This window comes from Xenorhabdus mauleonii (genome assembly GCF_900113945.1).
Taxonomy (GTDB): domain Bacteria; phylum Pseudomonadota; class Gammaproteobacteria; order Enterobacterales; family Enterobacteriaceae; genus Xenorhabdus; species Xenorhabdus mauleonii.
This window is the reverse complement of record NZ_FORG01000011.1, coordinates 115,343-156,276: the sequence shown is the minus strand read 5'-3', so window position 1 is coordinate 156,276 and position 40,934 is coordinate 115,343. Positions and strand designations below refer to the sequence as shown.

General features: G+C 48.3%; 43 protein-coding genes and 2 pseudogenes (1 of these 45 cut by a window edge). 14 read left to right on the top strand and 31 right to left on the bottom strand.

What is annotated here, in order from left to right:
• Window positions 1-38: 38 nt before the first annotated feature.
• Window positions 39-503: a hypothetical protein gene (locus tag BM100_RS23955; RefSeq protein ID WP_175494952.1), complete on the top strand. Its 465-nt coding sequence runs from the start codon at window positions 39-41 to the stop codon at window positions 501-503.
• 56 nt (window positions 504-559) lie between these two features.
• Here the strand turns inward: BM100_RS23955 and BM100_RS12550 are convergent, their stop codons facing one another.
• The 15 genes from BM100_RS12550 to BM100_RS12480 all read right to left on the bottom strand — a co-directional run bounded on the left by BM100_RS12550 (window position 560) and on the right by BM100_RS12480 (window position 18,530).
• A complete protein-coding gene (locus BM100_RS12550; RefSeq protein WP_169924734.1) occupies window positions 560-1,075 on the bottom strand; it encodes a tail fiber assembly protein in 516 nt (171 codons plus the stop codon).
• A 94-nt stretch (window positions 1,076-1,169) separates the two neighbouring features.
• Entirely contained in the window at window positions 1,170-2,582 is a 1,413-nt protein-coding gene (locus BM100_RS12545; protein WP_092511425.1) for a hypothetical protein, read from the bottom strand.
• Window positions 2,582-3,031 carry a phage tail protein gene (locus BM100_RS23600; protein WP_244590671.1) on the bottom strand — a complete coding sequence of 150 codons (450 nt, stop codon included), beginning with the start codon at window positions 3,029-3,031 and terminating at the stop codon, window positions 2,582-2,584. The genes BM100_RS12545 and BM100_RS23600 overlap by 1 nt, the downstream gene beginning before the upstream one ends.
• 639 nt (window positions 3,032-3,670) lie before the next feature.
• Window positions 3,671-5,023: a hypothetical protein gene (locus BM100_RS12535; protein ID WP_139216960.1), complete on the bottom strand. Its 1,353-nt coding sequence runs from the start codon at window positions 5,021-5,023 to the stop codon at window positions 3,671-3,673.
• Between the two features lie 158 nt (window positions 5,024-5,181).
• Window positions 5,182-6,594: a baseplate J/gp47 family protein gene (locus BM100_RS12530; RefSeq protein WP_092511421.1), complete on the bottom strand. Its 1,413-nt coding sequence runs from the start codon at window positions 6,592-6,594 to the stop codon at window positions 5,182-5,184.
• Window positions 6,591-6,947 carry a hypothetical protein gene (locus BM100_RS12525; protein WP_092511419.1) on the bottom strand — a complete coding sequence of 119 codons (357 nt, stop codon included), beginning with the start codon at window positions 6,945-6,947 and terminating at the stop codon, window positions 6,591-6,593. Before BM100_RS12525 ends, BM100_RS12530 begins: the two co-directional genes overlap by 4 nt.
• A gap of 2 nt (window positions 6,948-6,949) precedes the next feature.
• Complete coding sequence (locus BM100_RS12520) at window positions 6,950-11,020, bottom strand: hypothetical protein (protein ID WP_092511417.1); 4,071 nt, start codon at window positions 11,018-11,020, stop codon at window positions 6,950-6,952.
• 71 nt (window positions 11,021-11,091) lie between these two features.
• Entirely contained in the window at window positions 11,092-11,925 is an 834-nt protein-coding gene (locus BM100_RS12515; protein WP_092511415.1) for a hypothetical protein, read from the bottom strand.
• An 11-nt stretch (window positions 11,926-11,936) separates the two neighbouring features.
• Window positions 11,937-12,656, bottom strand: coding sequence for a hypothetical protein (locus BM100_RS12510; protein WP_092511413.1), 720 nt, complete (start codon window positions 12,654-12,656; stop codon window positions 11,937-11,939).
• A gap of 10 nt (window positions 12,657-12,666) precedes the next feature.
• On the bottom strand, window positions 12,667-13,221 hold the full coding sequence (locus tag BM100_RS12505) for a hypothetical protein (protein ID WP_092511411.1): 555 nt from the start codon (window positions 13,219-13,221) through the stop codon (window positions 12,667-12,669).
• A gap of 6 nt (window positions 13,222-13,227) precedes the next feature.
• A complete protein-coding gene (locus BM100_RS12500) occupies window positions 13,228-13,719 on the bottom strand; it encodes a baseplate protein (RefSeq protein WP_092511409.1) in 492 nt (163 codons plus the stop codon).
• Window positions 13,720-13,731: 12 nt separating this feature from the next.
• A complete protein-coding gene (locus tag BM100_RS12495) occupies window positions 13,732-14,307 on the bottom strand; it encodes a hypothetical protein (RefSeq protein ID WP_092511407.1) in 576 nt (191 codons plus the stop codon).
• 45 nt (window positions 14,308-14,352) lie between these two features.
• Window positions 14,353-15,078, bottom strand: a complete 726-nt coding sequence (locus BM100_RS12490; RefSeq protein ID WP_092511405.1) for a hypothetical protein — start codon at window positions 15,076-15,078, stop codon at window positions 14,353-14,355.
• 16 nt (window positions 15,079-15,094) lie between these two features.
• A complete protein-coding gene (locus BM100_RS12485; protein WP_092511403.1) occupies window positions 15,095-16,675 on the bottom strand; it encodes a hypothetical protein in 1,581 nt (526 codons plus the stop codon).
• Window positions 16,676-16,724: 49 nt separating this feature from the next.
• Window positions 16,725-18,530, bottom strand: coding sequence for a capsid protein (locus BM100_RS12480; protein WP_175494951.1), 1,806 nt, complete (start codon window positions 18,528-18,530; stop codon window positions 16,725-16,727).
• A gap of 179 nt (window positions 18,531-18,709) precedes the next feature.
• Here BM100_RS12480 and BM100_RS12475 point away from each other — a divergent pair, with 179 nt between their 5' ends.
• From BM100_RS12475 to BM100_RS12455, 4 genes and pseudogenes are all read left to right on the top strand, one after another.
• Complete coding sequence (locus tag BM100_RS12475; protein WP_092511401.1) at window positions 18,710-19,108, top strand: hypothetical protein; 399 nt, start codon at window positions 18,710-18,712, stop codon at window positions 19,106-19,108.
• Window positions 19,109-19,897: 789 nt separating this feature from the next.
• On the top strand, window positions 19,898-21,649 hold the full coding sequence (locus tag BM100_RS12470; RefSeq protein WP_092511399.1) for a hypothetical protein: 1,752 nt from the start codon (window positions 19,898-19,900) through the stop codon (window positions 21,647-21,649).
• 183 nt (window positions 21,650-21,832) lie between these two features.
• A pseudogene (locus tag BM100_RS12465) lies at window positions 21,833-23,168 on the top strand (IS3 family transposase).
• An 834-nt stretch (window positions 23,169-24,002) separates the two neighbouring features.
• Window positions 24,003-24,770, top strand: coding sequence for a hypothetical protein (locus BM100_RS12455; RefSeq protein WP_092511395.1), 768 nt, complete (start codon window positions 24,003-24,005; stop codon window positions 24,768-24,770).
• 61 nt (window positions 24,771-24,831) lie between these two features.
• On the opposite strand, the gene BM100_RS23065 is transcribed toward BM100_RS12455, so the two are convergent.
• Genes BM100_RS23065 through rdgC form a run of 5 tightly spaced genes read right to left on the bottom strand, consistent with a single transcriptional unit; the run spans window position 24,832 to window position 27,443 of the window.
• A complete protein-coding gene (locus BM100_RS23065) occupies window positions 24,832-25,017 on the bottom strand; it encodes a hypothetical protein (protein WP_092511393.1) in 186 nt (61 codons plus the stop codon).
• Window positions 25,007-25,459 carry a DUF2570 domain-containing protein gene (locus BM100_RS12445; RefSeq protein WP_092511391.1) on the bottom strand — a complete coding sequence of 151 codons (453 nt, stop codon included), beginning with the start codon at window positions 25,457-25,459 and terminating at the stop codon, window positions 25,007-25,009. Before BM100_RS12445 ends, BM100_RS23065 begins: the two co-directional genes overlap by 11 nt.
• 8 nt (window positions 25,460-25,467) lie before the next feature.
• The gene (locus tag BM100_RS12440; RefSeq protein ID WP_092511389.1) at window positions 25,468-26,214 is read right to left on the bottom strand and encodes a hypothetical protein; all 747 of its coding nucleotides are present in this window, start codon (window positions 26,212-26,214) and stop codon (window positions 25,468-25,470) included.
• Entirely contained in the window at window positions 26,215-26,499 is a 285-nt protein-coding gene (locus tag BM100_RS23060) for a PAAR domain-containing protein (RefSeq protein ID WP_169924732.1), read from the bottom strand.
• A gap of 20 nt (window positions 26,500-26,519) precedes the next feature.
• Complete coding sequence (rdgC, locus tag BM100_RS12430; RefSeq protein WP_092511387.1) at window positions 26,520-27,443, bottom strand: recombination-associated protein RdgC; 924 nt, start codon at window positions 27,441-27,443, stop codon at window positions 26,520-26,522.
• A gap of 222 nt (window positions 27,444-27,665) precedes the next feature.
• Here rdgC and BM100_RS23595 point away from each other — a divergent pair, with 222 nt between their 5' ends.
• Together BM100_RS23595 and BM100_RS12420 are read left to right on the top strand one after the other, a co-directional pair.
• The gene (locus BM100_RS23595; protein WP_092511385.1) at window positions 27,666-27,911 is read left to right on the top strand and encodes an AbrB/MazE/SpoVT family DNA-binding domain-containing protein; all 246 of its coding nucleotides are present in this window, start codon (window positions 27,666-27,668) and stop codon (window positions 27,909-27,911) included.
• Window positions 27,908-28,261: a type II toxin-antitoxin system PemK/MazF family toxin gene (locus BM100_RS12420; RefSeq protein WP_244590670.1), complete on the top strand. Its 354-nt coding sequence runs from the start codon at window positions 27,908-27,910 to the stop codon at window positions 28,259-28,261. Before BM100_RS23595 ends, BM100_RS12420 begins: the two co-directional genes overlap by 4 nt.
• Before the next feature lie 496 nt (window positions 28,262-28,757).
• On the opposite strand, the gene BM100_RS12410 is transcribed toward BM100_RS12420, so the two are convergent.
• On the bottom strand, window positions 28,758-29,492 hold the full coding sequence (locus BM100_RS12410; RefSeq protein ID WP_092511379.1) for a hypothetical protein: 735 nt from the start codon (window positions 29,490-29,492) through the stop codon (window positions 28,758-28,760).
• Between the two features lie 199 nt (window positions 29,493-29,691).
• Between BM100_RS12410 and BM100_RS12405 the strand changes: the two genes are divergently transcribed.
• Window positions 29,692-29,961, top strand: coding sequence for a type II toxin-antitoxin system Phd/YefM family antitoxin (locus BM100_RS12405; protein ID WP_092511377.1), 270 nt, complete (start codon window positions 29,692-29,694; stop codon window positions 29,959-29,961).
• Between the two features lie 2 nt (window positions 29,962-29,963).
• Window positions 29,964-30,257: a type II toxin-antitoxin system RelE/ParE family toxin gene (locus tag BM100_RS12400; RefSeq protein WP_092511375.1), complete on the top strand. Its 294-nt coding sequence runs from the start codon at window positions 29,964-29,966 to the stop codon at window positions 30,255-30,257.
• Between the two features lie 96 nt (window positions 30,258-30,353).
• Here BM100_RS12400 and BM100_RS12395 read toward each other — a convergent pair whose 3' ends face one another.
• Genes BM100_RS12395 through BM100_RS12365 form a run of 7 tightly spaced genes read right to left on the bottom strand, consistent with a single transcriptional unit; the run spans window position 30,354 to window position 35,629 of the window.
• Window positions 30,354-30,962: a phage baseplate assembly protein V gene (locus BM100_RS12395; RefSeq protein WP_244590669.1), complete on the bottom strand. Its 609-nt coding sequence runs from the start codon at window positions 30,960-30,962 to the stop codon at window positions 30,354-30,356.
• Window positions 30,955-31,935 (bottom strand): hypothetical protein, encoded by a 981-nt coding sequence (locus BM100_RS12390; RefSeq protein ID WP_092511373.1) that lies wholly within the window; start codon window positions 31,933-31,935, stop codon window positions 30,955-30,957. The genes BM100_RS12395 and BM100_RS12390 overlap by 8 nt, the downstream gene beginning before the upstream one ends.
• Window positions 31,919-32,716 (bottom strand): hypothetical protein, encoded by a 798-nt coding sequence (locus tag BM100_RS12385; RefSeq protein ID WP_092511371.1) that lies wholly within the window; start codon window positions 32,714-32,716, stop codon window positions 31,919-31,921. The genes BM100_RS12390 and BM100_RS12385 overlap by 17 nt, the downstream gene beginning before the upstream one ends.
• Entirely contained in the window at window positions 32,709-33,443 is a 735-nt protein-coding gene (locus tag BM100_RS23050; RefSeq protein ID WP_175494949.1) for a hypothetical protein, read from the bottom strand. Before BM100_RS23050 ends, BM100_RS12385 begins: the two co-directional genes overlap by 8 nt.
• Window positions 33,440-34,654 carry a phage tail protein gene (locus BM100_RS12375; RefSeq protein WP_092511369.1) on the bottom strand — a complete coding sequence of 405 codons (1,215 nt, stop codon included), beginning with the start codon at window positions 34,652-34,654 and terminating at the stop codon, window positions 33,440-33,442. The genes BM100_RS23050 and BM100_RS12375 overlap by 4 nt, the downstream gene beginning before the upstream one ends.
• Window positions 34,647-34,979, bottom strand: coding sequence for a baseplate protein (locus BM100_RS12370; RefSeq protein WP_092511367.1), 333 nt, complete (start codon window positions 34,977-34,979; stop codon window positions 34,647-34,649). Before BM100_RS12370 ends, BM100_RS12375 begins: the two co-directional genes overlap by 8 nt.
• The gene (locus BM100_RS12365; RefSeq protein ID WP_092511365.1) at window positions 34,976-35,629 is read right to left on the bottom strand and encodes a hypothetical protein; all 654 of its coding nucleotides are present in this window, start codon (window positions 35,627-35,629) and stop codon (window positions 34,976-34,978) included. Before BM100_RS12365 ends, BM100_RS12370 begins: the two co-directional genes overlap by 4 nt.
• A gap of 768 nt (window positions 35,630-36,397) precedes the next feature.
• On the opposite strand from BM100_RS12365, the gene BM100_RS12355 reads away from it, so the two are divergent.
• The 5 genes and pseudogenes from BM100_RS12355 to BM100_RS12335 all read left to right on the top strand — a co-directional run bounded on the left by BM100_RS12355 (window position 36,398) and on the right by BM100_RS12335 (window position 38,572).
• Complete coding sequence (locus tag BM100_RS12355) at window positions 36,398-36,754, top strand: hypothetical protein (protein ID WP_092511363.1); 357 nt, start codon at window positions 36,398-36,400, stop codon at window positions 36,752-36,754.
• An 86-nt stretch (window positions 36,755-36,840) separates the two neighbouring features.
• Window positions 36,841-36,954: pseudogene (locus tag BM100_RS12350) on the top strand (contractile injection system protein, VgrG/Pvc8 family); the annotation flags it as partial.
• A gap of 307 nt (window positions 36,955-37,261) precedes the next feature.
• Window positions 37,262-37,612, top strand: a complete 351-nt coding sequence (locus BM100_RS12345) for a type II toxin-antitoxin system RelE/ParE family toxin (protein ID WP_092511361.1) — start codon at window positions 37,262-37,264, stop codon at window positions 37,610-37,612.
• Between the two features lie 2 nt (window positions 37,613-37,614).
• On the top strand, window positions 37,615-37,914 hold the full coding sequence (locus BM100_RS12340) for a helix-turn-helix domain-containing protein (protein ID WP_092511359.1): 300 nt from the start codon (window positions 37,615-37,617) through the stop codon (window positions 37,912-37,914).
• Between the two features lie 298 nt (window positions 37,915-38,212).
• On the top strand, window positions 38,213-38,572 hold the full coding sequence (locus BM100_RS12335; protein ID WP_092511357.1) for a helix-turn-helix domain-containing transcriptional regulator: 360 nt from the start codon (window positions 38,213-38,215) through the stop codon (window positions 38,570-38,572).
• A 149-nt stretch (window positions 38,573-38,721) separates the two neighbouring features.
• Here the strand turns inward: BM100_RS12335 and BM100_RS12330 are convergent, their stop codons facing one another.
• From BM100_RS12330 to BM100_RS12320, 3 genes are all read right to left on the bottom strand, one after another.
• Window positions 38,722-38,997: a helix-turn-helix domain-containing protein gene (locus BM100_RS12330; protein WP_092511355.1), complete on the bottom strand. Its 276-nt coding sequence runs from the start codon at window positions 38,995-38,997 to the stop codon at window positions 38,722-38,724.
• Between the two features lie 159 nt (window positions 38,998-39,156).
• A complete protein-coding gene (locus BM100_RS12325; protein ID WP_092511353.1) occupies window positions 39,157-40,464 on the bottom strand; it encodes a hypothetical protein in 1,308 nt (435 codons plus the stop codon).
• A gap of 22 nt (window positions 40,465-40,486) precedes the next feature.
• Window positions 40,487-40,934, bottom strand: the 3' portion of a protein-coding gene (locus tag BM100_RS12320; protein ID WP_211284505.1) for an MFS transporter. The gene runs 797 nt beyond the window's last position; the window shows 448 of its 1,245 coding nt (coding positions 798-1,245); its start codon lies off the right edge, out of view; the stop codon is at window positions 40,487-40,489.

The following is a 40,934-nucleotide window of genomic DNA, read 5'->3' as shown; positions in this document are numbered from 1 at the left end:
TTGGTTTGGTGGAAGTGCGGGACAAGGCCAGGAATGCGGTGCCCAGCGGGCGCCGGGTCAACGGCAAACCATTAGCCGGGGACATCAGTCTGACCGCCGCCGATGTCGGCGCCTATAGCCGCGGGGAAACGTATAGCCGGGGTGAAATGGAGGGACGCATCGCTGAAGTGAAGGCCGTTGCCAGTCACACAATGGGGGGGATGCGAATATCTGCAATTCGGCGAAATGGAAATGGTGGCTTAGTTGCAATTGGAGGAACACCTGGCCCTTTTGGGTCGACGAGAGGCGGGACTAAAATTGATGATTCGGGTAGGTTGAAAGGTGAAGTTCTTCTTAATATCGTCACTCATACAACTAATAATGCTAGTAAAATCCAGCAGAGACATTATGCGGTAATACAATATCTGATGAATGGAGCTTGGGTCACTATTGCGGAAGATGATTTTATGACAAGCGACTTAAATACATCACATTATGAACGTGGGAGTAGTGGCCGACATTAAACCATACTTGATTTGACGCCACATACGGCGTCAATTATCAAAGATGAATATCGTTTTTATAGTGGTTGTTTCGGCCACGGGATATCAGGTGCAGATGATGTGTCTAGCGCCTCAACTGCATCCACATAATCCAGCCATTGGTTTAATCGCTGGCGTTCCTCTTCGGTAATCCGTCCCAGTAATAATTTTGAATGCAATGTTTGCATACGTTGTTGCCCGTCAGACATTAACTCCTGTTTGATGCGATTAGCTTCCAGTTGGGCTTCCTGCGCTAATTTTTGGGCGTCTTTTTTGACAACCTTGCCATTATCAACATGATATTGATTGATATACAATTCGCCTTCAAATTCTATTTCTATCACACTGGCATAGTAGGGACATAATCGTGACACATCATTTGATGTCCTGACTATGGTGCCATCCGTGTAATATTCCACTTTTAATGTGTCATCTCGGTATTTTTTCTGGCACTCATACCAATCCTGACCGTCATCGGAAATCAAATAAATGACGTTTTCACCAAATTTAGGATTTTCTGGTGTATATTCTTTGAAATTTTTTATATTAAGCATTGTCATATATTAATGATTATTGTTTTTAATAAATCATTGTTAATAAGATAGATTTAATGGTTTTATAAATTAATATCTGCCATCTGAATAGAATCTACCTAGGGGGATTAGATGCAGTATCTAAGTTGGTTATTTTATATTCATCGTCAGCGATATTAACCCATTGACCATTTATAAAATATTGTAACGAAGCGAATTGTTTTTGCGTCCAGACAACAGCATTATTACCTCGACTTCCATTATTATCATGATGATAGATATTCAGAAATATTTCACCTTTTAATCTGCCACTATCATTATAAGGCGCTATTACTTTGCCTTTGGCACCTCTCCACCAAAGATGGCCATTAACATACTCATTAATGGTAGACCTGTCTAAAGAGGTAAATCGACAATTAGATAACCTCATTCCGCTAATGCTATAAGACTTCGATGCGTTTTTAGCGTCATTAACCCGGGCATCGACTTCCCCGCGGCTGTAGGCGCCGACATCGGCGGCGGTCAGACTGATGTCCCCGGCTAATGGTTTGCCGTTGACCCGGCGCCCGCTGGGCACCGCATTCCTGGCCTTGTCCCGCACTTCCACCAAACCAAGGTTATTAATAAACGCATTCTTATCGGGAATATCCGCGCCATTCTTTGATTTTTCGAGGCGGTTATTGGCGTTATTGTTGGCGTTGTTGACCACGTTTCTGACGTCATTAACACGGCCATCGATTTCCCCCCTGTTATAGGTTTCGCCTTTGCTGTACGCGCCGACATCACCGGCAGTCAGGGCAATATCACCGGACAGCGGTTTACCATTGACTGTGCGGCCAGACGGAACACGCCCGTTGGCGTTGATATTGGCACTGTCAGCGATGTTTTTGGCATCGTTGACCAGTTTGCCTGTATTACCCAGCAACTCTTTTCTCAGTTGGTTGATTGCTTTTGAATTGGCGGCGATCCCCTCTTCGTCGCTGTTTGTTTTCTCACTTAATGTGATACCAACGGTTTGAGCAACGCGATGGGACGTATCAATCATGGCGTCTGTCACTGCCTTAGCATCCATCGGCACGTTAACGCGACACAATTCTAATTGGTTGTCAGATATGCCCTGAGAAACGTCGATAACGATGATATGAGCCGCTTTGATCGTGGAGGACGCATTCACTTGGTTGGTGGCCTTACCGAACTCGAAATTGGCTTCAAGCGCAATAATGCTGGTTTTACTGGCCGGAACCGGCACAAGGACATCTTTCACCTGTTGAATGGAAATCTGGTTTTTGCCGACGTTGATTGAGGCTGCGCCCTGCCCATCGTTCTCAGAGGATGAAGTAATCATCACCGACAGGCCAGTGCCCGCTTTGGCCTGAAAGCCGGTATAAATGCCCGCTCTCAAAATCCCTTTAAATTTCCGGTTTAAGGCACTGGACGTATAAGGCTCCAAATATTGCATATCGGCTAACAGTGGCAGGGATCCCCTGTCACTGGACAATACAGCCGCTTCGTTGATGACTTGGGACATTAGGCTACCTTCTGCTCGATGGTCATTAAGGCCGTAAATAATTTGCCTTTATGCAGCGTGTCCTGTTGGCAACACAGGACACCAAAAATATTACTTTTGTTATCCACCAGTGCCAGTGTATTGAAATCAAAGGCGGTATCATCGGGCAGATCGGCTTCAGGAATGGTTGCATTGATTGAAATGGTACTGCCGGAGACGGTACAAATCAGCGTGCATTCGGCGAATTTTTTCAACAAGTCCGTATTGGCAAAATCCAGCGGAATATCAGCAATGTCCCAGCCCCCGGTTGGGTTTGGGGTGACCAGGGTGGAAGTCCCAAACCAGCCTTTGGTTATCACGAATTGGCCGTTAACACCGATGGCGGATTCCGCGCGGCGGCTGTAATAATATTTCAATAACTGACCTTTATAGAGCTTTCCGTTGGAGACGGAGGCGAGAGCATCTGCCATAAAACAACCTAATTATGTGTATTTTATGGCAGTATATTTGAACTATAATTTATTACAGAAACCCTTAGGATTGATCAGAGATTCATGGTGTTTTATAACGTTGCTTCAGTGCCTCACCATACTCAAGGGCAATTGTGCTAATTGAGGCTAAATAATCGTTTTTATTAACCTCAACCTTAAAAACAACCCCCTTGTTCGCCAACTATTCCTAGTCGGATATTTTGGGTTATGTAGGGCACTAACGCTGGTTCAGTACCTACTACACTCAAGAGTAATTGTGTCAATTGAGGCTAAATAAATCGTTTTTATTAATCTCAACCTCAAAAACAACCCCCTTGTTCGCCAACTATTCCTAGTCGGATATTTTTGGTTATGTAAGGTACTAATGCTGGTTCAGTACCTACCACACTCAAGAGTAATTGTGTCAATTGAGGCTAAACAAATCGTTTGTATTAACCTCAACCTCAAAACAACCCCCTTGTTCGCCAGCTATTCCTAGTTAGATATTTTGGGTTAAGTAGGGAAGTGACGCTGGTTCAGTATCTGCCAAACCCAAGGGAAATTGTGTCAATTGAGTCTAAATAAATCGTTTTTATTAACCTCAACCATAAAAACAACCCCCTTGTTCGCCAACTATTCTTAGATAAATACTATTTTTACGATGTCTTTAAATGCGTGTAAACCGTCATGTGGAAGTTGTACCTCCATTGCGCCCGACGGGAATTCATAACTACTCATTTTCCCATCTGAATAACTCACCAGACAGCCTCGCTGTCCCGTCATTTCAAGCATAATCCGACCGGACTCCTCTCTCAGGCGGATGTCACCCATAAATACCGGGGGGGCAAGAACGTTGATATCCAGTGCCCACATATCTAATGGGACTTCATCCATGTTTAAGCGGGTGGTTTTTGTTTTGAATTCGGCCGGTGTCATACTGAATGAAAGTTCGGAGCCTGCCTGCACCTTTTTAACCTGGTCGTGTTTTTCCGGTATCGCACTGATGCTGACTTGTTCCGTTTTGCGGTCAAGGTAGACAGCCTCGCTGTGGGCTGCCAGTGGTACTTCATAAAGCACAAACTCCGGCATCACACAGTACGTAATTTTTTCTACCTGGGCGATTTTTTCCGCCGGAATAGGCAAACAGGCTTTTTCTGCCCAGGAGGGAAAGGAATAGCGTGTTGTCCCCTCCCCTGTTAATGACACCAGGCACCCGTAATGCCCTCCTGTCGTTATCCAGATTTGGTTATCAACGAGGATTAACCGGGGATCCGGTTGTGTGCCAAAAGGCACGGGAATAATCGGGGGCGTGTGGTGCAAGTCCAGCGCCCACGCATCCAGCGGCATTTCATCAAAACGATAAGCCGTTTGTTTCAGCGGGCGAATGATGGCACGGATGACCTGATTGGGCACGGCTAACTGCCGGGTGCTGCCTGACAATAGGTTCAGCGCATCCTGAAATTGAAAATTGGCATCAATGAGTACATGGAGTTGTTCGAGAATCAGTGATTCGGCTTCCTCGGTGATGGTGAAGTAAAAGAAAAAATGGAAGCCGTTAAACACGATTTCTAAGGGGATCAGGGGCGCGATGATTTGGTCGAATTGCCGTGTGAGCCGGCTGAACAACTTGGCCTGCTCTTTGTAGCCATACTGTTCATACAGCGTGTTGAGCGAGAGCTGGATAACACCGCGTGACGTCAGGAAAAATTCGCCATACTTGGATTGGGCGGCATCGGCCAGGTTCTTCGGGAGGAACACTGTCCCGTAGGGAAAATGCATCTGATCGACGGGCGCCCACAACGGTTCCCATTTGGCCGGCAGGTTGTTAAATTCCCGCCAGAAGGTGGAGGAGATGGGGCGTTCCGTGCCTTTAAAATGGATCTCATCCAGCCTCTGGGAGAGCAAGACCGGTTTGCTCTTCTCGTTTTCTGTCCGGATGATAAAAAATTTCCCCAGCTCTGCAACGCGCTTATCCAGATCTTCAGGGTGCATGGTAAAGATCGACTTCCGGTTGGAAATCCGTTCCAGCAAGGGCTCTACCGTGGCTTCCAAGACGGCTTGTAAGCTGTCCGTAAATTCACACCACAGCGTCGATTTTTGCTTTTCAGGTGTCAGCCTGTTCTTCAACCAATCCTTAATCATGTCCGGCCTTAATAAGAGATATCAAACACTGAATGTTCAGTATCGAGATAGATAAAATCGTTCAACTGGGTGGCTTCCGTCATACCGATGACCTCAATGTTGAATTCCACCAATACGCCCAGTGATTCAACGCACGCCCACAGGTTATTGACCCGTATCTGTTCAAAGTCACCGGTGCTGTTTGCATCAAAGGTACTGGCATCGCGTCCGAACTGGGTGGTTAAGCGTTCACGGAGTTGGTTTTTGGCGTCAGAGATAATGACGCTTTTACGGGCGATCCCCGTGAGCTTTATCGTAAACGGCAATTCGTGCGAATCGACATAAACGAATTTTTTGTTCAGCGCATTGGGGATGGATTCTAAGGCATCTAAAATTTCTTTTTTCAGCCATTCCTGAGTAGATTGCGGTTTATGGCCACAAATAAAAATCGCGTTAATGTTGTTCAGATCTTTAATGCCGGTGGCTTTTTCCTGTTGCTGCTCTCCCCAGATGTTCAGCCAGGAGGTGCCGACAATTTTTGACTTCAGGTAAAACTTATAATCCCCGCCCCAGACGACCTGATCGTCATACGCAATGTAGTATTGGGCACGGTTCCTGATTTCTTCCGTGGTTTCACTGCCGGCGCCGCCGGTGATCGGGGAGGTGGTCACAATGTCTAAGCGGTGGGTGAAGGGCGAAAAGGCATTTGACGGTATCAATTTTTGGCCTTCGACCAGGGTGATATCACCAGCACTGCACCAAACGTGAATATCAATGAGACTGCCCTCCGGGGGCTTTTTACCGATAGAGCCATCCCCAAAGCGAATGCCTAACTGCTCGGTCGGTTTGTAAAACAGCACATAGTTCTGGCTGGTGCCGGTGGCGAGACGAAATTGCGGGTTTTCTTCCCATAATTCTTCAACCCCGTCAATGGTGACATAGACGTCGATTTTGACGCATTCGGCGGTCAGGCTCTTCGGCAGGGTGACCGACATAAAATCCTCTTCCTGCTGAACGACTTTTGTGACGTTGACAATTTCCATTTGTTTGATGCTGATATCCTTTATCGTCTCCCCGGCGGGAATATCTAACACATCCAGGATCATGTAGGGGTATTGTTGTTCAGACAAGTAAGTTGAAAACGCCGGCAGCTGGATGCGCTCGGCGGTGTTATTGCGCACGGCGGCAAGACCGTGGCTGGGGGTAATTAACCGGCCGACATAGCCTTTATCTTCTGCAGCGGCCAGAATGGAGGAGCGTTTGGTGGCGGTTGAAATAAACCCTTCCGCCAAGGCGCGTTCGGCAAAGGTTTGGGCGTAGTAAATAACCTGGGCACCAAAAATCGCCATCATTTTGACAAATTGGCTGTTGGTAAAACGCGCCCACCAGCTATTTTTTTGCAGTGTTTCGTTAAATTTGTCGAGCAAGTCCTGGATTGTCATGAATCCCCCTTTTGAAGTCCAATGGTGACGGTGCCAGTTTGTATTTGAAAGGTGATGATGTACATGTCGATGGCCTCGCGGGCGGGGGCGCAACGTATCCCGGACAGGCTGATTTCGGCGATGTCAGCCCGTAATTTGGAAATCAAACGATTTTCAATAAAGACGGCCACCAGCTGATTGGTGGGCTCATGTTTGAATTCCACCAAGGGGTTACCCCACTCCGGCAACCCGTAGATACTGCCTACCGGTGTCCGCAGCCATTCCTCCAATCTTGCCGGCAAGGCTTCACTTTCCCCGGTCTTGAGGGTTAAGCCCCCGGCGTCTATACGTAACAAGCAGTCAATTTCATTCATCGTCAGCTATTCCTGTCTCTGAGCATTTCGGCGAGTGCCTCGTTGGCCGCCCCCAACGGGATATCGCTTCGCGGGGCGGGTTGTGCGGTGTGAGTGGTGGTATTGGGATCTTTTCCGTTGCTGTTGGCTTCTTTCTGAACGCCGATCAGTTTTTCGAGTGAGGCCGCTATTTTTTGCAGTTGGGTCAGCATGGCGCTGTCTGCGTTGCTGGACGATTTATCACGGGTCACCGGGGTTTTTGCCCCACTGGCGGCCAAATCTGTCACCGTGGGCAGGCGGCTTGGCAGGGTCATATTCACGGGCTGGCGAACCGTGTTGGCGACGGTATCCACCAGGCCATGCACACCGCTGTCAATTTTTTGGGAAAGCCTGCCCGTCAGGGGCGACATCGCCTTGATTGTGTCGTTATCCAAGCCCATTTTTCCCAGCATCCCGTCCAACATCCCACCGCTGGAAAAACCTTGGGTCAGGCTTTTAACGGTATCCCCCGCACTGGGTAAGACGATATCCGCCAGTGCCTGTGAAAAGCCGCCCGGCATGGGTTGGGGGGGCGTTGTCGGGGGCTGGATGATCCCCGTTGCCGGCGTAACGGGCAGGCTATTTTTAGGGTGTGTCGTAGCGGGCAATAAGGGGGGAGTTGACAGCCAATCAGCCATGTTGATCGGCTGGCGCAGGCTATCGGCCATGCCCCCTATCATGCCGTGGACGCCGCCGTCAATTTTTTGGGAAAGCGCGCCCGTGAGGGGCGACATCGCCTTGATCTTGTCGTTATCTAAGCCGATTTTCCCCAGCATCCCGTCCAGCATGCCGTTGCTGGAAACACCTTGGGTCAGGCTGGTGACCGTATCGCCGACACTGGGCAAGACAAGATCAGACAGCGCTTGTAACGTGTCTGAAAAGGAGGGCAAAAGCCCGCTTTCCATGGCCGCGGGTAGGGATTGTTGTGCTTTCTCCGCGGGGGGCGGGGAGGTGACCGGTATCGCCTGATTGACGTCATTGACAGAAACCACCGGTATCGCCGTTTTCTCTGTCGGCTCGGCGGTTCTCGCGTCATTGTCGGTACCTGTCGGCATGGCTGAGGGGGTTGATACCGACGGGCGTTCTTGAGGGCTTTGTGCCGATGCCAGGGGATCGTGAAGGTGGGATCCACGCCGTTTCGCTTTATTGGCTTGGGCGATCTGGTCGGCAGGCAGCATGGCTGTGTGTAACCCAGCGGGCAGCTCTTCCGCCCGGACATTCTCCGGCAGGGTCAGCCCGGCGTCCGGCCTGTTCAGGCGAATGCCGGCAACCTGGTTGCTCTCTAACTGCTTCGTGATTTTGTCGTCTGCGATGTGGCGGACGTTTTTGAGGCTGTGCCAAAAGCCGCTTTTATCCTCCCCGGGTGGTTTCACACTTTGGGCGCCCGATTCAGGCGTTATCCGGGTTTTTGCCGGTGTGCCGGCCTGTTCTGGCGAGCTGAACTGATCATGGGAGGTAATCGCCTGGAGCCCTTTTTCTGCCCGTGCGGTATTCACCTGTGCCAGCGTTTCCGGATTAAATTGGCCTACCCATGCCCGGGCGGATGCGTCGCGGGTACCGATAGCCTTTTTGATAAAGTCATCGGTCACCTGGGGATTGCCCCCCTCAATGGTTGAAATTGCCCTTATCATTTTGGTCATGGTGTCAGGGTCGGACAGGTTTAATTGCTGATCGGCCTGCACGCCTAATGCTTTGGATAAATTGGCAATGTAGGCGTCGGTGTTATTTTCGTTTTTAGGGGCATATCGCGTGATGATTGATTCAACGGTGTCGAGCTTTTGATAACCCACGGCTTTTGAGGTGCCATTCGCATAGGACGAAATCTGATTAGCCAGCGCCCGCATGCCTTCCTCTGGTGTCTCGAACTTAGCGAACCGTCGCTGACCTTGGGCGTTGGCGTCTTCAAGGCGCGCGCCCTTTTGTCCGACATAGGCCAGGTTGCCAAAATTATTGTTACGGAAATTACGGTTGTTGGCATTTTTGCCGCCAATGTTCAGGCCATCGCCAAGCTGATTGTGGGCGGGTGTCGTGGGGCTAAACGCCGTGGTGGGCACGGTTTTACCGTCTTGGCCGATTGCTGTGCCCAGCTGGGGCGCTTGGCTGGCTAATTTATTAATCGCCTGGGTGGTGTTGTCTGCGCCTTCAATGATGGCCTGAACCAGCTCAGCCATCTCTGACGGGCTTTGTGTGACCGATTTTTCCTCTGCTTTTTTCTTGTCGTCACCAAACGAGAATAAATTCAGCACATCAGTGACTTTTTTATCTAATCCTTTGGCAATGTCGCCGGCATCAAAGGTCAGCGCTTCCGATACCGTGTCCATCCCCAGCCATTTTGCGCCGTCTGCCAGTAAACCGGCAGAGCCGGACACCAGCCCGCCCAGGTCAGCTACATTGGCGAGGGCATACTCGGTTTGCTGGCGTGTGGTCACGCCTTGATCGTCGTTGAGGTTAAAGGTCTTGCGTTGGGCGTCGGTATCGGTAAAACCGTCATAGGCATCCCAGCCCACCCCGATGGCCGTCCCGACGATCGGCACGGCTTTCAATGCGGTTTTTCCCACGACTTTGCCCACGGTTTTGGCCGCACTTTTCCCTGCCCCGGCTTTGGCAGCCCCCGTTTCTATGGCTTTTTCTGTGCCTGTTGCGGCGGTTTTTTGGGTCGCCTTGTCACTGATTTTATCTTCGGCGCTGTCCAGGATGGCTTTTCCGGCCATGACGGTGCCCGCCGTGCCGGCAACGGCGGCTGTGGCTTTGGCGGCGCCCTTTCCGATGCTGTTGAGTTTATTTTTGTTTTTGGCCTTTGTTTTTTTCTTTTTCTTGTTGTCCCGGCCATCCACATCAATTTCAACTCCGCTGCCATGGTTGCCGCCGGTGCGGGATGGAGACAATAAGGATTTGAGCTTACCCAGCCCCAGTGCGGACAGGATAGCCGCCCCCAGTTTGCGCCCGATTTTTTTTCCGATGGATTTGATAGCCAGGGCGCTGAAGAGTGTCCCCAGCATGCCGTCGCCCTGCTTTCCGTGATTTTTATCCACCAATGCTTCAAGTAAACCAATGACCTTCTCGTCCTGAGTCTGCGCCCGTTTGGTCTGTTCCTTGATCGCCTTGGTCTGGTCATGCTGACCTTGTGTAGCAAAGGCGTTGGCGGATTTTGTCTGCTTTTCATGCCCGAGTGACGGGGCGGGAATGGGCGACCGGGTCACGGCCGGCTGTGTTGTGGCGGGCTGGATTGCCTTGCGCTGGCCTTTCACCCAGTCATGCAATGACACCACATTATTGACCGCGCTGGACGTGACATTCATCGCCTCTTTGCCCGCCTTCCAGAACGATCCACCCGCAGAGCCCACGACATCCAAGGCGCTCCCGTCCTTGGCCTCGGTCAGTGCCTTGCCTGATTGCCCGATCATCCCGCCGAGCTTATGCAAAAAACCGGCCTGCATTTTCACGGTGTCTTTGTTGTCCTGTTGCCGGGCTTGGCGGGCGTTAAGGGCGTCGCTTTTGTCTTTTGAGGCAAAACGGCCTGACGCCGTTCGCGGCTGTTCGGCGGGGCGTGTTGCGGTGGTCGGGGCAGTTTCATGGCTTGTTTTAATCTTATTGGCCGCTACGGCAGCCCGCGCTTTTTCCTTTCCGTTCAGCGCGTTTTTATTGTCCAGATAGGTTTTAAATGACACGGTATTGGACGGCGTGTCAGTGGCATTATTTTTGTGTGTTACTTGTGTGTCGTCTATTTGGCTGTCGTTCGCCTGCGGCGGGTTTTTTGTCGGTGTTTTGTCCGCCTCAACCAGTTTTAGCCCCAGGGCATTAAACGGTGTTTTGTTTGCGACGCTGCGTGATGGTCGGCGGATCATTACCCCCGCGTCACCCACATTGGCCTTGTCTTTTTCGCTGAACAGGTGACGGATATCCGTGCGGATATCGGCCAGGGCGGACAATTCCGCCTCACTGGCGTTTTCAATTGCCTCAATGATACGTGCCTGTTCTTGTCGCTTTACTGCTGTGTTGACCATGTTGTTATCACCATCACGTGTTTTTCTTGAACTTTTCTTCCAGCGATTCATTCATTTTGAACGCCCGCCATTCCGGCAGCCGGTCTATATCGCCGGTGGGTTGATTGCCGTAAAGTGCCAGGTTAGTTGTTAATACCAACCATCCACTGAGATCTAAAGTCTGGAAAGAAGTGGTGATTCCGAAAGGGGGTGTACAGCTGCGTAGCGTGGCTGGCCGTACCCTCCTTACCGGAATGGGGACAAGTATGCTGAGGTAATAACAGGTGGGCGGTGCCTCTTTCAATCTTCATCGCCAGCCCATGGGCAAGGCGGCGGTTCATGAGTTCAATACGGGCGATTAGCGGTGAAAACTCCGTATCCAGTGCCATCTGCTTGATCAGTTCGTAACGGTGCTGGGCGGCGCCCAGAAAGTCTTCCGGTTGTTCGGCCAAATGGGCTTGGTGGGCGAATTCCATGATCCGGAGATTAACCCGTTCATTGTGATAATCCGGGTGATCCTCGGGGGGCAGGTTATTGCGGGTGGTTTCGAGGTGTTCCATGGCTCGGCCGTCCAAGGGCTTCAGTACCCAGACTGTTGGCTCGCCGTTGACGGGAAGGGTGACGGTTTCAAAGGGCTCTACGGTCAAGACCCCGGCGGCCATATCCAGATCCCGGGCATCATAATCGTAGTAGTGTTCTTGTTGACAATGTGAACAGGCATAAGACACGGTGAGCGTGGTGTTGATTCTGGAATTACAAAAAATCCACCAGAGCGCCGTGCGGCGGTCTTGGGCTGTCCAAAGGGCGGCATCCTGCGGATTTTGGCCGTCCTGAATGTCATTCAGATAGCGGGTGGTCAGCACTTCTTCCTGCTCCGGATCTGTGCCGCTGTAAGACATCGCATCGGACACGTTGGGCATGCGAAAACGGATGTCGACATCCGGCTGGGAGGGCAGGGGAAAATCAGGAATTTGCATACATAAGCTCGTTAAAATTTAATCACATCGCCGGCACTGAGCTTCCCAGGTACCGACGTGCGCAAGGCACCGCCCATGACGGTAGCGAGGCCATTGTCTGTGGATGACGTTTTAATAAAGGTCAGCGGATAGGACAGGAATTCGGTCACCTGATCACGGGCGCGGGTTGTCTCACCGCGGGACAGGGGAAAGACGTCAAATTCGCTCTCCAGTTCGATACCGCCGCTTTGCATCACGCGATAGAGACGTATCCCCATGGCATAGTCCGCCGGCAGATTAACGGTGCCATCCCCGTTGGTGACACGATTAGCCCGCTCGTCAAACCAGCGGGCAATTACCCCGTCTTCCGCGTCTCGGACGGTGACCGTGATTGTCCCCGCTGCCCGGTGGGTGGGTTTGTTGAACACGACGGCACCAATCTGTTTTGCCTCGGTTTCTATCGTGACGGAATCGTACGTGATGTCTTTCGCGAACATATCCAACCCATTCAGCCCGTCGGCTTCAATCGCCCATTGCCACCCTTGCGCATAGCGAATGCGCAGGGCAGCGTGGGCGATGGATTTCGCCTGGCGAAACTCATCATTGATGCCTCTCACGCCGCCGGTGCTGCCGGCAAGCACGGAGGCTGAGCGCTCCAAGATCTTACTGATAAATTGATTGCCGACGGCCTTACCAAAGCTGGACAGGCTGTTGTAGCCCAGCGATTTGCCGATGCCACTGAAGATCCCCATGATTTTCTCCTTACGGCATTAAACTGGCGCCGGTGATAATGGCGCGGTTAGCCGACATTTTGTCTTCCAGATCGACCTTGCGTTGATACAGGGTGGCTTCATCGGGCAGGTGACTGACATCCAGCTTGCCGGATACCGACACCCGGCGCTTACGCTCCGTGTTTTGGATATCAATCAGGCAAGCGAGATAATTTTCCAGTACCCCACAGAGACTGGGGGGGATCACCCAATGAGCTAAATCACAATCCCGCATATTGGCGAGATACACCAATGTCAGCGGATAACGTTCATCGCCCATTAACTCGAGTTGTAATGCGCCTTCATAAGGCTCTGCGAACACAAGGGCGCTGCGCTTATCAATGACATGGACTAATTCAAGGTAATCCTCCGGGTAGGGCAGGGTTACCCCTGCCATTTTTTCGATATGGATCCGTTTAATGAGTCCCGCGCGATCTTGGTATTCGGTCAGTGCCTTAATCAGCATCCCTTGCAGGGTGTCCTCTTCCACGACCAGCAGTGGCCGGAATTGCGTTTTAACTGACGCTAAGAGTTGCCTCGGTGTCATGGGGGATTATTCCTGCCAGTTGTACACCGCGCGCATGGACGGGCGCACAACGGCGGTGACATCTTCAGACGCCAGGTCAACAGCGTCACAATACAATTTCACCATTTCATAGGATCGGACAGGGTTACCCCATTCGCCATCCTTGGACTCACTGGCCAGGTAAATATCGATGTCGATATAGGCTTTTTCCAACACCCATTCTTTGACCGCGGCCAACACCACGCCGTCGATGGTTTCCGCACACTGAAACTGAAATTCGCCCTGGTTTCTGAAGACACCGTGCTGGTTGATTTTGACGCCGGACGGCGCGTAATCTTCCACGTCTTCACGGGTAAACTCCCCGAGCTGCGTCGTGCGGATCAAAATGGAAAGATGCTCATACCCCTTGATGACCATCCAATAATCGGCACCGATGAGACGTTCCCCCGCAGCCTTGGATTGGTTAAACCGTTTTTTCAAAAACGCCTTATTGGCTTTACTGTTACTGAAACCTGCCATTGATTCACTCCATTAAATAAACATGTAAGGGATTTCGGATCTGTTTTGCACCTGCATGCCGGACAGCGAGAGCGTCACGGTATTGTGGGTGTAATACCCGTCCGCTGTTTTCGGCGCATCCAGCTCGAAGCTCACTTCCTGGATCACCACATCCGTGAGTTTCAGACGGCGACCGATATCGATAACGACCGGCTCCGGGCGCCTGCCGCCGGGCATGACAACACCCAGCTCCGGTGAGGCCATCTGCAACAACGTCATGATGGCGGACTGCACTTCGACCCGGGCATCCTGCTTGGCCATAAAATGCAAGGGCAGGGTGATTTGCGGCGGTTTTTGCCCTTGCCACACCATGAGGGAGTTAATCCGGGTCACCGACGTACTGTCGGTCATCACCTGTGCACCATTGGCAATCGTCGATATCCCCGCCATCGACCCAATGGAATCATTCTCAAAGGGCGATTCCCACAGCGATTGCAGCGTCGCCATGGCACCGTCGCCGATATACCCCACCACCATGGACTCCGCGTTGGTGATATACGCCTTGAGATAGGGGCTGATACCATCCGGCATGACTGCACCACAAATCATGACATTCCCCTTATGCCGCCCACGATGGCGCGGGCGGCGTTGTTGTTACAAACCGTGCTTTTTACGGACAAGATTGGATTTCTTACGGGCTGTCTTGGCCGACGCGGTTTGCGCTTTCATGCGCGCTTTTTTCAGGGCGCTTTTTTGGGCGGCACTGAGGCGGCGCGGGCGCGGTTGCTTGCGGATCAACTTCACCACCCCATTGCGTACCACTTTGATGCTGGCTTCCATCATTGCCCCGTCGTCATCACCGGTGACCGCGAATTCCGCAATGGCGTCGTCCTCGTCATCGGGCGAGACGTCAATGGCAGACAACACCGCATCAGCCGCATCGTCATCCGCGTTGTCGATCATGGCGGTGACATCACGTTGGCTGGCGCCCATGGCCACCGCGGCATCGGCCATCAGCCCTAACCACAGGTTGTAATCGTCGATTTGCGCGTCGGTGAAATCGTCGTCGCTGTCCGGCGGGATATCCGCCAGTCCCAGGGCGAACTCATCAAAGGCATCGAAGGTGCCTTCGCCGTTTTGCGCCCAGTCAATCACCGCCGCGGCGGCAATGCCCCGGGCATCCTGCCCTGCTTTTTTGTAGACGGCTTCCAGCAGCATCGCTTCAGACAGGGAAGGATTTTCGTCAGAGGGCGGTGACGGCATTTCCCCGGTAACCTTGGCCTGGTTGGATTCCAGCATCGCCATTTGGCCGACGGGGGTCGCGTATGCGCTTAACTGAGATGATTGCAGCGCGCCGCGTGTGAATAGACCTTTACTCATTTTTTTTACCTACTGATTATGGAATTAACACCGGTTCAGCAACGATCCGGCGTGATACCCCGGTCGGGCAAACGGCGTATTTGACGTGCCACATATCAAATGCATCTTGTGTGACGGTGACCACGTAGGGCGCGCTGCCGTCTTCCTGATTGCGGGGGGCAACCAGCGCCTCTGACGCCACAAAACGATCTAGCAGTCGCGGAATTTCCCGTTCTAGGCCACGGCGGGTCACGCCATCCGGCTCATTTTTGAGGGCGTTGCCCACCTCATAAACCAGACGGGCAATCGCATTCAACGTGCTGTTGACATGCTGATACCGGAGGTAGTTTTTCTTGGCGTAGGTGGTTACGGCATCGTCAATCATGACGGAGCCATCAGAGGCAAACCCCACGGTGTTGATGCCCTGATTGGCGTAGCGGTTGCGGTCTATCTCCGCGGCCGCAGGTAACGGTTTGATTTTTTTACGCAGGAGAATGCCGCGTGACTGGCCAGCCGGGGATAGGTGATAACCGCCGACATCCGCCACCATGGCGACCCCTTTCGCCTTCGCGGTAAAGGCATCCCCCGATAAACCATACACCACCTGGGCACCGGAAAAATCATCACGACAGCTATAGGGGAAGTGGTAACGGCAAATATGGGCATAGCTGCCAAATCCCTGATCACTGGCCTCCTTGATGGCCTGCGCCGGCATCAGGTTCGGCGGGAGATCACAGAACATGTCAACCCGCACGTCATTGGCCAATTTCGCCAATTCAGATAAGGCCGTGGCGTCATAGCAGCCCAACGAGAGAATGGCGGTGTAATTCACCATGGCAGCGCCGAGTACCTTGATGGCATCCAAATACGCGTCGCTGCCAATGGGTTGAGTGATATCCCCGTCAGATCCCCCGATAAACGGCTGATCTTCAAAGCCCGGATACGACGGCGGCAGGGCGTCTTCGCCAAAGCCCATAATGGCACGGAGGCGATGGGTGTTGTTTTCCAGTGCAATCGGCAGGTACGCCGGATTGCCCATGTCATCCACCGCATCCGGCTGTAATGACACCGGGATGCTGTCCAACGTCACTTTATTCCCTAAATCATCGACTTGTTTTAGGGTCAGGGTATACATGCCTTCCGCGTCGGGATGCTTTGTCATGGATAACGTGCGGTTGGCGGAGGCGTCCCCGTCATCCACGTAGATAGAAAAATAGGCACCGCCCACCCCCATCGGCTCCCGCCTGACCGGATCGGAGCTGGCAAAGAGTGCCGGCTGTTCAAAGTTATTGTTGGCTTTCATCAAGCTTAACATCGGGATCCGCATGCCCTTGGGCGCGACGCGCACCACATACCCATTGCCGCCTTGCAAGGCTTGGTTGACATGCCGGTAGGATTCGAAATGGACGCTGGAATGCGGGTGAATGGGATCCCCCAAGACTTTTTGCAATGTCGCGGGGGTCACCAGCTGCACGGTGTTGGGTTTGCCGCGCTTTGTCACCACCACCCCGGCAAACACCGAGGCGCCCCCGGTGGCGTGGGTAAACGTGGCATCCGCATTGGGCGGCATAATCGCCACGCCGGCGGCCTGACTGATAGCGAAAGGAATTTTATTCATGTGTGAAGATCCCTGACGACGCCTCATCTGGCGTCGTCATCAATGAAATTTAATCAGTGGTTTTTTTGTTTCGTTTTTTTTCGCTCTCTGATTCTGACGAACCCGGCTCGGTTTGTTCTTCTTGTGCCGCGGCGATGCGGGACGTTTTACCCTCCGCAATGAGCTTGCCGGTGAGCATGTCGATAGCCCCGATCTTGGTGTTGGTCAGCGTGAGTTTGGTGAAATACTTTTCACCGTTTCGGGGGTGAACTTCATTCACGGCAGAGCCCCACAAGGTGGTGCGGTTGATAAGCGAGGTAGTGGTCGGATGCACGAACGGAATGGCCGGCACGGCATCCCCGGCAATTAAACCGGCATCGCCGATATTGTCGCCCCGGCCGTAGAAGAAAATGTCGTTTGGTGAGAACTGACAACCTTCCTGGGACAATTGATGACAGACCGCCTCCGGGACTTCAAAAATACGGTATACCCCAAATAACGTACCGATAAATTGAATGCGCGGCGATTGGACATAGCCTTCAGACGGTTTAAAGTACGTTTCCGGCATGGATTTAATGAAGTTGGCCGCCGCACCGCCCGCAAACCCGCCACGGATACCCGTTTTTTTCGTCCGGTTCGTCATTTTGGTGGATTCGTTGGTGATGGCGGATTTCAACAGGGCAACGTAAGAATCCCATTGCTGGGTTGTTGGCAAGGCAATATCGAATTCACTGCCGTGAATGGTATGGAAGACAATCTTACGCAAGCGCATCATGTCAATTTCATGGGACAACCAGCTGCGCACGGAGGAGAACTGCAAGGAAGCCAAATCCAGACCAAATTCACGTCTAGCATCCATCAGTGATTGGATCGTGTGCTCTGCGGCCAACACATATTGAGAGGGCACCACTTCCCATTTACGCATCCCGTGGTTAATCAATGAAATTAACTCGGCTTTTTTCTCAATATCGATTTCAACTGTAACAGCTAACTCTGTGCCTTTTGCTGGCGGTTTTCCGCCATTGAAATCGACGGTGATTTTCCCTTTGGAATAATCAATGGTGCCGGTGGCGGAGTAAGTGGCACCAGAATGATCCTGATTATCAAAGTAAACCTTGCCTGATTTGTTATCACGGTCAGAGCGTTTGCGGTTGATCATCAATACGGTACGGCCGGCACGAATAGGCATCGTCTGGCCTTCTTGCGTTTGGGCAATATCAAATTCGAATGATCTTTTGCTGCCGTCCGGTTGCTGTGATCCCGGGAAGATATAGGTGCGGCTCATTTGTGAGTAAACACCGGCAGATTGCATATTCAGCTCATCACCGATGTTATAGGAGCCAAATTTAGAACCGGCGACGTTGAACACTTCATAGATATATGACTCGTCGCGTTCGCAGGGCACGAATGTACAGGCATCACCCGTGGTTGCGCCTAATGCTGTCGGCAAAATCAGGGCGGCAAAAAGTGCTTGGCGCATTACGCCTTCACTGGTGGACATATCCGCTTTGACACTTTCGAACATCGCGGCACCGACACCCTCATGTTTTTCTGCCGCGGCTTCTAAGATCAAACGTTCACAGGCCTGGTGGCAGTTGGCCAGCATCTCAGATGACGGGTAATGGCCGTTGCGGTCGCTGTATTCCGCCAGACTGTCCGCCCAGGCGCTGGCGACCTGTCCGACATATTCCGCGTTCATGCCGTCAAACATCGGCACTGTTTTAGCTGCTTCTAAAATACTGTCATAGCGCTCCTGTGGATCGTCGATAAACGCCCCATCCCGAAATTGGGCATGGGCTGCAAAGGAAAGGACTTGTGCAGCGCGCTCGTTTACGTCTTTCTGACGTTCTTTGAATTCTTTAATGTTAGTACTCACCGTAATGTCCCTGTTCAGAGTGCGAAGATACGGGAGTTAGCTTTTCGACGTGTTTAGAATAGGTTAACTACAATTTCCAATCATCATGATAACGCCGGGTGTTGGGTGTTTTTTATAAAAAAATCAGTTAGAATTTAATGTCATTAATTCAATTTACGCATGAGCAAAACAGGGACATTATGAGTTATCGCGCTTACCTGACCTATGAAAACGGCCGCCAAAGTCATTTATGTTTTACCCGCGACAGAAAGGTTGTCCATCAACACATGGAATCCCTCTTGGGTGATGCGGATTTACGCGAGACAGCAAAAGACATGGTGCTGGAATACCGGAATAAGCCTGTGTTCGTCTCAAATATGCGTGAAGTGGGCATGAATACCATGGCGGCGATCCCTTGGCCGAAGTTAGGTAAGAAGCGCACCTTGAAAAACCCGAAAATTGCCTCCCTGTCGATGCCAACCCAGATGTATGAGTTTTTACGGGAAGTGGGGGGAGGGTGTGCCAGTAAGGGCATTCAGGCAATGTGCCTGGAAAAGATGGGGGATAACGCCCCGATGGATGAGATGTTTTTCATTTAGTGCAGCAGTCCGCATCATACGCTGAAATATAAAATAGCCCCATTAAAAGGGGGTTATTTTATATCTGAATATATATAACTTCTCTCTCTACTTTCCTAAATAAGATTACTAATTAAATATTAGAAGATTACTATTATTATCTATGCTAACTAGATATAGTTAAAAATAGCTAAAAAATTGTAAATTCTGGAGGGTTTAATATTTTTATGAATATTTAACAGTGTTCATAATTTAGTGATGTTTAAACAATGTTCATTCCAAAATCAACCCATTTTTAGAGTAGAGTTATTGCTGGATTAGCAATTCTGCGTGAATTTAATTCTGAGCTACAGATATGGTGGATGTCATGTATTTTGACATATTATTATTTTTAGTGCCGATTTGTAACATAGATCATACAAGGCACTTTAATGTTAAGTAAGAAACAAAACATATAATATGTCTGTGTCGGAAATGATAGCTATTAAATTTTATGAATTAACTTGTTTAAGTTAGAAATTTAAAAAAAAACATAAAAAAGTTATTTATCTGTCTTTATATAATTCAAAATTTAATTTTGGCACTATTTTTATTTTTTATAAGGAACATATTATGAGTCTTTTACCTAACAATTATTATCCTATTGATGTATCTATTCCGGATGGTAATAGTAATTTAATCCATTTTGAAGGTAATGTTACTTCAATGACATCAAAGGGAAAGTAAAGCTTTAGCAAATGAATTCTCTACATTGAACGAAGCAGTTACTGCTTTGAAGAAACTATGAATACAAGGAATAATGTTAATACTATGAACAAATTAAGTAATGTGAATGTACAGGCTAATAATGAAATGATAACCAGTAGTGGTATTGAAGATGCTGCTTTAGTATCTATTAAATCTTTTGCTGAGGGAGGTGTAGTTAACTCTGATCGGGATTTATTCCAGAAGGACGGAGGTACTATTTATAAGTATATAGGTACTGTTCCTTATCTAGTACAACCTGATAGCACCCCTGTGGGTGATAAGGATTGGATGCCTTATAGTATAAGTACAATAGCTTTTAGTGCTGTAGAGGATATGAGAAATTATAACGGCAACTTAATTGAAGGTACTGTTGTAGTGCTACGAAACTGGCATCGTGATTTAGAAGGTGGCGGTGGCTTATTTAAAGTAGTTACAGGTAATTTTAAAGATGATGGAGGGGTTACATTAATATCTAATTCTGGTGTTATATTCCTTCGTATAGGGGTAGCTAACCCATTACCCGCTGAGTACTTTGGTGTAGTTCCTAAATTTAAAGGGGATATTCACGCCATGTTGACTAATGCTATTGATTATGGCGGGGATGTTAAGATTCCTAGAGGATACTTTAAATCTTCTGGCACATTCTGTAGACACAAAGGCCAACGAATATCTGGTACAGGTGTATTCGAAAAAAGTTTTCTGACTGAGACTAAGAAAACTTGGGGTATTATAACTACTATTGAATTTACAGAGGATGTAGATGGTTTTGATACTACTCAGAATATTGCATTAGGGGGCGGGTATGACCATCTAGCTTTAATTGCTCCACCTAACAGTACTAAAGTAGGTGTAAAAGATGGGTTGTTGCATAAAAGTGGGAACTCTCAAAGTATTGGTGCATATAATGAGTTCCTATATATCAAAGGATTTAGTACTGGATACCAATTAGCAGGATGGTGCTGGGAGGTTAATAACTTCCGAGTGCATACAGAGCTTAGTAGGGAGTGGGGAATACATATAGCTGGCTCTGCTAACGTAGTTCATCTTAATAGTTGTTCTGCTGTTACAGGAGCTAATATAGCAGGCGGCACTGAGAAGAATAAGCGGACTGGATTACGTATAGATGCAGGGAAGTGCGTAGTTATCACGAACTTCCATAATGAGAATAACCGTAAGGGTATGCAGTTTAACGGAGGGTACGTTACTATAAACGGATACTACAGTGAAGGCGCTAGGGATATGGATATTGAAGTTACTTATGCCTTGGATGAGCATGGGAAACCTGTTCCTAATGAAGGTTCATTGACGATTAATGATGGGGTGTTCTTGCATCAACTACAAGGTAGATCAGTGGCTATTATGGCTGTAAGGAAGGATTACACAGATAAGGCTTTTATAGATATTAAGCGTCCCCTTATTAAAGCTAATAATGGTAATGTTCTGGATTGTTTGTTAGATATTGGCAATATAAATGCTACTGTTAGGATGACCGACATTAAAAATGAAGGTACTTTTGTTAGAACTTATAATCGTTGGCATGGTAAAGGTGCTCCGAATGAGATGTCCTTTGTGGATTTACCTAGGTATAGGATTATGCGTGCTTACGGAAGGTCTCCCGAGTTAGCTGTAGTAGTAGGGGAAACCAGTTCTTCTGTAGCTCCTCCAGTGGATTTAGGGTTGCAGATGGAGGACGGCACTAAGATTGCTATAGTTACTGAGGGTAGTAGGGTTTGGAACTACCATCCTGCCAGTGGCATAGCTGGTTGGGACTTTACTAATGCTGGTGTTTGGGTTCCATTTAAGTTTAATTACTAAGTTCTCTCCAGTTTAATATTTTAATAATTTAACAGCTTAGTATCTAACTTATGCATAGCGGGTTCCCCAGTGAAAAGTTTCTTTTTTGGTCAAAAGATCTGATCACCGAACCCGCTTTTAGTTCCTTTCTTTTTTTATTCTGCTTATCCCGAGCTCAGGTTAACTACGCTGATAGAGAAAAAAATGACACGTATTTCACCTGAACGTAAATCTGCCGCATTGGCTAAATTGCTACCACCGTACAACATGACTGTAACCGCAGTTGCACAAATGGAAGGCATCTCGGAGGCCACCTTGTATAATTGGCGTAATCAGGCAAAAGCAGAAGGAAAACCCGTGCCCGGTGCAGATAAAATTCCTCAACAATGGTCCGCAGAAGCCCGGCTGGCTGTCATTATTGAAACGGCCACACTCAATGCGATCGAATTAGCTGAATATTGCCGTAAGATAGGACTCTATCCTGAGTAAATTCAGCAATGGAAACAGGCGTTCTTACAAGTGCCTGCCCGTGACGATAAGGCGGCATTAAAACGGAGTCAGGAAGAAAACAAACGAGGATCGTCAGGTGATTAAGGGTGCGGTGCGCAAAGCGGTCGATGCCGGAGCCCGGTTGAGGGTGGCGCTCAACGAGATCCCGTTGAGGCAGCGCACTTGGCGGCGCTGGCAAACGCATCAGGAAGATCGGCGGCCACTGGCTGTCCGGACTGCGCCGGAAAACCGATTAACCTCAGAAGAAGAACAACAGATATTAGCCGTGTGCCACCAACCGGAATATGCCAGTTTACCCCCTTCCCAAATCGTGCCACGATTAGCCGATAACGGTGTCTATCTGGCGAGTGAATCCACCTTTTATCGGGTATTACGACGTCATGGTGAGGTTCATCACCGGAAGCGGACGGCACACAAGAGAGGCAAACCGACCACATGGACAGCCACCGCCCCCAATCAGCTTTGGGCATGGGATATCACGTGGCTCCCGTCAACAGTCAAAGGCTGCTGGTTTTATCTGTATATGATACTCGATATTTTCAGCCGGAAAATCGTGGGTTATGAAGTCCATGAAGCCGAGAAGGGGGAGCTAGCGGCGGAACTGGTTCAGCGCACGGTCTGGAAGGAAAAATGCGGGCATAAACCCCTGGTATTGCATGCTGACAATGGGGCGGCGATGACATCTCAAACTCTGCAGGTCAAACTTCAGTAACTGGCTATTACCCCCTCACACAACCGCCCACGGGTCAGCAATGACAATGCCTATGCGAAATCGTTGTTCCGGACGCTGAAATATGTGCCGACGTGGCCGGAAGAAGGGTTCAGTGATCTGACCCAAGCGCGTATCTGGGGGAATAATTTTACCGGCTGGTATAACGAAGTATACCGTCATAGTGGGATAAATTATGTGACACCGGGCCAACGGCACAGAGGCGAAGGCAAAATGATTTTAAAACAGCGGGATGCCGTTTATCGTCAAGCTAAGCTCACACGTCCGGAACGCTGGTCGCGCAGCACAAGAAACTGGTAATGGATAGGCACAGTGGCCTTGAATCCTGAGCGAGAAAATCAGGCCGCTTAAATTCACTAATGGTGCCAACTATGTTGACAATTACCGCACTGCGCATGAGCTAACAAGGTCTTAAATTGTTCGATAGCACGGTAACTTTCCTTTTGTTGCTGCTTAATTTCGTTTTCTAAGCGTTTCTGTGATGCTTCTAATGCGATTAACCGATTATCGCGCTCTGCAATATCACTGTAACGCTCCCCTAGATGAGATGTTTTACCCTTGATGTAATCCATTGAGAACGGTTGAAAGCAATAAAATAGTGACTTTATCACGTAATCAGTGATATGAATAAAGGTGATTACGTGATCAATGACGTAAATGGGTTTAAAATATGCAAAGCCAGTATATTAGACAGACTTTGATTTAGAAATAGAGATGATACCCTGAAAAAATTCGCATCTACGATGCGAAAATAAATTTGTTTAACTGATATTATAGGAATGTTATGTGTTTAAAAAACAGAAAAAGATGTTTTTGTAGGGTGTTTTTATTAAGTAAATATATAATTCTGCGTGATTAAACTTATTTAAAACAATATGTTGGTCTTGTTATTTATAAATCTACAAGATGTTTATTCTTTGTTTATTGATTTTTTTTTCATGAAAACTATTCTTTTTATAATACAAAAATCTTAGATTAAACCTAATCCCATATCATAAATATGATTCCATAAAGATAATTCAGGCTCAAAATAATCCATATAGATTAATAGATTTTAATCTTACGCCAATAAGTAATGAAAATGTTCTTTTTTTTAATAGTTGCGCTAATGTGTTTTTTATATAGGTGAATGTTATGAATAGAAATATCCCCACTAACAATCAAATTATTCTTTGGCAAAATCCCCAAATTCCAGAGATACTAATTCCTCGTATTGAATTATGTGATATGCCATTGCCAGGACTATCACGATACGATTATTTAGATACTTATCATGAGAAATTCGATAGTTCTAAAATGAAAGTTATCCCTCGAAAAACTTTAAAAAATTATATGGAATTAAGCCAGCTAACTAGCTATAAAACCGCTATAAAATTAATATCGGCAATTAATCAGGCAACATCAGATGCTGGTGTAATGAGTGTATTAACTGATAAGCAAAAAGATATGACGTCCCCTCCTTATTGCAGCTTCCCAAGTGCAAATGCTGCAGCATCACTTGTGTCTGCAATTATAGCCGCTATTACGAAAAGTACTGGATTAATGTGTGAGTGGATAGATAAAAATGGTACCGAAAAGACGAGAGAAATATGCAATGAAATAGCAGCATGTGCCGTTGGATGTACAGGATTTTTCCTCGCGGTGTTTACATTTGTAATTATTAGATACCGTAGATTGAGAGCGCATGAGATTACTTTTTTAACGAATTGCCTTAATTATATTGAGGCTAAGAACGGTAGTCCTGATCAACGTAATCAAAACCGTACAATAGCTTTTTATGCTAGCCTAATTGATGCAGAGATAGCAGATAAAGCAGAGAATGAATGTGAGGATCCACTACGCGTTTACGTCCCAAAATCAGAAGAATATGAAAGCCGTATTCTTAAAATTTATCAAAATTAATTTATTATATTTTTAACTAGTATAAATAATTGGCCACAATTTAGAGGCCACAATGAAAAAATTATAATTTTGCGTTTAAGTCATTTACCCTCTGATTCTTGTCATTACATTCTGATAAAGATTGTCTGACTTTTTCTTTATAGAGCACGTTATCTCCCCAATGGGTGGCGTTATCTTCTGGAAGAAGGCACATCACCGCTTTTATTGCAGGCGGGCGTTTAGCTTCCACCCGCTTCTCAACCACCATAACGCCGGTTGAATTCGGCGGTGCGTTGGTGCTGCAACCGGATAATGCCATCAGGCATACGCTGATCAGCACACTGCGCATTCGCCAGCCCGGTTTTAAATTGTTCAATAGCACGGTCGCTTTCCTTCTGTTGCTGCTTAATTTCGTTCTCTAAGCGTTTCTGTGATGCGTCTAATGCGATTAGCCGGCTATCGCGCTCTGCAATATCACTGTTTAAGCGATGTATGTTCTCATGTTGAGTGCCTATCGCTGTTTTTAGACTGTTATTTTCATTGCTTAACACCGAATTGGCCTGATTTATCGCTGTCACGTGTGCTGTGAGGTTTTTATAGTGGTGATGCGCCAACAGGCCACCAAGACTCACAGCGCCGATGACTATGCCAATGCCGGCGAATTTCAGTGATTTTCCGATAGGCAATGCCGTCATTCCACCCAGTAACATAATGGCTCCTACGATAATGCGGCAATGACAGACACGGGGGTGATGGCTTTTAATGCGCCAGTCATGACCGGGCTTTCAAGTAAGCCAGAGATAATTGAAACGCTGACGGCATCGTTAAAGGCTTTTTGCGCCCGGTTAGCAGAGTCATTTGCCTGTGTGGCTAAACGATTGACGGCCTCAGTGGCTTTATCAAGATTTTCAAGTGAACGCGTCAATGCTTCCGCGGTGTCGGTTAGCCGGGTGATTTGTTCGTCGCTCAAGGTTGGAATAAGGCCACCCGCCCCCAGCCGATTATCCAAGCGTGAATTGATCTCTTTCATTGCTGCCTGAATATCACCCGTATTAATCCCCGCAACGAGCCGGTGTTGGGTGGTTGTTATGTCGGTATCCGCAATCGCTTCAATCAAATAAAAGGGGGTGTTGTCGGGTAACAGGTGGCCTTTTAAATAACATGCCCAGCCAATACGCATCTGGGTCAATGGGGACGGGTTTTGATAGCCATTGATGGCGTTATGGAACGCATGTGCCGCGTTGGCCGAAACCGTTAATTTGCCAATGACATCTGTCACTTTGTTCACGGCATAAGTGACTGAAGCGGGATAGCGGGTTTCTGCCTTCACGAGCTGACGAAGTAACGCGGCTTTTTCGAGGGCATTATCCGCGGTCGATTTGGCGATGCCCAGCGCAGCGGGAGGGTGCAGTCCTTCCGCGGCCAACGCCCTGAAGGCGGCGATTTGTTTTTCATTGTTTAACATTTAGCTTACCTTAAAAGTGGCGTCCCCAGACACCACAACAGAGCCACACGAAACCGGATCATCCACACAGCAAAGGGCTTTTCCGTTCACCGTAAACCACGGCCTGGTGCTGATAGCGGTGCCGTTATGGGTGCTGTTACTGTCAGTGTGATCAGGAAACACATTCCCGTCCACCAGCACAGGAACACCATTGACTTTTACCAGGGCTTCACCTTCGGAGGAAGGGCGGGGCGGAAATCCCCCATGCCTGGAACAAATTGAATTTTTCGTCCCCACGGCAGACATTGTTCACCTTGATAAAATGGTTATTCCCTGGGTGTCTGTAGTTTGCCCAGTGCGTCAAAAATGAGGGTGTAAGCCGTGCGTAGCTCATTCACCATTAAGATAAAATCCGCGTATTCACGGGATAATTCGTCCTCTTCAGCCTGATTTTGTGTTGAAAATACTTCACCAAACTGGAGTTTTTTCAATTTGCAGGAGTGGGTGAGTTCTAAATCCAGTCCGTATTGGGTATCAACATGGATGCCGAGCGTACAAACCTGGCGACCTTGCTCTAACAGCATGGAAACGGCTTCGTCGTTGTTCAGCCTGTCTTCTTTGTTGAAACGGACTTCCCCATCGTCATAAATCAGATCGGCTTTTTTAATTTTCTCACTGAGGCGCAGCTTGGCCGGCAGGGTACTCGCGTCTTTTAGCCAGTTCGTCATCCCCAGTTCAAAGGGGGTTTCTGTAGCAACAGGGACAACGGGCAGGGATCCCAACGTTCGACGAAGAAGCGCCAGCACATGCTCAGCGGTACGGGGGGACGTGGTATCAATGGAAATTAAGCCGCTATCAACGTCAATCCACATTTGAATGGTGTTCCGCTTTGGGAATGCGCGGGGTAAGAGTTCCTGGATAACGTCATCTTTGATTTGCGCTATTTCAGAACGGCGCAATTTTCGCGCTTGCACTGACTCCAATTTAGCGCGTTTCGCCTTCAGGTGTTCTTTGATAATGGCGGCCGGAATGTCTTTTTTCTCCCTTATGGCCACAACCAGCATATGATGACCGTGAACAAACATCGCTGGACGGGCATCATGCATTAACCAGCCCAGACGGGAAGCCTCATGCGGATGACAGGGCGTAAATGCACGCTGTGGCATAAGGGTAAGTAAGTCCGCTTCGGTGAGATTCGGCACCGCGCGTGATAACTGGTAGATGAGGGTGTTTTTAAAAACGTTGAACATCAAAAGGACACCTGTTTAGCAATACGGACATCGATTTTATCAAAACTAAATAAGTAGTTAGAATGTTATTATAATCGTAATCCGCAAATAAAAGCAGATTGAAGAGTTCGCTCAGTCATTATCCAACCGTTAATTTACCGTAGTCTTATGCTCAGTTTGATGTGTTGTGTGATGTTTATACATGGTTTATACTATGTATAAACATGTAATGTTGAGGTTGCTATGACAATAGCCATTAAAAAATGGGGTAATAGCCAAGGTATCATTATACCTACGAATATTCTTAATCAGATTGGCTTGAGAATTGGGGGGGCACTAGATATGAAAGTGGATTCCGGAAGAATTATTTTAACGCCGAGAAAAGAAAGAAAAATATTTTCTGAAGCTGACCTACTCGCAGGCTTGAATGAGTATAACGCACATGCGGACGAGTTGGCCGTGATAACCTCCGCTGAACTAGGTGAATGATGCCTCCATATTTACCCAAACGAAATGATATCATTTTTCTTGATTTTGAACCTGTTAAAGGAAAGGAAATAGGAAAAATCCGGCCAGCCCTTGTCCTTTCCAGTGAGGAATATAATAAAAAAACGGGTCTGGTTATCATATGTCCGATCAGTACAAGTATTCGCGGAGGCGCTACTGAGGTGCCGATCAGTAATCTGGAAAAGCCAAGTGTCGTTGCGGCAAGTTTGATTCAGACTTTATCGTGGCAAGAAAGAAAATCAAATTTTGCGGTTATAGCTGAACCGGACGTGATGGATGAAGTGTTAGCCCGCCTAATTCCTTTAATTGGTGCGGCTCATTTATTTGATTAGCCTAAGTTTGCATCTTTTGTCGAAGGCGTAGGGTAGATAAATAATGACTTGTAGCGCAACGTATTTACTACCCTGCTATTTACATTCTCATTGCGAAAAACCGAACTCTGGTGCTTTTGCTTTGAATCCTGACGCACTCTCAAAGGTGATCTCCCCCTGAGACTTGATCGTTGTTTTGCCTCCTACATTCAAGAAAAAATTCCCGGTCGGATGGTGGAACACATCCCCGGCTTCTTGCCATATTGGTGATAGGTGTGCGGGAGAGTAGAGCATTTAAAGGGAACTCAGTCCGAATTGTGCGATCTGAACAAACGCCAACAGGAGAGCACACAAGGGCGCCATCAGGGGGAAATGCATATTATAGTCCTGTCGGATTTCGCCCCCCACTGATTTGAGCACCATCGTTTACCCCGTTAACAGCTATAGTGACTGCCAGTACAACACCCGTCTCGGAGCCATGGTTCTGAGTATTTCCCGTAGCCAAGTAGATGGCCGCCTAACGGCGCTCTAGATCAATATTCGCTACCCGAGAATGGGGAGCATTGAGGTTGAAACGATTGAGTTCGCCATGGAGAATTGAGTTCATTTTCGCAGAGTCGAGCGCTTTGAAGGCGAATTTTGTGACGTAGGCCTGCCTTTCCAGTAGATTCTTTTTCTCCAAGGTTGAAAACAGAGCGTTACTGGCTTCCTCGAAGGAATCTAGGCTTGATAAGTTTTTCAGGTTATTGACGAATTCCGAAATGCTGAACACATTCTGTTTCTTTTTTAGCCAGTCCGTCACTGAGTATTTATTATTCCAGGCTTGAAGGATTTCTATTTCCTGATCATTATTGGCTTTGAGTATTCCGATGAAGGTGTGTATGTTTCCTTCGGAGGCGTTTCCGTTGGAGGCGTTTCCGATGGTGATCCTGAATAGGCCACTTTGATTGAAATCGAAAGTTTGCAATATATGTTCAACGAGATCATTACCTACGGGAGTTCGGGTAACGGAATGACTCAGGAAATAATCTGCTAGCGCACCACAGTTACCCGTGTATAACATGCTGATACTGCGGCGAATATTACCCAGATCAACGCTAGAAATATTCTTAAATTTTTCGTTGCTTAACGTATCATCGGGATCGTATTGATTAAGAATACACCATTGCATGAACGCTTGATGGTCGCCAAGGTAATAGGCTTCGTCGAAATTTCTCTTTAGTAACTCTGTTCCCCATATTCCCAATGACATGGTTCGTCCTCCCGATTAGCTCAATACTCACCCCGCCTATTTACCAGCTGGATTGGTTAAAGTAACTATCTATCAGAATAAGCTACTTTCATATTTTCACCACTATTAACCAAGCGATTTGAGATCACAGTGAGTCTGGTGATTCTTTGAACTTTTAGCTATAATAGCTATTCAAGCCATTTTAGACGGAAAGTGATGTATGGAAATTATTCCTGCTCAATTAGCCAAGAACCAGTTTGGTGACCTGCTTATGAAGGTGCAACGTGAACCTGTGCAAATTAATAAGCACGGCAAGCCTGTGGCCGTGGTTATCTCTCCTGAAGAATATGATCTGTACACCAACCTCAAATTAGAGAGTTTAAAAGCGGTGCTGGCGGAATCCATTGCACAAGCTGATCGTGGCGAATTACATAGTATTGATGATGTGTTTTCCCCGTTGACGATAGATGAACTGGAGAGTAAGGCTTAGGGATGAGTGTTCGGTTTACTAAGAAAGCCAGAGAACATATTCGTGCAATAAGACTTTATTCTATGCGGCGGTGGGGAACGCATGTTGCGGAGGCTTATGCAACTTCGCTGCGTGTGACGATGACGGAAATTCTTGACCGTTACCCATCCCCCGGGCGTGATCGCAGTGAAGATCTGCATTCTGGTGTGCTGAGTTTTCCCGTCGAGAGTCATATTATCTATTATCGGGAAGTTCCAACGGGTATTGAAGTGCTAGCGGTGTTGCACCAGACGCAAGATCCACATAATCATCTGTGATTAAATAATGGCTAGTGATATGTTTTGTTAAATCGGTTGTATGGATTTTTTATTTCCCGCCCAACCGATCTACTTTTGTTATATTGACCGGAATGATTACTGCGAAAAACTGAATTCTGGCGCCTTCGCTTTAAACCCCGCCGCACTCTCAAAGGTCATTTCCCCCTGAGACTTTATCGTTGTTTTGCCTCCTACATTCAGAAAAAAATCTCCGGTCGCATGGTGGAATACGTCCCCGGCTTCATTCATCGCGATACATGCCCCGCTTGCCATGTTGGTTATTGAGATACCCCCTCCGGCGGTATGAATGACCAGTAAGTTATTGCGCTTATACACAAAATCTTTCGTTGGTGATAGGGCTGGCAAGGGGGGAGCACCCGCCACGGCAGGGGCTTCATAGGCACCCCCTTGGCCGGCGGCTTCCGGCGCGACGTTCGGGATACCGTTAGGGGCGTCCTGGGCGGCTCCGGTGATCATGGGATAGCGACTGTCGCCCCCATAGGGAAACTCAACCCAGACCAGATCGCCTTTGACGGCGGGAGTAAATGCGCCCCCGACTGACAGGCGATACTCCGCCCACGGTAACGCCTCATCGGGTATACCCTCCCACAATGATAACAGTTTCACCTGGGCTTTCATCAGCCCGGCAGGGTGCTCTGTCGCGATGACTCTTGCCCGGTGGCTGCCATAGAGCGCGTTACGCATTGGGTACCCCCAGGATCATGCGGGTACTGTAGGCAATACGCTCTTCAAACTGTGTCACACGCTCGACAATCATATTCTTGGGGATGGACTCATCAATACGGTTATCCGGATCATAACGATGGATAACCACCTGTATCACGGAACCCGCCTGAATTGCCGGATTGCCCGTACATTCGATATCCAGTTTTGGGATCAGAACCCGCCCCCGATTTTGTAATGTCCCCATGTCGGCATCTGACACCATTTTCACCGGCAGTGAAGCCTCCCCGAACGAGCGATAGCCTTCCGTCATGGAGTAACCGACATAGCGGTGCTGTTTGGCGGCCGTGACGGCAAAATCGGCGTTAAGGTTACGCATCTTGGTAATACGATACCGCGCTTGCGGGTTATTGTACTCGTAGGTGAACGCGGGTTTGGTTTTGATGAGGTCGATCATCGATTTCAAATGCAGCTGACCGCGGGCTGTCCAGGTCAATGCCCCGTGGTCTGTTGCTACTTGCCGGATCAGCGTGGCCGGTTTTTGCCCCATGTTTAAATGATAGGTACCCAGCCGGTTAAAGGGGTCAGTGACGGGATGGAGGCCTTTTGCCAGAGAGCGGATCACCTTCTCGGGTTCAGCATCAACAAAAAAGCGGGGGGTGCTGGTGGGAATAAGCAGCGTGCGCATGGGTATCGCGATACTGGTGATGGTCACGGTATCCCTGTTGAGCGGCGCAGACACGATAGAGAATGTTTCTTTAAATAAAGCCTGTTCGCCTTCGGGATCGCCCAGGGTGGCCGTTATCACTGCTCCTTCTTTTACCCCCATGTTATCCAGCACGTAGCCGGTGACGTCACGGACACTCAGCAGCAACAGCGGCGCTTCCAATTTGGCGATTTCGATGTAGGCGACGGAGGTCACCGATTCGCGCGGTAAGACTTCACCGTTAATCTCAAGGGACTGTAAAAAATACTGGTTAGATTGCTGTACCATGCTGGCCTCTGGGCGTCACCTTGGGGGTGTTGACGACGTTTTTTTCAACCTGCGGGACAACGGCATGCGCCATAATGATATCGGCCTGTACCTTTATGCTGGCTTTGGCGCCAAAGAGGCGGTCTTCCATTACCGGCAATGACACATCTGAAAACGCAATGTCTCTGGCATCATTGAACGCACACTCAATGTCGACTTCCGCATGGGCTATATTGATGCGGGCATGAAAGCCGGTGGAAATCATCGTGGCAAAGTGAACGGCAATCGCATTGCACAGGAGCGATAACGGCTCTTTCTCCGCCGACAGGACAACAATATCGTAAACCAGGTTGACGGGGTGGGCGTCCAGAACCGCCACCACCGTGTTATCCTCAAAAACCTCGCCATACCTGTCCCGCCTTATCTGTCTGTCGTTCGGCATCACATCGTAATCCATGGTGCGGGAGAGGTTAATCACGGGCAGGGCGTCCGGATTGGCATAGGGGTTATCTGACTGGCTTTTTCTGCCGACTTTCGCCTGGCGCAGGGTTCGCATGAAATCCTTGATATCGTCGAAACGGCCAAGCAGTACCTGATCGCCCGCTGGACGGCGGAGAAAGTCAATAAACCCTTGATTGTGCCTGTCAGGCTGATTTACCGTGAGTCCTTTCAGGCAGGCGGCTATATGGTTGCCGACGGCAATATCAATGCCCCGAAAACCGCTGACTTCCCTTTCCCCGTTGGATTTGAGCTTCAGCGACTTAATGCGCATGAGAACATCGTTGTCTTCATTTTTACTCATGGTCTGTACCTAAGGCGGACTGGCTGAAATTGCGGGCGGGGATGCAGTAATAGAGTGAGCCTACAGAGGCCGTGCCATACGTAAAAATACGCAATACGTACCAGAATCGGCGGGCGACGTGCCCATCAGACAAGGCTTCGTTCCATTCCAATATCGAACCGACCGGTGCGCCGGTGGTGGCGACCCTGACCACTAGAAAATCATCAACGCCCCCATCTTGATTGTCATCCGTATCGACGGCCGTAAAGGATTCGCGTTCATCAGGGCAGTCCAGCACCCTCACTGTTTGCGGATCGGTATAGGAAAGCTCGCGTTGATGGTTATTGAACTCCGTAAAAGCCGGTAGTTCAAGACTATCGCCATGAGACAGTGTAGGGGCATCCTCCACGGGACGATAGAGTAACGCATCATAGCTGTCAGGATCGCCCTCTACCATCGTCATCCAGTCCTGACGAACGAGATCATTTAAGGGGGCGTGTCCCTGGTAGCGGGGCTTCAGGCTGATATCCTGCCCTTGGGTGGCTAAATTCACGGGCAAAACGGCGTGTGATGGCTGCGCCTGATTTTCGTCTGCCGTCGCCGTTTCTGGTGGCGTGTGGATTGCCTCTAAATCCACCAGCTCCGGCGCTTGCCGAGCACAGTCTGTGTTGGATCGTAACTCCGCGGAGTCCATCCCGGTTATTTCATTGTCTGGTATCTCATCCAGCCAGGTGTCATAGCGGCTCATGCGTGACCTTTAGTTTGTTTATTCATGTATTCGTTGAAGGCGATTTCAGCTTGTTTTGGACTCTTCCCTGACATGATGAGTGCATCCATGAAGGCTTGTTTTTTTAGGCTGAACGCGTCTTTCAGCTGCTGCTTTAACAGCTGCTCCCGGGCTTTCATGCGGTTGATGTGTGCCTGCTTCTTTTGCAGTTTCAGGCGTTGTGCATCGGTGAGCTTTTTCACTTTCTGTAGCTGTGAACGCAAGGCATTCAGCTTCTTGGGATCTTGCTCGAGTTTTTGTTCCAGTGCCGCCAGACGCCGTTGATAACGTTGGTATTCACTTTTTATCGCGGTGTGGTTGGTTTGACTTTTTCGGTTCCGGTTAAGCTGTTTCAGCTGGTCTTTCCCAAAAAACGTCGTGGTTTTTTTCTCATCATCCCCAAAGTGGGTGGCGCGGGCGTTTTTCTGCAACAACCGGCCAACCTGCAATTGCCAGGTGCCGGCCTGCATGCGGGTCATGGCATGAATGACGTGTTTACACGCCACCCCTTTTAAGTTTGGGTTCCTGATTTTGGGGTAAATGTATTCTTTTGGGGGACTGACCGCGAAATTGCCGGCGGTCGCAATGTAGCGGTACCAATAGTGATGGCGCCCACAGTCACAATCAAACGACATCCGGCCAGCGCACAGCTGGCGCACCACACGCGACGTGTTGTTTTCTGCTACTGACAGGTGCTCCAGCGCGGTATCCCATTCTTCAAAGCGGATTTTCACGCGGTGATGCTTGTCTTTCGATTGGTCGGAGGCCGTGACGCTGATAAGGGCAATATTGTGTTCCATACCGATAAAGGCGGCGGTTTTGATGCCGGAGCCATCATCGACTGTATTGTTTGCCCGTTTGACATCAATCGTGGTGCAGCTGGCTATCAATTGGGGATAGGTTATCCCGGCGGTGCCGGTCTGAAACCCCGTGCGGACTTTTTGCCGGTTTTGTTCAAATGCCTTCAGGTCGTCTTGGGTGAATAACGTGCCGTCACGCTTCTTTCCCAACGCAATCACATCATCAAACTGCTTATTCTTCAACAGTGATGGCGTGAGCAGCCTGCCGGCCTTGCGTCGGCGGCGTTTGGCCTGTTGATCTTGGGTGATTTGATTGAACAGCCGGTTAAATTCCCGGGGTTGCAACCCCGCTGTCTCATACCGGCCTGTCTCGGTACGGGAAAAATTAATCATTCATCACCTCCGGGGTATCAGCGTAGTGCCTGACCCTATCGCGTATCCAGGCGGCAGAAGGCAAAGACAGGGTGTCACCGATCGGCAAGGGTTCCAGCTCGCTTTCATGCCCGGCCACCAGCCTGACCACCCACCGCAGCACGGCATTTTTATACACCCGGTAGGCGACCAAATCGGCTCTGAACTCCTCATCGGGTTTGAGGGTGTAGGCGATATTGCTGGCATGGTCGTACAGCTGAGACTGGGCGATGATCTCCCGGTGCAGGTAGGCGCGAATGATCGGGTCGGCAATGCAACGGTCATCCAGTCGTGAATAGGCACTCATAAGATCACCGTATTTTTATCGATACGCGTACCGGTTAAGGGTGAAGACACGGTGTCCCGTTCGACGTTTTTGTCATAGGCACTGACCAGGTTAAACAGTGATGTGAATAGGGTAGGGGCGCTATCCACCGCCGCAGTTTGCATGGCCTTAATGTACGTGTCCGAAGCCACATTGTTGAATTGGGTGCTGTAAACCACCAGCAGCATCAGGATGTGTTCGGGGGTGAGTGACTCCCAGTCAATGCGATAAATGGGCTCCCCGGCCGTATTAAATTCCACATCCAGCAGGGAGGGGGAAATCTCATACAAATTTTTTCCCGTCGGGGGATAAAGGATGCTGCCTTGCCGTTTCAGCTCATTGTAGCGCCCCACGGCAACGACAATCACGGGACGGCCATCATGGTGCTTATCGCTCAGTTGGACACTGACAGCGCCAAGATGCCCGGCGATGTCACCGCTGATCTCCTCCACCAGCACCTTAAATCCCGCCCTGACCATTTTCGGCAGGTCTTTTGACAACGCGTTCAGCATCGCTTTTCGTTTTGTCGGCAGCAGTTTCCGGTCTTCTAAAATCAACTCACCGTCGTTAAACACAGCCCGCACCATCACGGGTTTTTTCATGGTGCTGATCACCGCAATTCTCTGGATCATAGTTCTCCCAAAAGTCAAAAGGCCGCACTGGGCGGCCTGTTCGCTTTTAGGTATCTGGTTTCGCGCTGATATCAAAGTTATGCAATCGTCGAAAAAGCTAACCTCACCCCCCAGACCCGCCCTTAAGCGAGGGAAATCGTAGCGTAACGTTATAATTTGCGGCAACAAAAAATGCGGGCTAAATTAAAAATAAATGCGGTGGTTCAATACTTTTATAAATTACGATGCCAAATCAGCATTGCCAGAGGATGACAACAAAATGATCAAGCCGGATTTATGTAGGTGGGGTTAGATATAGGCAAAATTTGGGGTAATTCCGGCTGAGCGTTTAAAAATTATATATAAATAAAAGGGAAAATGTATGAGCGATTGGGAGGCTGTCCCTGTATTGGCTGCATTGGATCTAGATGAATTGGTTGGCTTTTACACAAGTAAACTTGGGTTCCATTGCGACAATTTTGTTTCTAATGAATATGCGATAATTAGCAGAGGGGAAGCTGAAATCCATTTTTGGGCATGTAACGATAAGTACATTGCAGAGAACACTTCTTGCTATATTTTCGTAAGATATCCAAAGTGTGTTTCAAGAACTACAAGCGCAGACTGAAGTCTCTCCGCTTGCGGAAACTCCATGGGGGCATGTTGGAGTTCCACCTAATTGATCCAAGTGGAAATTTACTTAAGTTTGGGCAGCCAGTTTAGCTGTTTAATGCTCTCCCCAACTCCTGTTTATTCAAACTATATGGACATCGAACATGGACATCGAACTTGAAAAATCCATTCAAGCGTATGGCTTCTTTTTCCGCTGAAAAGAAGATAGAAATTGCCAGAAAGGTTAAGCAATTAAGTAGCGCAAGCAACACTGAGCAGAGTAAAAAAGAAAGGCATGCTGATGAAAAGGAGGGCGGAGAATCATTCATGGAGTGGTTGAAACTTCATCAGGAAAATAACAATGGAAATCAAAAAGAAGAAGCTCTGTCCTCTGTTACAAGTTCTCAGTTAAGGCTGTGGTATCTGAGTCAGATAAGCGACACCCATTCTATTGCCTACAATATTCCTGTTGCACTGCAGATAACAGGCAGTCTTGATGTTGCCAAGTTAAACCATTTTGTGGCACAAAACTAAGTCACATTGTACATGGTGGTGTTGGCAGCATTTAAATTGCTCCTTTTTCAGTACAGAGGTCAAACCGATATCGCTGTAGGATTAGTGTGCTGCCGGAAATGTGGCGAATAACGCTCAATCAGGACAGTCGCATATTTCAGCTCCAATCCGTTCCCGATATTCTCAAGCAATTGCTGAAAGAGCACCGGATTAAAGCGGACAACTAGTTTTATGACAACCATGGGCACCCGGCAAGATTCAAAATGCGCCAGGTAATGTAATGCGAACCAGTTTGGCGGTGCCTTCATGAATCCACATCAAGCTGAGAGCTATCGGCCATGCGAGAATTGCTCAGGATTAATTTCACTGACAAAAGGCGCAGCAATCGACGACCCATACCGGGAATGGTCAGTAAATTTTCTAAGCAATTTAACTACTAGAGGCTTGATCTCACATTGGGCTGTTTTTCTTGAAATTATAGCCTATTCGTTATATTATTAATTATAATGAATAGGCTATAGGTTCACTATGTGGGAAATCATAACAACCGAGTGCTTTGATGAGTGGTTTTTGACTCAAGAAGACGCTCTCAGGGAATCAGTTTATGAGGCTATGGGCATATTGGAAAAATTCGGACCAAAACTTGGTAGGCCATATGTTGATACGTTAAATGGCTCCAATTTTTCTAATATGAAGGAGTTGCGTATACAACATGCAGGTAATCCTATCAGGGCATTTTTTGCGTTTGATCCTACACGCCGAGCCATTGTCTTGTGTGCGGGCGATAAAACAGGTGTAAACGAGAAACGCTTTTATAATGATATGATTAGGCTGGCTGATTCGGAATACCGTAAACATCTTGCAAAACTGGAGAAATAATCATGGCTACTTACAGAGAGCTTTTGGCTAAAGAAAGTCCTGAAATGCAGGCGCGTGTGGCGGAGCGGGTTGAAGAAGTCAGCATCCAGATTGCTCTTAGCATGTTGCGTGATGAACTGAATATCTCACAAACAGAGTTGGCTGCTGTTATGGGAGTTAAACAGCCCTCTGTTGCTCGTATGGAGCAAGCCGACAACGATCCGAGGCTGTCAACACTTAAACGCTATGTGAAAGCGTTAGGTGGAGAATTAAGCTTGGACGTAACACTTCCAACCGGAAAGCGAGTTGCATTTCATCTCTGATGTTTACTAAGAAGCCATGTCAAACGTGGCTTCTTAAACTGGCTAAAGCCATAATATAATCACTAATGCCAATCGTTTAAGCACACTGGGTTGTTTTTCTTGGCCTATTCGGATACTTGGTGGCTTTTCTGAGCACCGCTCTGGGGTAGGCCTTTCTCTTCCTGTAGGGGACAAGAGCTTCCGGACACATGTTTATCCTTTTCCCATTGCCTTTCGTATTCAACAAAACCCCTTGGCTAAAAACTGTTGTGGTCAACAAAAATTGAGTATCTACAGGACTATAAGGCGAGGAAACCTAATGAAAATGAGTAAAACTAAAGAGGCTGCTCCTGTGACAACTAATGGTAATTTTTCACGTTCAGTGGGTCATGAGGCAGCTATGATTGCAGAGCTGAGAGCCGACCCTGATTACGCTGAAATCTACTTACAGACGGCATTAGAAGATATTTATGAAGAAGGAGGGATCCCTTCGTTTTTAACCGCACTCCGTCGTGTTGTGGAGGCTCGCGGAGATATTGGCGAAATTTCTAGAAAATCAGGTTTATCTCGTCAACAGCTCTATAGGACGTTATCCGAATCAGGCAATCCGACGCTTTCTACGCTAACAGAGATAACCCGAGCAGCGGGAGTTAAACTTATCCCCTCAATTCACGGATAACCCGCCATATGAAGCGGGTTTAGTTCCTTATAGCTCAGTGAGAGCGAGCTATGAGGAACTTCCTGATTGATACACCGCTGTTTCAGAGAGATAGAATTATCACTCACAGTGTACCACTGCAATTTCTGCATGTTGCAACAAGTTAGTGGTTATTTCTGAGTCGTATAGCGAGGTGTACGTTCTAGCAGTTGACCATCCCGATCGAAATATCGACTAGGCCAAATCTCTGAGGGATGTAGTTTAAGGCAATTTGCAATAATCCATTCGCCTTTCGGCCACGGACGTGATAGTGCGTTGGCTAATGTTGATGAATGGAGTCCGGCTTCACGGGAGACGGCGGCTAAGGTTGTACCACACTTACGGATCTGTTCATAATACGTGTAAAATGTTGGCGTAGTCTTGTTCGGAGAGATAAATATTGACATTTTGTTTTTGAGATGAATTTTGAAACACCAAAACACTTGGTTTCACAGAAAAATTAGCTGCGGGCGCAACTGTGTAAAAAGTGTTCGCTTTTGATACAAAAGAGAAAGAGGAAAAAGTTGGCGGTTATCGCAGCTACCCGGTCACTACCCCACAGACGGCTAGCGCAGTATTGCGTTTCTCAACCGAACCCTTTCGGCTTGGAGGTCCTTCTCCCAGTTCAACTCAGTGGTTTCGTATTCATACCGCGCCATCATTTGTAATACAGATGCAGGAAGTGGAAGGTTTGGAGGATTAACCCCATCCGCAGTATCGAGCATTTCGGCAGGAAGATTCACTCGATCCGCCCCCATGGGGGGTAAATCAAAACGTGGTTCGTTAGAATCAATAAACATATCATACTCAACTCGTACTGCATGGAGACCAGCTGCCGTATACCGGTACGCAACTCCAGAAGGAATTCGTATGTGGAAACGCGGATTGCTAGTAAAGCGGCACACAGCTCGCCGCCCAAATGTTGAGCTTCCCACGCGAAGGTCGGCCACCTCAAGAATAATTGCAGATCCTTCTCTATCAAGGAATGTGTGGAAGACAGTTTGCCTCGTGTGATACGAAAACCAAACACTCTCCTCTGCTTCCATGTCTATAATCACCCAATCGGCGACACACGACTCCGTGGTTGGAATTATCATCCATGATGCTTCTGCGATACTGCTGAAGCTGTTCAGCGAAAAGTAGCAGCCAATTGGACCGTTTTCAATGCTTGGTAACTGAGCAGTTGCACTACTATCTTGTGAGGAACTCAAAACTAACCTAATGTCCTTGCCTGCAATCGTCGCCTGAATTTCGGAGGACAATCGCGGCTGCCCCCCTTTAAGTAACTGACGCTGTACCCCATAAAACATAGTCGAGGCCGTCAACGGAATTTCCATTGTGTTGACATCAAATTCGGGAGCGTTGCTGATACCCTCCGTAGTACATGGGAAAAACTGAACATCATTGAGCAGATTCCAAGTTGGATTACTTGCATCCGCAAACAAAGTCAAATCGTTTCTTGTGACAACGCCCTCAATGTTCTCGAATGTGTGTGCAACACCACATGGGATGATCAACTTTCGCCAAGTGCTCGTTGTAAACTCCATAGACAGACGGCGGCCACGCGAAGGTGAGTTTCGGCGGCAATCGATGAAGTAACCAGTGATATTCTTGGATGTTGATGAGTGAAATGTGAGTCGATCTAATCGACCAACATGAACCTCAAAGGTGGAATATTTAAACCCGATGCCGTGGGTCACAAAGTGACCGATTATAGAACCTGTATTTGAGAGGATTTTTATTTCTGGGTGGCTTTCAGGGGCTTGGCTTTCCAGCAAATAATTAGAGACAAAGCAAAGGCCATCAATACTAGTCAATACTTGCTGGCAATCGTCAGGTAAAGAAAGAGGTTCAAATAAATGTTTTATTGTCATATTTAAGATATCTCAATATTATTTATAAGCTAATGGAGTTATTATCTTTTCGCCAATTGAGTACACTGACGAGAAGCAGAATCAACAATACAGAGTACAAAGCATATGGACCAATCACATCAAACGCCCAGCCAGCAAGCAAGATGCCTATAAGGCCAATAAAGCGGCTGATAAAGTCAATGGCTCCGTACCAACTACCAATAACTTCTCTAGGGATGTTTGTCTGAATAACGCTTGCAGCACTGCGGAAGTACATAGTCATTCCAACGTGAAACGTGAACATTCCAATTCCAACAAGATATGCGTTACCACTGGAAAAAATAGTAAAGCAGACCCCGAATGCCATTACGAAGTGAGCAGCTTTCAATATGACGGTAAGCTTTGAGAGTTTCGCATGACGTTGCAGTACGAAACCTCCGATCACGGCACCAAGTGTTCCAGTACTCACAAGATAGCCAGTCGTGGCCTCT

What these genes read in the sequence shown, in the direction of transcription:
- BM100_RS12455 (WP_092511395.1), top strand. Translation starts at nt 24,003, where the DNA reads ATGAATAGAAATATCCCCACTAACAATCAAATTATTCTTTGGCAAAAT.
- BM100_RS12520 (WP_092511417.1), bottom strand. Translation starts at nt 11,020, where the DNA reads ATGAATCGCTGGAAGAAAAGTTCAAGAAAAACACGTGATGGTGATAAC.
- BM100_RS23050 (WP_175494949.1), bottom strand. Translation starts at nt 33,443, where the DNA reads ATGAGCCGCTATGACACCTGGCTGGATGAGATACCAGACAATGAAATA.
- BM100_RS12525 (WP_092511419.1), bottom strand. Translation starts at nt 6,947, where the DNA reads ATGAATGAAATTGACTGCTTGTTACGTATAGACGCCGGGGGCTTAACC.
- BM100_RS12330 (WP_092511355.1), bottom strand. Translation starts at nt 38,997, where the DNA reads ATGTCAATATTTATCTCTCCGAACAAGACTACGCCAACATTTTACACG.
- BM100_RS12445 (WP_092511391.1), bottom strand. Translation starts at nt 25,459, where the DNA reads ATGTTACTGGGTGGAATGACGGCATTGCCTATCGGAAAATCACTGAAA.
- BM100_RS23060 (WP_169924732.1), bottom strand. Translation starts at nt 26,499, where the DNA reads ATGTCTGCCGTGGGGACGAAAAATTCAATTTGTTCCAGGCATGGGGGA.
- BM100_RS23600 (WP_244590671.1), bottom strand. Translation starts at nt 3,031, where the DNA reads ATGGCAGATGCTCTCGCCTCCGTCTCCAACGGAAAGCTCTATAAAGGT.
- BM100_RS12530 (WP_092511421.1), bottom strand. Translation starts at nt 6,594, where the DNA reads ATGACAATCCAGGACTTGCTCGACAAATTTAACGAAACACTGCAAAAA.
- BM100_RS12370 (WP_092511367.1), bottom strand. Translation starts at nt 34,979, where the DNA reads ATGAGTGCCTATTCACGACTGGATGACCGTTGCATTGCCGACCCGATC.
- BM100_RS12390 (WP_092511373.1), bottom strand. Translation starts at nt 31,935, where the DNA reads ATGGTACAGCAATCTAACCAGTATTTTTTACAGTCCCTTGAGATTAAC.
- BM100_RS12485 (WP_092511403.1), bottom strand. Translation starts at nt 16,675, where the DNA reads ATGAATAAAATTCCTTTCGCTATCAGTCAGGCCGCCGGCGTGGCGATT.
- BM100_RS12505 (WP_092511411.1), bottom strand. Translation starts at nt 13,221, where the DNA reads ATGACACCGAGGCAACTCTTAGCGTCAGTTAAAACGCAATTCCGGCCA.
- BM100_RS12345 (WP_092511361.1), top strand. Translation starts at nt 37,262, where the DNA reads ATGTGGGAAATCATAACAACCGAGTGCTTTGATGAGTGGTTTTTGACT.
- BM100_RS12440 (WP_092511389.1), bottom strand. Translation starts at nt 26,214, where the DNA reads ATGTTAAACAATGAAAAACAAATCGCCGCCTTCAGGGCGTTGGCCGCG.
- BM100_RS12405 (WP_092511377.1), top strand. Translation starts at nt 29,692, where the DNA reads ATGGAAATTATTCCTGCTCAATTAGCCAAGAACCAGTTTGGTGACCTG.
- BM100_RS12510 (WP_092511413.1), bottom strand. Translation starts at nt 12,656, where the DNA reads ATGGGGATCTTCAGTGGCATCGGCAAATCGCTGGGCTACAACAGCCTG.
- BM100_RS23065 (WP_092511393.1), bottom strand. Translation starts at nt 25,017, where the DNA reads ATGGTGGTTGAGAAGCGGGTGGAAGCTAAACGCCCGCCTGCAATAAAA.
- BM100_RS12470 (WP_092511399.1), top strand. Translation starts at nt 19,898, where the DNA reads ATGAACAAATTAAGTAATGTGAATGTACAGGCTAATAATGAAATGATA.
- BM100_RS12335 (WP_092511357.1), top strand. Translation starts at nt 38,213, where the DNA reads ATGAAAATGAGTAAAACTAAAGAGGCTGCTCCTGTGACAACTAATGGT.
- BM100_RS12365 (WP_092511365.1), bottom strand. Translation starts at nt 35,629, where the DNA reads ATGATCCAGAGAATTGCGGTGATCAGCACCATGAAAAAACCCGTGATG.
- BM100_RS12325 (WP_092511353.1), bottom strand. Translation starts at nt 40,464, where the DNA reads ATGACAATAAAACATTTATTTGAACCTCTTTCTTTACCTGACGATTGC.
- BM100_RS12475 (WP_092511401.1), top strand. Translation starts at nt 18,710, where the DNA reads ATGAGTTATCGCGCTTACCTGACCTATGAAAACGGCCGCCAAAGTCAT.
- BM100_RS12420 (WP_244590670.1), top strand. Translation starts at nt 27,908, where the DNA reads ATGATGCCTCCATATTTACCCAAACGAAATGATATCATTTTTCTTGAT.
- BM100_RS12395 (WP_244590669.1), bottom strand. Translation starts at nt 30,962, where the DNA reads ATGCGTAACGCGCTCTATGGCAGCCACCGGGCAAGAGTCATCGCGACA.
- BM100_RS12550 (WP_169924734.1), bottom strand. Translation starts at nt 1,075, where the DNA reads ATGCTTAATATAAAAAATTTCAAAGAATATACACCAGAAAATCCTAAA.
- rdgC (WP_092511387.1), bottom strand. Translation starts at nt 27,443, where the DNA reads ATGTTCAACGTTTTTAAAAACACCCTCATCTACCAGTTATCACGCGCG.
- BM100_RS23595 (WP_092511385.1), top strand. Translation starts at nt 27,666, where the DNA reads ATGACAATAGCCATTAAAAAATGGGGTAATAGCCAAGGTATCATTATA.
- BM100_RS12495 (WP_092511407.1), bottom strand. Translation starts at nt 14,307, where the DNA reads ATGATTTGTGGTGCAGTCATGCCGGATGGTATCAGCCCCTATCTCAAG.
- BM100_RS12375 (WP_092511369.1), bottom strand. Translation starts at nt 34,654, where the DNA reads ATGATTAATTTTTCCCGTACCGAGACAGGCCGGTATGAGACAGCGGGG.
- BM100_RS12545 (WP_092511425.1), bottom strand. Translation starts at nt 2,582, where the DNA reads ATGTCCCAAGTCATCAACGAAGCGGCTGTATTGTCCAGTGACAGGGGA.
- BM100_RS12500 (WP_092511409.1), bottom strand. Translation starts at nt 13,719, where the DNA reads ATGGCAGGTTTCAGTAACAGTAAAGCCAATAAGGCGTTTTTGAAAAAA.
- BM100_RS12515 (WP_092511415.1), bottom strand. Translation starts at nt 11,925, where the DNA reads ATGCAAATTCCTGATTTTCCCCTGCCCTCCCAGCCGGATGTCGACATC.
- BM100_RS12340 (WP_092511359.1), top strand. Translation starts at nt 37,615, where the DNA reads ATGGCTACTTACAGAGAGCTTTTGGCTAAAGAAAGTCCTGAAATGCAG.
- BM100_RS12535 (WP_139216960.1), bottom strand. Translation starts at nt 5,023, where the DNA reads ATGCACCCTGAAGATCTGGATAAGCGCGTTGCAGAGCTGGGGAAATTT.
- BM100_RS12385 (WP_092511371.1), bottom strand. Translation starts at nt 32,716, where the DNA reads ATGAGTAAAAATGAAGACAACGATGTTCTCATGCGCATTAAGTCGCTG.
- BM100_RS12490 (WP_092511405.1), bottom strand. Translation starts at nt 15,078, where the DNA reads ATGAGTAAAGGTCTATTCACACGCGGCGCGCTGCAATCATCTCAGTTA.
- BM100_RS12400 (WP_092511375.1), top strand. Translation starts at nt 29,964, where the DNA reads ATGAGTGTTCGGTTTACTAAGAAAGCCAGAGAACATATTCGTGCAATA.
- BM100_RS12410 (WP_092511379.1), bottom strand. Translation starts at nt 29,492, where the DNA reads ATGTCATTGGGAATATGGGGAACAGAGTTACTAAAGAGAAATTTCGAC.